The sequence below is a fragment of the Chryseobacterium sp. S0630 genome (assembly GCF_024158915.1).
Classification (GTDB): Bacteria; Bacteroidota; Bacteroidia; order Flavobacteriales; family Weeksellaceae; genus Chryseobacterium.
In genome coordinates this window covers 57672-98799 of the sequence record NZ_JAMZGF010000014.1, presented here as the reverse complement: position 1 = coordinate 98799, position 41128 = coordinate 57672, and the positions used below count along the sequence as shown (strand labels likewise).

At 35.7% G+C, this 41128-nt stretch carries 31 protein-coding genes; 14 read left to right on the top strand and 17 right to left on the bottom strand.

Annotated features, from left to right (window positions below; genetic code table 11):
- The first annotated feature begins 497 nt into the window (after positions 1-497).
- Positions 498-2168: a hypothetical protein gene (locus NK356_RS08870; protein WP_034697488.1), complete on the top strand. Its 1671-nt coding sequence runs from the start codon at positions 498-500 to the stop codon at positions 2166-2168.
- A 152-nt stretch (positions 2169-2320) separates the two neighbouring features.
- Here the strand turns inward: NK356_RS08870 and NK356_RS08865 are convergent, their stop codons facing one another.
- Entirely contained in the window at positions 2321-2797 is a 477-nt protein-coding gene (locus NK356_RS08865) for a hypothetical protein (protein WP_034697487.1), read from the bottom strand.
- 420 nt (positions 2798-3217) lie between these two features.
- Between NK356_RS08865 and NK356_RS08860 the strand changes: the two genes are divergently transcribed.
- The 5 genes from NK356_RS08860 (at position 3218) to NK356_RS08840 (ending at position 8897) form a co-directional block, all read left to right on the top strand.
- Positions 3218-3787, top strand: a complete 570-nt coding sequence (locus tag NK356_RS08860; protein ID WP_367399300.1) for a transposase — start codon at positions 3218-3220, stop codon at positions 3785-3787.
- A gap of 222 nt (positions 3788-4009) precedes the next feature.
- The gene (locus tag NK356_RS08855; RefSeq protein WP_253316764.1) at positions 4010-5149 is read left to right on the top strand and encodes an AraC family transcriptional regulator; all 1140 of its coding nucleotides are present in this window, start codon (positions 4010-4012) and stop codon (positions 5147-5149) included.
- 154 nt (positions 5150-5303) lie between these two features.
- Positions 5304-6362 (top strand): serine hydrolase, encoded by a 1059-nt coding sequence (locus NK356_RS08850; RefSeq protein ID WP_253316763.1) that lies wholly within the window; start codon positions 5304-5306, stop codon positions 6360-6362.
- A gap of 41 nt (positions 6363-6403) precedes the next feature.
- Positions 6404-7873, top strand: coding sequence for a serine hydrolase (locus NK356_RS08845; RefSeq protein ID WP_253316762.1), 1470 nt, complete (start codon positions 6404-6406; stop codon positions 7871-7873).
- A 13-nt stretch (positions 7874-7886) separates the two neighbouring features.
- Positions 7887-8897: a S41 family peptidase gene (locus tag NK356_RS08840; RefSeq protein WP_253316761.1), complete on the top strand. Its 1011-nt coding sequence runs from the start codon at positions 7887-7889 to the stop codon at positions 8895-8897.
- A 100-nt stretch (positions 8898-8997) separates the two neighbouring features.
- On the opposite strand, the gene NK356_RS08835 is transcribed toward NK356_RS08840, so the two are convergent.
- On the bottom strand, positions 8998-11394 hold the full coding sequence (locus NK356_RS08835; RefSeq protein ID WP_253316760.1) for a hypothetical protein: 2397 nt from the start codon (positions 11392-11394) through the stop codon (positions 8998-9000).
- Between the two features lie 487 nt (positions 11395-11881).
- Between NK356_RS08835 and NK356_RS08830 the strand changes: the two genes are divergently transcribed.
- A complete protein-coding gene (locus NK356_RS08830) occupies positions 11882-13792 on the top strand; it encodes an amidohydrolase (RefSeq protein ID WP_081906492.1) in 1911 nt (636 codons plus the stop codon).
- Positions 13793-14021: 229 nt separating this feature from the next.
- Here NK356_RS08830 and NK356_RS08825 read toward each other — a convergent pair whose 3' ends face one another.
- The 6 genes from NK356_RS08825 to NK356_RS08800 all read right to left on the bottom strand — a co-directional run bounded on the left by NK356_RS08825 (position 14022) and on the right by NK356_RS08800 (position 20695).
- A complete protein-coding gene (locus tag NK356_RS08825; protein WP_253316759.1) occupies positions 14022-14576 on the bottom strand; it encodes a hypothetical protein in 555 nt (184 codons plus the stop codon).
- Between the two features lie 727 nt (positions 14577-15303).
- Positions 15304-16413 carry a S9 family peptidase gene (locus NK356_RS08820; RefSeq protein WP_034697482.1) on the bottom strand — a complete coding sequence of 370 codons (1110 nt, stop codon included), beginning with the start codon at positions 16411-16413 and terminating at the stop codon, positions 15304-15306.
- A gap of 53 nt (positions 16414-16466) precedes the next feature.
- Positions 16467-17078 carry a porin family protein gene (locus tag NK356_RS08815; RefSeq protein ID WP_253316758.1) on the bottom strand — a complete coding sequence of 204 codons (612 nt, stop codon included), beginning with the start codon at positions 17076-17078 and terminating at the stop codon, positions 16467-16469.
- A 146-nt stretch (positions 17079-17224) separates the two neighbouring features.
- The gene (locus NK356_RS08810; protein ID WP_253316757.1) at positions 17225-18220 is read right to left on the bottom strand and encodes a sensor histidine kinase; all 996 of its coding nucleotides are present in this window, start codon (positions 18218-18220) and stop codon (positions 17225-17227) included.
- A gap of 5 nt (positions 18221-18225) precedes the next feature.
- The gene (locus NK356_RS08805) at positions 18226-18975 is read right to left on the bottom strand and encodes a LytTR family DNA-binding domain-containing protein (protein WP_034697480.1); all 750 of its coding nucleotides are present in this window, start codon (positions 18973-18975) and stop codon (positions 18226-18228) included.
- A gap of 208 nt (positions 18976-19183) precedes the next feature.
- The gene (locus NK356_RS08800; protein ID WP_253316756.1) at positions 19184-20695 is read right to left on the bottom strand and encodes a serine hydrolase; all 1512 of its coding nucleotides are present in this window, start codon (positions 20693-20695) and stop codon (positions 19184-19186) included.
- A gap of 309 nt (positions 20696-21004) precedes the next feature.
- Between NK356_RS08800 and NK356_RS08795 the strand changes: the two genes are divergently transcribed.
- The 3 genes from NK356_RS08795 (at position 21005) to NK356_RS08785 (ending at position 23216) form a co-directional block, all read left to right on the top strand.
- On the top strand, positions 21005-21676 hold the full coding sequence (locus NK356_RS08795; protein ID WP_253316755.1) for a hypothetical protein: 672 nt from the start codon (positions 21005-21007) through the stop codon (positions 21674-21676).
- Positions 21677-21704: 28 nt separating this feature from the next.
- On the top strand, positions 21705-22064 hold the full coding sequence (locus tag NK356_RS08790; protein WP_253316754.1) for a hypothetical protein: 360 nt from the start codon (positions 21705-21707) through the stop codon (positions 22062-22064).
- 513 nt (positions 22065-22577) lie between these two features.
- Positions 22578-23216 (top strand): hypothetical protein, encoded by a 639-nt coding sequence (locus NK356_RS08785; RefSeq protein WP_253316753.1) that lies wholly within the window; start codon positions 22578-22580, stop codon positions 23214-23216.
- A 368-nt stretch (positions 23217-23584) separates the two neighbouring features.
- Here NK356_RS08785 and NK356_RS08780 read toward each other — a convergent pair whose 3' ends face one another.
- The gene (locus NK356_RS08780) at positions 23585-24802 is read right to left on the bottom strand and encodes a hypothetical protein (protein ID WP_253316752.1); all 1218 of its coding nucleotides are present in this window, start codon (positions 24800-24802) and stop codon (positions 23585-23587) included.
- 508 nt (positions 24803-25310) lie between these two features.
- Here NK356_RS08780 and NK356_RS08775 point away from each other — a divergent pair.
- The 3 genes from NK356_RS08775 (at position 25311) to NK356_RS08765 (ending at position 30160) form a co-directional block, all read left to right on the top strand.
- Positions 25311-27815, top strand: coding sequence for a PIG-L family deacetylase (locus NK356_RS08775; RefSeq protein ID WP_253316751.1), 2505 nt, complete (start codon positions 25311-25313; stop codon positions 27813-27815).
- A gap of 100 nt (positions 27816-27915) precedes the next feature.
- Entirely contained in the window at positions 27916-29607 is a 1692-nt protein-coding gene (locus NK356_RS08770; protein ID WP_253316750.1) for a sodium:solute symporter, read from the top strand.
- 34 nt (positions 29608-29641) lie between these two features.
- Complete coding sequence (locus NK356_RS08765) at positions 29642-30160, top strand: DUF2911 domain-containing protein (protein WP_034697549.1); 519 nt, start codon at positions 29642-29644, stop codon at positions 30158-30160.
- A 135-nt stretch (positions 30161-30295) separates the two neighbouring features.
- On the opposite strand, the gene NK356_RS08760 is transcribed toward NK356_RS08765, so the two are convergent.
- From NK356_RS08760 to NK356_RS08725, 8 genes are all read right to left on the bottom strand, one after another.
- Positions 30296-31117 carry an alpha/beta fold hydrolase gene (locus NK356_RS08760; RefSeq protein ID WP_034699455.1) on the bottom strand — a complete coding sequence of 274 codons (822 nt, stop codon included), beginning with the start codon at positions 31115-31117 and terminating at the stop codon, positions 30296-30298.
- Between the two features lie 306 nt (positions 31118-31423).
- On the bottom strand, positions 31424-31762 hold the full coding sequence (locus tag NK356_RS08755; protein WP_253316749.1) for a hypothetical protein: 339 nt from the start codon (positions 31760-31762) through the stop codon (positions 31424-31426).
- 61 nt (positions 31763-31823) lie between these two features.
- On the bottom strand, positions 31824-32225 hold the full coding sequence (locus tag NK356_RS08750) for a hypothetical protein (RefSeq protein ID WP_253316748.1): 402 nt from the start codon (positions 32223-32225) through the stop codon (positions 31824-31826).
- 118 nt (positions 32226-32343) lie between these two features.
- Positions 32344-32760 carry a hypothetical protein gene (locus NK356_RS08745; RefSeq protein ID WP_253316747.1) on the bottom strand — a complete coding sequence of 139 codons (417 nt, stop codon included), beginning with the start codon at positions 32758-32760 and terminating at the stop codon, positions 32344-32346.
- Positions 32750-36556, bottom strand: a complete 3807-nt coding sequence (locus NK356_RS08740; RefSeq protein ID WP_253316746.1) for a glycohydrolase toxin TNT-related protein — start codon at positions 36554-36556, stop codon at positions 32750-32752. Before NK356_RS08740 ends, NK356_RS08745 begins: the two co-directional genes overlap by 11 nt.
- A gap of 24 nt (positions 36557-36580) precedes the next feature.
- Positions 36581-38035 (bottom strand): ATP-binding protein, encoded by a 1455-nt coding sequence (locus NK356_RS08735; RefSeq protein ID WP_253316745.1) that lies wholly within the window; start codon positions 38033-38035, stop codon positions 36581-36583.
- Between the two features lie 108 nt (positions 38036-38143).
- Positions 38144-39586 carry a contractile injection system tape measure protein gene (locus NK356_RS08730; protein WP_253316744.1) on the bottom strand — a complete coding sequence of 481 codons (1443 nt, stop codon included), beginning with the start codon at positions 39584-39586 and terminating at the stop codon, positions 38144-38146.
- 46 nt (positions 39587-39632) lie between these two features.
- Positions 39633-39953, bottom strand: a complete 321-nt coding sequence (locus tag NK356_RS08725; protein WP_034699477.1) for a hypothetical protein — start codon at positions 39951-39953, stop codon at positions 39633-39635.
- A gap of 561 nt (positions 39954-40514) precedes the next feature.
- On the opposite strand from NK356_RS08725, the gene NK356_RS08720 reads away from it, so the two are divergent.
- Positions 40515-41099, top strand: coding sequence for a DUF4255 domain-containing protein (locus tag NK356_RS08720; protein ID WP_253316743.1), 585 nt, complete (start codon positions 40515-40517; stop codon positions 41097-41099).
- The last annotated feature ends 29 nt before the right edge of the window (positions 41100-41128 follow it).

The following is a 41128-nucleotide window of genomic DNA, read 5'->3' as shown; positions in this document are numbered from 1 at the left end:
AATAATATACTCTAAATTTTACTTAAGTGTTTAAAGCTTTTGTGGCTTTTGTGGTTTATATTTTCCCACGGATGACACAGATTTTCACAGGTGCTTATGTTTAAAGTAATGTACTGTTTATTCTCAAGCATTTTAAAAATTTAAAAGATAAAAATCAAAGATTTTTTAAACTTATGTGGACTTATTATGCAAAATAATATACTCTAAATTTTACTTAAGTGTTTAAAGCTTTTGTGGCTTTTGTGGTTTATATTTTCCCACGGATGACAAAGAGTTTCACAGAGGCTTATGGTTAAAATAATGCGTTGTTTTTTATACGTACAAATGCCTATCGTCTACAGTACAAATACTTGGCTTCAAAATCGGAAATTTATACCCTAAAATCTGCTTTTTTTTCGTCGTTACTTTGGTATGTTCAAAAGAAGCTTCAAAACCCTGAACAACGGCAGCATCCGAAAAGCCAAGAAAAGAGTAGGAACCATACCAATATTATTATCATGAAAAATCCAGAAAATGTTGCTCCCTTTGTAGAAGCATCACAAATTATTACAGAACTGAAAGACAGAGCTAATGATATTCTTTCCAGTGTATTAAGTTCAGACCTGTCTGCAATCACCATCAATGGTAAAGGAAACTTTCCTTATTACTGGCAGGACCCTTCTAATCTGAAGTTTAATAAGAAAACTTACGACTGGATCTCTTCCAATCTTAGAGCTAATACTGAGCCCGTGCAGCTGGATCAGGTGTTTACCAATTATTTTATTGATGCTTTCTCAAAAGTCAACTATTCTTTATCTGTAGAAGATACCGCTGTATTGAATGATGCGCATACAAGAGCTACAGATCAGCAGATGGCTTTGCTTAATGCCTGGGTAGCGGCTTATAATACGCTTCCTCCAGCTACCGATACCATGCAGCCTATTGATATCATTATGGATAAAATTGCTACGGAATGGGCGAATCCTTCCACTACTTTGTACCAGATTCAGAAGAGTGATAACCTTGATGCGTTACTGAATAAGACCCCGGCAAGCGGTAAACCTATTCTCCCTGTCTTAGCCAATTATCTGGATGCACTGGGCGCTACGATATCATTACAGAACAATGTAACGATGAACAACGGTTATCTGTCCAAAGCATTGAAGAATGTACAGAACCCTAAAAAAGAGAATGGCGGACTGCTGCTGAATGACGACAGTATTTTACCGGCTTTTGAAGTGACCACTCCGCTCAACGAAATTTTAAACGGGCTCAAAAATACAGCTCAGACAGCTCAGATCGATATGGAAGTTACCCGTGAATCTGAAAGCCGTTTCAGTGTTTCCGTAGAAGGGAAGACTGGTTTTTCTATTCCTATCTTTGATTTCTTTACCTTAGGAATTGGAGGTAATGCCAATTATTTCAGTGAAGATATTGCAATCAGCAAAAACTCTATCCAGATCTCGATGATGTTTACAGGGGTTACGCTTGTGAACTTTGGACCGAAAGACTTTAATATTGCCAGCAATATGTATTGGGCATGGTTTGATCCAATTCGTAAAGCTCAGATCAACAGCAGAGACAAAGAAGAAGAAAAACATATCTCAGGGTATAAGTTTTCTCCGGATCCGGGGATGAAATTCGGACCGGAAGGACCTTTCGGATTACTGAACGGGGTGGCAATTTCCAATTATCCTACTGTAGAAATCACGGTAACAGGTGAAGATTATAAAAGCATTCAGAAAACCTTTGAACAGTCTACTTCTGCCACGCTTTCTTTCTTAGGAATTCCGTTGGCAAGCGTTAAAGAATCTACCTATTCTTCTTCCTACTCTGTAGATCATTCTAAATCTTCTATCAAGATTACACTCAGTCCTCCGCCAAGTCTGGTGGCTGGAAACAACAGAGATTCCATAGCATGGGTTCTGGGTGCAGTTGTGGATTATCCGGCTGAAGTGAGTGATGATGTTGAACTTCTTAATGATGAAGAATTAGTTGCTAAAGGAGCTTATCCCAACTATCAGCTGTATAAAGATAACTTCGGAACTACCTATTGCTCTGTAAAAAAAGTAAAATCTCATGCCGTAGGTGCTACATGGGTAAGTGAATGTCTTGCCGCCCATCCGGGAACAAGCCCTGCAGGAAAACCATGGACAAGCCCTAAACAATCCGGGGTGATCTGGCCATAAACCAATAAAAAATAAGTAATAAAAATAGACTGTCTGAATAAGACAGTCTATTTTGTTAGATTTTATTTCAAGATCTTCTTATTCTGTCTAATTTTCAGAATTTTTGCTAATTCGAACCAAAGAGACTTTGAAGAATAGGACCGTTTAAAAAACTATTTAACCAGAAGATAGATTCCTACACCAATGGCGGCATAAGCGGTAACGGTAAGAATATCAGCAATAGGCTGCGAAAAACGTTTTTCTGCAATTCTCTCGCTATTGATCTGGTTCTTATGGAATTTCAGACTTTTCTTAGCATTGCGAACAGGGTGTGCCACGAGACTGTCTCCTTCCCAACGGTCAACAATGACTTTATAACTCTTGTTGTCTACTTCAATTCTGACATTTTTACCGGCAGCCAGTTTTTCCTGAACATTCACCGGTGCAGGAACTGACTGTGCGCTCATGTTTGGTGCGGCAGTGGTTGTACCCATCATTTGAGAAGAAGTATTATTCGCTATATCGGTATTCTTTTTAGGGCCTTGATTATTGTTGGCAGCCACAGCCGGATCTGCAGGCTTTTTTACCTGATAGGTATAGCAGCTGGTAAGCGTAGATAATATAAGGATGAAATAAAGATTCTTTCGCATAAGCCAAATTTAAGAATTAAACGGAATATTTGGGAGTTTCTTTTGAAAGATGATGTTTTTTTTGAAAATTCCTACTGTTTTTCATGTGAAAAGTTTCCTGACATTAGTTGGGATAAAGTAAAAGGTAAAGTGTTGTTTTTATACAAAGGGATTTCAGTTAATATCCTTGTCAAGGATGTAGCAATGTCATAGATTATCCTGATGAAAAAGGACTTTTTAGATTATATTATTGTCTTTAGAATGCTTGAAATGCTAAAAACCACACGAAAGGATTCGTGCGGTAGCGAGGATTCGTGCGGTAGCGAGGTTAAAGTAAAAAATAGAGTGCTACTTTTATTTGTACCTCTTTACTACGCTACCGCACGATTGCATCGTGTGGTTTTAATCTCATAAAGTTTTTTATCTTTATAAAAAACATAAATGATGAGTCGTAATTACAAATTTCATAATCCTGAAGGGTTATATTTCATAAGCTTTGCTGTTATAGGCTGGCTGGATGTTTTTATTAGAAATGAATATAAAGACATTCTTTTAGAGTCTTTAAGATTTTGTCAGAAAAGCAAGGGAATGGAAATACATGCATGGTGTATCATGTCTAGTCATGTACATTTAGTTTTCAGAAGTATCAATGGACAGAAACCGGAAGCTATGATTGGTGATTTTAAAAGATTTACAAGCAAAGCTATTGTGAAAGCAATTAAGGAAAATCCTACAGAAAGCAGAAAACATTTTTTATTAGATTTCTTCCTTAAAGAAGGTTCAAAAACTTCAAATGTAATTCAATATCAATTTTGGATACATGATAATAAACCTATTGAGTTGTGGAGTAATAGAGTAATTAACCAGAAAATTAATTATGTACATCAAAATCCGGTAGCAGCAGGTTTAGTTTTCCGTGCAGAAGATTATAGATACAGTAGTGCCATTGATTATGCTGATGAAAAAGGACTTTTAGATCATATTGTTGTATTTAGAATGTTTGATTTATGAGGCTAATAACAACCACACGATATAATAGTGCGGTAGCGGAGGAATATAACTTCCTTCTTCCAGCTTCCATCTTCCCACCTCTCACAGACGATAAATAAAAAATCCGGCCAGTATCAATCAAATTTTTATATTTGCATGGGTTGGGGCAGGACTCTCGGAAGGCCGCTGGAAAACTCATCAAAACTTAAAAATATAATAACCCAAAACAAAGAAAAATAAGGAATGGATAAGAGTAATTTATTAATTATTATAGCTTCAGTTTCTATATTCATTTCCATACTTCTTGCTGTTTTCCTCGTTACCGTAAAGACGAAACATAAGGTAAGCAATGTTTTATTTGCTGTTTTTCTCATTCTGAACGCTATAGATATTTGTGATCCTTTGTTTTATATGATGGTGGATGGGCCGTCTAACCTCGGAATGTTCAAAAACATGTTTGTTTTCCTGCAGATTCCGGTTTTTTATCTCTACGTGTTATCTGTTTGTTATTCGGATTTCAAACTGAAACCTCAGCATTTGCTGCATGCTATTCCGTTTATCATTACTAATCTTGCTTTAGTGCCTCGTTTTTATGGCGTAGATACTGCCTCCAAAATTTTCTTTATTGAAAACCGCCAAAATATGATGGAACTGAAGTTTAATCATATTCTACTGCATGTTCAGATGATTATTTACTTCGTTGCGGTTTTCAGGGTATTAAGAAAATCGAAGACGCTTTATCTTGAAAATTATGCAGGGAAAAATATAAACTCCTATAACTGGCTGTTCCAGTTTACGGTGGTATTGTGCATTGTATATGGCATAGCCCTTTTAAAAAACATCCTTAAATTTTCGGATTATGTTTACATTTCAGAAGGGATAAAGGCCGGACTTTTATTATTATCCCTTTTCATTATCTGCTGGTATCTTTTCAAAGCACTGAATCATCCTGAGCTTTTCAGAAACGTGGATTCAAAATTGAAACTGGTATCTGAGATGATTTCGGAAGAGAAAAACAATGAAGAACCGGCGGTAAGCAACAGTGAATATAATGAAGAACTTTTGAGATTAAAAAACTATATGATTGAGAAAAAACCTTTTCTTAATTCTTCCCTTACTATTCAGGAGGTGTCCGGTGAAATTGAAATTCCTGTGCGTGAATTGTCTCTTTTGATCAACCACCAATTAGGACAACATTTCTATGATTTTGTAAATACCTATCGAATAGAAAATGCAATGGACATCCTAAAAGATGAAACCAAAAGTAAGGTAACAGTCCTTGAAATTCTATACGAAGTGGGATTTAATTCAAAATCTTCTTTTAATACAGCTTTCAAAAAACACACAGGAACTACGCCTACGTTGTATCGTAAAAGTTTGTAATACAGTGTTTTGTAATTACTCGTACGCTTTTTTTGAATGATTCGTACGTATTTTTTCTGGCCAATGTGAACGATTACTTTTATTCGGTCGCCAGCTTTGAGCAGCTTGCACATCTTTGTATCGAAATTAATATTTAACATTAAAAAACGATACAATGAAAACTTCATTACCATTCTTAGCAGGTCTTTTATTTTTAAGCAGCTTTACTTTCGGACAAAAATTTTCTACAAAGATTGATTCTATTATTCAGGATAGTTATAAGAAAAATCCATCGGTAGGAATCAGCGTTGGTTTTGTCAATAATAACGAAGAACATTTTACTTCTTATGGTAATCTGAATGCAGAAAATAAAAATAAGATTGACAAAAACTCTCTGTTCGAAATTGCCTCCATCACCAAAATCTTAACTACCAATTTAATTGCTCAGGCAGTGATAGACCACAAAATAAAACTGGATGATTATATAGATAATTTCCTTCCCAAGGAATATGTTTTGCATCAAAATCTTAAAAACAAAATCAGAATTTCAGATCTTGCCTCTCACCAATCCGGATTACCTGATATCGACTTTCCAAAATTAATAGAACTGAATCCTCAGCAGCCTATAAGCAGTGTGACCCAAAATACCTTGACCACTTTAATCAATACCTGCACTGAGCTGAAAGATTATGGTAAATACAGGTATTCTACCATGGGTTATACTTTATTGGGACAGATTCTGGAAAAGGCATATGGGAAGAGCTACGATGTTATTGTTAGAGAAAAATTAACGAATCCCCTTAAAATGACTACTACATTAACGAAAGATTTTAATGTAAAAAACCGAACAACAGGTCACAATCAGGATGGAGGAACTCAGGAATTTTTCAATTGGAATGTGACTGCGCCTGCCGGATTAGTGAAATCTAATTCTGCCGATATGATCAGGTTTTTAAAGGCTGTATTAAATGATAAAACCAAAGTAGGACAGGCTTCCATCATAGGGGAGAAGATCTTTTACAAGGATGAAAAAAGAGAAATGGGATTAGGCTTAAATATCTCAACAGATGATCAAAATACACTGTATATAAAATCCGGAGATTCTATGGGGCAGTCTTCCATCCTATGTTATAACAGGGCTAAAAAGTGGGGAATTATTATCCTTCTTGATCAGAGAAACTCAAAGATGAGACAGGATCTTCTGAATAAGATTTATGATACGGTCCTGCAATAAGTATCGTTAAATAGTGCCGTTTTAATACATAAAGTAATACCATGAAAACTTTTATATACTTACTGGTTCTTGCTATCATAATGACGGGTTGCAAGGCAGGGCATACAACACTGTCTCAAAAAAAAGACTATAGCTTTCTTACAGATAGTTTGCATGTTGAAAAACAATTGGAGAAGTATAAACTTCCGGGATTTAGTCTTGTTGTTTTTGAAAACTATGAGATTGTCTACTCAAACCAAATCGGGGTGAAATCCATGAATTCTAAAGAAAAACTGAATGTAAATACTGCTTTTTCTACCGCTTCTATTACAAAACCTATAACAGTACTTCTTTGTCATATCCTTGAAGAGAAAGGGTTGATTAATTTGAATGATCCGATAGATAAATATTTAAAACGCTGGCATCTGCCAAAAAGTAAGTTTACTGAAAATAACAGCCCTACCTGGAAACAGTTTTTTAACCATACTTCAGGAACAAGCCAAGGTGGATTTTCAGATTATTATGAAGGAGATAAAATTCCCACGATCAAAGAAAGTCTTTTAGGGCAGATCCCGGGATATAGCAAGGAGATTGAATTTTTATTCACGCCAGGAACTGATTTTGCATATAGCGGAGGTGGCTATGTCATTGTTCAGATGGCATTAGAAGATACTTTAAATAAATCTATTGCAGAACTGGCACAGGAATATATCTTTTCACCCCTTGGTATGAAGAATACTACTATGATACAGCCTAATGAAAAAGGGTTTCCAATGAATGTAGCTTCTGTTCACGATAAAGAGGCAAAAGTTATTAAAACAGGCTTGCCCATTACCCCACAAGTTGGAGCATCAGGAATGTGGTCTACACCTACAGATCTGGCTAAGCTTTCTATTGAGATACAAAATGCTTTGCGCAATAAAAATAACAAAGTAATTTCTCATCAGGTTGCCCAAAAAGTAGCAGAAGTAACAGCTTTGAAAAATGCTGTTGGCGGATGGGGCAATGGATGGCAGAGATCTGTAGCTTATAACAACTATGATTGGTTGATGTGCAGTGGTTCCAATACCGGAGTTGGAGGAAGTATTTTTGCCAGTATGAAAGAGGGGAATGGTTTTGTAGTTCTTGCGAATGGTGAAAAGCCTAACCGTATCCCGGTGATCAATCAAACCCGGATCAGGATTCTGAAATTAATGGATTGGAACAATAAGCAGGTTGATAAAAACACTCAGGAGATACCGGTAAGTTTAAAAAAGCAACTCATTGGTACTTACAACGACTTTCTTTATGGACAAGGAGCGGATACAAAAATTGTAGAAAGAAACAACCGTCTCTATGTTGAAAATCAGTTTTTAGAATATTTTAAAGGAAGTAATGATAATGAATTAGTATATCTGAAAAACGGACGTTTTGCCATTATAGATTATCCAAATCTATTAAAATTCGATTTCAGTAATGGAAAGCCAAATGCTGTCATCTTAACAAGAGACGCTCTGGAAGCAAAGATTGATATTACCAGCAAAAATAAATAAATACTCATTTCCCATGAAAAAATTAGTGACCGGAATTGTTCTCTTTCATTCTCTGCTGTCTTATGCACAGAAGGACGACAAAACAAGGGTTCTTTCTGAAATTACCGAAAAAGTGAAGCGCTATTATGTAGATAAAGAAGCTTACAAAAAAGTAGATTCTTCATTTCAAAATGACCTTAAAAAAGGAACATTGAATACGTTGAATAAAAATGATTTTGCAGCGTTTATTGGCAAGAAACTCAGATCGGATATAAAGGACTACCATTTTTCTTTCAGATATCTGGAAAACTATAGCCCCGAAAAGGTAGTGGATGAGAAAGAAAAAGAAAAACTGCACGATTTTCACAACAGTCTTGAAAATTTTGGTTTTGAGAGTGTACGACGGTTGGAAGGAAATATAGGATATATCAATTTTAAAGGGTTTGCTTCCCCGAAATCCAGTGCCAATACATTAGCTGCTGCCATGAATTTTGTTGCCAGTACGAACGCTTTGATTATTGATCTTAGAGAAAATCAAGGTGGAGATAATGATATGCTTCTGCTATTCTGTAGCTATTTTTTTGATAAGAAAACAGATCTTTATACCACTTATTTCAGACACGAAGATAAAATTGTAACCAACAGCACGCAGGCAGAGGTTTCAGGAACAAAATATCTTCATAAGAAAATCTATATCCTGACCAGTAAAAATACTTTTTCTGCAGCAGAAGGACTTGCCTACTTTTTGCGGGAGCATCATCTGGCCGAAATAATAGGGGAGAAAACCCCTGGAGCAGCCAATCCGGTAGATCCTTTTGTTATTCAAAATCAATATTTACTGCTTGTTCCTACAGGCAAAGTAAGTTCTTCATTGGATGGTAAAAACTGGGAGCATATCGGGTTGAATCCTGATCTGAAGGTAGAGGCTAAAGATGCTTTAAAAGCAGCTCATCGTAAAATTTTAAAAGACATTTTAAAAACTGGAACAAAAACAGAGCTAACTCCATCCGAAATAAAAAATCTTATTCATCAACTGGAACAATAACTGAATTGAAAGTTCTTGCTATCTATTATAATGTAAAAAGATATTTTTAAAAACATACTCATAAAAAAGGGACAAGCTGAATACAACTTGTCCCATATGATTATTTTAAAACCTGCTGGTCATAAAGAATATTGTCATCTTCATCAAAGCTTATGATCAACACCTTAAACTGTTTTGCACTGTCGTTATTAAAGAATTTAATTCTTGGCGGAACATAATCACTGTCAAATAAATTAGGATTCCAGTACAGTGTTTCACGCGTATCATTTTCAATTTTTTCCGGAGCATCATTATCTATCATTTCAATAGGGAATTCTGAAGGTTTATCATATCCTTTGATGATGGATGAGTTGTTCTTTTTTACCTCTTTTTGATTGCTTTTAGCCTGCATATTGCCCTTCATTGTGTAGATGGCTACTGCATCGCCCACCAATCCTGATCCTTTGATGATTTTTACCATCGCAATATTGTTGGTGGGAAGAGTGGAAATCATGGTAGGATCGGTAGCTATTTCATCTAAATAGAGCTTAGCCTGCTGGCCGCGGATATAAGGTACGTTGGTTCCTGAATTATTTCTCTGAAATGTCAGGCCGGCAGCTTTTCCCTGCAGCCAGTCTAAAATATTGGTGTATCCTGACGTATGCTGGTCTTCATTCACGAAATCAAATACAGTAGAATTGACAGAGCTGAACATTCCGCTGGAAAGTTGTTTATCAAGATCTGCCTTCACATCTTTCTTTTTTCCTACCAAAGCAACTTCCTGAATTTGGATATCATTGCTCTCTTTCTTTTTTATATTTTTTTGCGTATTGATGGCTCTGGAAATAGTTGGAGGAAGAGTTTTATTTTTATCAGCTTTTACCAATGTATATTTTGTAGCCGGGAAATTGCCCTTAAATGGGGAAGGCGTGACTAACGGTTCTATGGTGACAAACAAATCATCATTTCCAGATTCTTTATTTTCTGAATTGACAAATGCTGAAACTTCCAGCGGTTCATCATTGTTGAGGTTATTTAAATAGATATATCCATTCTGATCTGTTTTGAATTGGCTGAATGCAGGCTGGCTTTGACCCGATTTTGATAATAAATTGATACTCGTATTGGGTAGCAGAGCATTGTTTTTAATAGGTTTTACTCTGTAAGAAAGGTATTTTTGAGACTGGTTCTTAATGGTGGGTGAAACTCCGCTGAGTACAGCATTCCAATCGAATCTTTTCCAGTTTTCTGAAATAAGAAGAGCGTCCAACGCTTCAGTATTGGCATTCTTAGAGAAGTATTGTGCCGGGCTATCTATTCTTGTGGTAAAATCTCCTGTTAACCAAAGACTGCTCAGGATATTTTCTTCTTCCGGTGTCTGAGTACCATTATCTTCGCTTACCACAACCGTATAATTTTTGAAATAAGATTCCGGAGAAAGATCGATACTGTTGAAAGCTCTTGGGGTTGGTTTTAAGCTCTGACCTACTATTTCTGCTTTTTCAACCTTTAAATTACCGGGCTTTATAAAGCAAAGCCTCTGTGCCACCACATTGTCCTGTTCATCAAGAATAACCAATTGCAAGATACCGTTAGCACCACTACTGATTTTTGTAGGAATAAGGCTGGATGCTTCATTGGTCAGATGGTTGATGTTGGCTCTGTAAGCAAGATGGTTATTGATGAGTCCAATAATTTTATAACCCTGCAGTTGCTGTTTTAGGTTAACGCCTTTCAACGTGTATTTGATTCCTTCTTTAGAACTGGAAACTTCTATATTCAGACCGCTATCTGCAGCTTGTGGCAGATCTATGGTTTGGCTCTTTCCCGCATTATCCTGAATAATAGCCTGATATTTTTTTCCTGGCGCCGGAGTTATTTTAAAAGACGCAACATTTTTATCAAAAGATTTAAATGTAGTGACAGGAGTGTTGGGATTTTGAGAATCTACTATTTTTCCGGACCAGTTTTCCGGCAGAGAAGAATTGGAAGATAATCTTACAGCAAACTTTGTAGGCATGCCGTTAATGAAAGTTCCGCCTTCCGGAAAGACCTTGGCAGACCAATCGGAACTTTTGGCGATCACCAATGATTCTGTAGAGTTTGGATTGTAAACCGGAATCGTTTTGACAATTTGGAAGTCTTCATTAAAATTGGTCATGTAAGGCGTATAAGCTCTTACAAAATAAACCTGTTCAGGAAGGTCTTCTTTCAGTTGAAAATCCCCGCTGCCTTCACCATTCGTAAGGAGTACCGTTTTCCAGTCTATTAATTTTTTATCAGAATTGTACAACTCAACAAACAGAGTAGTGGATAATGCGGAGCGGTTATATCCGTCAAATACAAAACTTTTGAACCAGATTTTATCACCCGCTGCATATTGTGATTTGTCGGTAAGTACATATACTTTTTCCTGCTCGTAATTATCCTCCAGATTGGTAATTGCTTTTTCTAATTTGGTTTGTGCCAGTACAGGTTGTACCATTGAAAGAAGCAATACACAGAACATATTTTTCATAGAAATCTCAGCACATTTTAATTCTTTGCTAATGTAATCATTTAAAGACTTCTGGAGTTGATATTTAACATGTTATTTCACAAGAGTGAAAAGAAATGGATGAGGTTTTCAAGTCAAAAATTTTGAGATGCAGTGCATGGTGAGGCATTGGTGAATGCCAATAGAGAATTGTGAATTAAACAGGAACTTGCTGTAAATTAAAATTTTAGATATGAAAATTTAATCAACATTTAGTGATAAAAAATATTTTGAATGAATATTTTTATTATTTTTATAAAATAAACTAAAACATGAAAATATATGAAATTTATTCACCTTCCCGAATTCAACCTGACATAGAACCTTAAAAATTCCTTTTTAATTTAAATTACAAATAAGCCTCATCTGATGAGAGGCCTGTAGTTCTATGTACATTAAGATAAAGCATAATTAAAAATCAATACAAACAAAATTAAGCTTAAACAAATCCTTAAATCCAATTATTCCTATGGAAAAATCACACAATCACACACATGGCTGCACTCATTGCTCTTGCCACAATCCTGTTTTGGATGTTCTTAAAGAAGAACTTTTCAGTGCAGAAAATATGACAAAAATAAATCCGGGTTCCGGAAAAGCTACCCACGAAAAACCACAAACTCTGATGGTAAGCGGAGGAATCATCCGCCCTATGATTGGAGGATCAACAGCTACCGTTGAATCTGTTGGGATCGCTGATGGAAAAGTAGTGGTGACCGGTACAAAAGATCAGGTAGAAGAGTATATGAAACAGCACTATCAAGGGTTTCAAAGAAAAGAATTAACCGGTACCCAAACTTTACTTCCGGGTCTGATAGAGCCCCATGTTCATATGGTTCCAACCGCAATGATGCAGGGCTGGCTGGATCTGAGTCCTTTTGAAGGACAGAATTTGAAGGCTGTCTACGATTTGACTTCTGTAGGGACAATCATCAATAATCACATTCCTAAAATTCCAGGTGCTGTTATTTTAGGTAGAGGACTAGATCCTTCATTAATGCCTTTTAAGGAAAAAGACGGTAAAAAAGAGTTAATAACCATTGATAATATATTACTCGACAGTATTAATCATACTACACCGATGATGTTGTTAAGTGCTTCCATGCACACTCTTTATCTGAATACCAAGGCGCTGGAATATGTATTTAAACATAATTCTGACATCAGTGACGAGTATAAAACCGTTGAAAATTATATTGCTGAGACCAAAGGTCAACTACAGGAAGGCTTACAAATGACTCCGGCATTGAAGACGGTAAAGCTGCAGATCATTGCAATGAGCATAGAGATTAATAAATACCTTACCAACCTTTTCAATACGGCAAATTCAAGAGGAGTTACTTTTATGTATGATGCCGGGCTGAATAAAGGTTCTGTAACACTTTTAACCAAATATTTTGAGACCCACCCTGAGCTGGTAAGAACAGGAGGCGCTTATCTATGTTCCAGCCAGGAAGATGTTGATAAACTGGAGCCTTATAAAGAACCAGATCACTATAAACCTGTATATAATGGACATATTAAAGTGGTTTCAGATGGTTCCAACCAAGGTTTGACAGGTTATCAGAGCGCTCCTTATCTGTGTAATCCTGCCAATAATACAGGAGTGTTTAATTTCCCGCAGGCAGGTATTCCTGCGCATACGATTCCGCCAAGCTATAATACATTAATCAATACGGTTGTAGCTGTGAAAGGTTGGCCGCTGATGGTTCATGCCAATGGAGATCAGGCGGTCACATTTGCCATCAATGCTTATCAGCGTTCTTTGGCCCAATATAAAGGTCCGGAGCTTCGTAACCGTATAGAACACTGCTCACTTCTGACGTCAGATCAGATTACCAATATGCTTCAAATGGGAGTATCTCCAAGCTTCCTGATCGGTCACGTGGGTTACTGGGGTTATGCTTTTAAAGAAGTGATATTCGGAGAAAAGGCTCAAATGCTTGATCTTTGTGGTTCAACGCTTGCTGCCGGTATGAGAATTACGCTTCACAGCGACAATGAGGTGAGTCCATTAGGTCCTCTAAGAATGATGGAACAATCCATTACCAGAATCATGGAAAAAAATCCAAACGATATTGAAGTCTTAAACAGTGCGGAACGTATTACTCCGGAACAGGCTTTGATCGCCGTTACTTATGATGCTGCCTGGCAGTGTTATGCAGATAAATGGGTAGGATCATTAAATGAAGGATACTTTGCTGATTTCGTTATATTGGAGCAGGATCCTCTTTCATTGAATACGCCATCATTACAGTATATGAAAATGAGAGACATTCCGGTATTGGAAACATGGGTAGGCGGTATACCTGTGTATACGAAAAGTAAAAATGTAAAAACAATAGCTGAAGAAGATATTCTTTTTTCAGATAAATCATAAAAGGTTCTGAAAAGGACATAAATAATTGCTAATCAAATAACTATCAGAGCAGATCATTTCTGCTCTGATTTTGTTTTAAAGATAATTCATCAGAAAAATAAAGGGATACAAGCGGGAATGTTTTAGCCTTAAAAACAAATAAGAAAGAGAACGCAATTCTCTTTCTTATTTTATGACTTAGCTAGCTGTAAGAGTTTTCTTTATCTTAAGATTCTTTTAATCAGTCAGGCTATAAAGGAGTATAGATGACAGACAAAATCGCATTTTCTTCATAAAAAGAGTCCGAACCTCCGGTATTTATGTTGCATTTAACCGTGTCTCCAGGATTAAGTTTCAGGGATAACACCTGATTTACAGTATATCTGTTACCAGCTAGTGTAAGGCCTCCAGCATTTTGATTAAACGCACTTGTTACAATGGCAAAATTCGCATTTGGGTTACTGAAATCTGATAACTGGATGCTTCCGGAAATTTGATATACTCCTGCAGTGTTAACCGTGAAAGTATTGGCAGCTGCGTTCCAGCTGCCTATACTTGCCTGTGGAGCGATATCAATAGTATCATAGCTCACCGTATTTATTACATTTCCTCCTGGCAATAGGGTAGTACCAGGTGTTGCAAGTCTCACACTTAAAACCGTAGTTGGGATTTTAAGTTGTGCAGTGACTGTATTAGGCGCAATTTGATAGATGTCACCATTGGCATGAGAAATTAACAGGTTGGAAGTGCCAAGCGTAGTTGCTACCGGGGTTTGTCTGACTCTTGCAGCTCCATTAACATCCAAAGTTTGCGTAGGAGAAGGAGTATTGATCCCTACTTAGGAGAAGAATGTTGCTGAAATCAAGAATGTGGTCAGCAAAAGAAGGTTTTTTTTCATTGTGGACAAGTTTATTTTAAATATTAGGATGCAAAATTATATAATGTAATTGTAAATATTTATAGAATTATTACTATGTAATTAATTTGGTTTAAGCCTGTGTTTTTATTATATGTTGTGATTATTTGATTATTATGATTGTTTTTAATATATTTTTGAAATTTTTTGATAGTATATCTCTTTGATGGTTTAAATTTTTTTAAAACTAAAATTTAATGTAAATGTATTAAAAGGCTTTAATAATTATGTAATTTGTAATATTAAATTGAATTAACATTAGTAATTGAAATAAGCAGCTTACATTTCTTTGAGATTATCAATTAACAAGGGGAAAAAGAGGGAATCATTACAATTTTTTTTGAGCTTTTCTGGAAACTAACATTGAGCCTTATAGAAAACTTCCTGTCTTTTTTCTGTACTAATAAAAGATGTAGGAGATGGCTTTTCAGTTACAAGTCGCAAAGCAGGGGAACAATTTATTACCGAACATGGGATTTCATTCATTATTTTGGGAGAAATGGAGGGTTATGACAGAACACCCAAACATTTCTACAGGAAAGCGACGTGGTCTGGTTTGGTAACAAGATCAGTGCTGAATTGGCTGCCATGTGTGTGTGGGTTTATTTTTTTGATCTTATTTTACCTGTATTTTCAACCAGTGCAAGACCTCTTTTAAAACTGTTGGTGCATAGGTTTGTTCTATTTTTTGATATTCCTGAGGTGCTCCTGTATCAGATTCCTGGAATAAATGATTTAAATCCGGTAATTCCATAATCGTCATATTTCTGTTTCCGGCTTTTCTTAATGCTTTTTTTATGGCATTCAGATTTTCTTTTGGCGTTATCTGCAGATCTTTTTCTCCGTTAAGAGCTAAAACCGGAATTCTCACTTTTTTTAATGTATTCACAGGATTATATCTGATGAAATACTGCATCCATGGAGTAGCATAGGTTTCAATCTGTAAGTGGATGAACTCGTCTGCAGTCATGTTACCAGGTTTTTTAAAGTCTGGATTTTCATTCAGGAATTTCTGCAAATTACTTTTTAAATCTATTTTTAACTGTTCAATATCCGAGGATTTTTTTACAATATCAAATATTTTTTTATTAATCCTTTCAGTTCCTTTTATTTCTGCTTTACTTACTCCCGATACTTCTGCAATCAATCTTTGTTGTATCTGGAGGATTTTATCACCAGGAATTCCCGGACCACCCAACATAACAATAAATGCGATGTCTTTAGATTGAACGGCGACTAATGGAGCAATCAATCCACCTTCACTATGTCCTATCAAACCAATTTTTTTCGGATCAATTTCCTTTCTTGTTTTAAGGTATGCAACAGCACTTTCTACGTCACCGGCCAAATCTGCGGATGTTGCACTGTTGAAATTTCCTTCAGACATGGCGGTTCCTCTGTCATCATAACGTAAAACGGCAATTCCGTTTTTGGTAAGATAGTCTGAGAGAACCAGAAATGGCTTGTGTCCTGCTAATTCTTCGTTTCTGTTTTGAGGCCCGCTTCCGGTTATCAGAATAACTGCAGGGAAAACACCTTCCTTTTTGGGAAGTGTTAAAGTTCCGGCTAAATGTATTTCTGCCTGTTGGTTTTTAAAACGAACATCTTCTGAGTAATAAGGATAAGGTTTTTGAGGTTCTTGTGGACGGTGGGGCTTTATATCCTGTGCTAATATCGAAGAGGATGATATTAAAATGGCAACCAGCACTTGAATTACTTTCTTCATTTCTTTAATTGTAAAGGGTGAAAATTTTTGATATAGTCTTTTTTAGAATCGGATTATAGTCTGTATCCGATTCCAAGTCCAAAAGTCTGACGTCTTAGAGAGTTGTTGTGTATAGCTCCGATTCCATTTTGTGAAATATAAGATGCATTTATCTGAAAATGACCCAATTCATAACCAAGCATGGTTGCAGCTCCATAAGTAAGTGGTTTCATTGGTGATTTTCCTTCCGCATTCTTGCTGTACATGTCAAGACTTTCTGTTTTAGCACTGAGTCCGTAACTGATATACGGGCCTATTCCGAAGAATAGTTTTCCTGTTCCCATGTTGAATTGAAAAACTCCATAAACAGGTACTTCCAGATCATAAGATTCTAATTTGGATTTTTCTGAGGTGAACTTGTTGCTCATTTCAGAATTTCGATAATGAAACATCACATCCGTTTGAACAGCAAACCAATTTCCGAAATCATACTTTAGAAATCCTCCGACGGATGCTCCCAATTCCGGTGAACTTTTGGAATAATCACTTTCCGAATCATACTTGTAGAATGTTGAATTTGCTCCGGCTTTTAATCCTAGAGACATTTTGTTTTGGGCATGCAACTTAGCAGAACCCAGAAGAGATGTTGCTGTAGCAACAATTGATAAAATCACTGACTTTTTCATCGTAAAAATTGATATATACTAAACTAATTATCAGCAAAATTGCAGATTGGAATTGTTTGAATGAAGTCTTTTCCGATGAAGTTCAGTATAAAGAAGATGAAATGTATTTCACGATGGATTAAGGGAAGTGCCTGTTATCCTATGAGTTAATCTAAAAAAGGCATTTTTACAATAAACGAATGATCCGTTTTTATAATACGTATTGCTTTGTTATATAAAGCATATTGCTTTTGTAAATTTTTCAGCCCAACACCACCATGATCAGCTGTTTTCCTTAGTTGAAGATTATTGGTAACTGTAATGCCTTCTTCCGATATTTCAATGTGAACGGTTAATGGATGGTTAGAAGTGGTAATGTTGTGTTTCACGGCATTTTCCAGCAGCAATTGCATGCTTACAGGAATTACTTTTCTGTTGCCGTCTGTAGTATTGTTGAGTTTTATAAGTAAGTTATTTTCAAATCTGATTTTTTCCAAAAATATATATGAATCCAGGAATTTCAGTTCTTCTTTCAATGAAACCGTTGGGTGCTCGTTGGTCATTAATAAATAACGGTAGACCCCTGACATTTTTTTTGCGAAGAGATTTGCCTTCTCAGCATCTTCATAGGCCAATGAAGCCAGAACATTGAGACTGTTGAATAAGAAATGCGGATTGACCTGTGCTTTTAATGTTTCATACTGATATTGTATTTTCTCTTTTTCCATAACAGCCATTTTATTTTCAGCTTCAATCTGCCGCTGGTTATAAAAGAAAATTTCAATTAAAAGAACTATAATGCTATTCCAGAGAACGATAAAAATAGTGGATTTCATTATTTCCGGATCGCCATCCAATATGGACGGCCCGCCAAGCATAAGATTGCCAAGAATTATTACCAATATGGAAAACAGCGATGAAATGAACAGATCTAATGTAATATGTAAGTAAATATTACGTATTTTAAAGTATTTATAAACAGCATTAATAATCAGAAAATCAATAAATGCGATAAATACACAGGGAAATAAATTGATGATGAAAAATTGAGAAAAGTTTTTCTCTTTTCCTGTTAATGTCTGAAATGCATAATAAAAGAAGACCAATAGTATTGCGACTATCAGTACAAAGGAAATAATATGTTTCTTATTGACGTTTTTCATTATTTTCAATTCCATCCGTCTACCCATTTCAGAAAATCTGCAACCCGTTCACGACTGACTAAAATTTCGTGTGGGCATTCGGGTTGAAATGTAAGTTTCAGACGACTGTTGAAGTATTTGGAAATTTTTTTAATAGAAGTAATATTGGCTATACAATTGCGGGAAGCCCTAAAGAAACTTTTTTTGTCCAGTTGTGATTCTAATTGGGTAAGAGTGTAATCAATAACAAATTTTTTATCTGAAAATGTATGTAAAAAAACTACTTTTTCCTCACTATAGAAAAAAGCAATGTCATGGACGTTGATATGATGGTAGGTATCCCCAATTTGAACAAGAAAACGACTTTTTTTGGGATGGCCCAGCAATGCATCCTCTATTTTTCTATAATCGAAAGCTGTGTTTTTTACTGTATTCTTTAGTTTTTTTAGAGCAGCCGATAACTCGTCTTCTTCAACAGGTTTCAGCAGATAGTCAATGCTGTTTAATTTAAAAGCCTGAATAGCGTATTCATCATAAGCTGTAGTGAAAATAATCGGGATCGATACGTGAATCTGCTCGAAAATTTCAAAGCAGTTTCCATCAGCCAGCCGAATGTCCATCAGCATAAGATCTACAGGATTATTTTTGAGAAAAAGAACAGTATCCGCAACAGATTCTGTTCTTCCCACCAATGTATAATCAGGACAAAGCTTTGCTATCATCCGTTTTATTTCCAGGTAAGCAAATCGCTCATCTTCTACTATCAGATATTTCATATCACAAATCTTCTATTGTAAAAATACGGATTGTATACCATAATTAAACTGATTTCGGGATAGAGTTCAGTATTAAGAGGATGAACTGTCTGCTGATTCATCTCAAGCGGACTTGTTCTTAGGTTTGATCTTAGCTAAGAGATTGTTTTTAGGTATTATACCATACATAAAGGGGTAAGAGTAATGAGATAGTGGTCAAAAGTTTGATTTATTTTTTAGCAGATAGAATTTGATTTATTTTCAACAGCATTTCTTTTGCATTATTGTTGTTAGGATCAAGCTTTAGTGATTTCTCATAATCGCTTTTCGATAAAACATACTCTTTTTTATTAAAGTACGCTTCACCACGACTGTCATAAACATTTCCTGAATTTGGAAACTCATTAACATTTAAGCTGAAAATTTTGATTGCTGAATCTGTTTTCTGATCTTTTAGAAATTCATAGCCAAGATCATTCAATTCATTTTCATTGGAGAAATTGTAATCATTTAATTTTTTCTTTTTAAGGTCTTTATATAAAGCAATTCCTTTATCAATATTTTTTAAACATTCTTGTCTGATTGTTAATCTAATAGATTCTTTTTGAGGCTCGATTGGATAATTCTTCCAATGGTTCAAACTGGCAATTCTTAAAAGAATTTCATCTATTAATTTAAAATTATTACCGTTAGTCATTACAACCAGGCCATTTCCATCCTCAACACTTCCAATATAGTAGCAAACAAAGCCTTCATTTCCGCCGCTGTGTGAGAAGTATTTTGTGCCTTTGAAATAATTAAGAAATACACCATAATTATTCTCAATTCTCTTGACATACATTTCCCTGGACAGTATTTTATTTGATTTTCCTATTAATGACAATTGGGTTTCAATAATATATTTTGCCAGATCATTGGGGTTAGTCCATAAACCGGCTGCTGCTTTTTCAGGATAGATATGATATTTGCCTTTTACTTCTTTTCCATTATTATAAGCCGTTGCTAGTAATTTTTCTTTATCTTGAGAAGGAGGCTGGTTATAAGAACTTTCGTTCATAGCTAATGGGGTTAAAACATTTTTCCACATATAATCTTCGTACTTTTCTCCTGTGGTATTTTCAAGGATCAATTGGGTAATGGTGGTTCCGCCGCCAGAATACTGGAAGGTAAGATCAGGCTCAAACGCAGATCGGACTGCAGGGGAATTGGCAGGCTCCTGTCCATTCAGAATTTGTATTAATGCAGGTAAATCTTTTCCTTTTTCATAACCTCCGAAACCATGAACAGTCAGTCCTGCTTTATGACTTAAAAGATTCGCAATAGAGATTTTTTTTCCTTTAGAAAGAGAATCGTATGGAAACTTCCAGGTTTTTAAATAATTATTAATATCATCATCCAGATTTAATTTTCCCTGTTCAACCAGTTTTAAGAGACCGATACTATTGATAGACTTGCTGATGGATGCAGCCTGAAATAGCGTTTGAGTCGTTGCGGGTCTGTTCTCAGCAACATCAGCATATCCGTATGCTTTTGACCATTCTACTTTATAATCTTTAATTACTGCAATACTTATTGCATTCATACTGTAGAAAGCCATTCTTTCTTTTAAAGTCCATTTTTTATTTTTTGAAGTATCCCAACCAAGCAGATCGTCTTCAAATATTTTTATTTTGTCCTTCACATTTTGGGCAAAAACATTCAGGGATAAAGACAGTAGTAAGAATAATTGTAGGTTTTTCATGGGTAAATGTTTGATGTTCTATTTGATAAGACAATTTAAGAAAGACCAGTATTACATTTTTGAAACTATTTATTTAAATGTGCAGCATCCATAAAATAGTATTTTGTTGTATAAATAATCTGGGTTATAGGGATAAGAAGTAGAATTAACATTTTTGTAAAATATAACCGGACACATCCAGATATAGAATGCCATAATTTTTTCTATATTTATAATAAGTAAGTATATGTTTTACTAATGGTTAGAAAAATGGCTTGTGTTTGTATTGTACACTCTAAAGCATGCCTGTAAATAATATAAAAAAAGACAATGCCAATACACTCGATACCTCCGGACGGAGGCCTGTTATATAAAGAAACAGATATGACTCAGCTTTTCCCTGAGCCTTTAAATGCAATAACAGCCTTATTATTTCTAGCCATCGCTATTTTCTGGACCCTCAAAATGAAAGGTGATTTTAAAAAATATCCTTTTTTAACCTACTGCCTGGTTTTATTATATATTGGTGCCATAGGGGGAACGGTTTACCATTCTTTCAGACAGTGGCCGGTATTTATCATGATGGATTGGCTGCCTATTATGTTGCTCTGTCTGTCTGCCGGATTTTATTTTATAGCGCAGAGTACCCGATGGTATTATGCTGTTGTCCTGGTTCTGGTATATACAGCACTTATGGTGTCTTTGAGAAACTGGATTTTGGTAGATAACCCTTCTCTTTTTATCAACGTCAATTATGCCATCATGGCTTCATTTGTAGTTTTCTCGGTACTAAGGTATTTGATCTATACCCAATGGAAAGCCGGCAAATGGGTAGGCTTTGCTGTATTATCATTTGTGTTTGCATTGACCTTCCGTATCGCTGATAAATGGGAATGGTTCAGCTTCGGGACACACTTCTTATGGCATACTTTCGGGGCGGTGGCGACGTTTTGTATGTTTAATTATATTAGTTTGACGCGGGATGAAATTGGGAAGAGGTAGGCAGTTAAAAAATTAAGAAAATAACATTATGAAAAATATTCTTTTTTTATTTTTTCCTGCTATCATGTGTAATTGCCAAACAAATAATATTAAAATCAGTTCAGAGCCAATTAATATTACAAGGAAAATAATTTCTGTTAAACAAAATAAAATGGTAAGTGTTCTAGTGGCTGATAACAAAGATATTATAGAAATATTCAAACCGAATACAAACAATTGTACTAAAATTAAATTAGGAAAAAAATATTCTTTTAAAGTAACATGTGTAAGTTGTTTAATACAGCAAGGTGCTGATTCTCCTAAAATCTACACTTTAGATGGCTCGACTATCATAATGTATAAGAACTATTATACATCAGAAGAAGATCAAAATATTTGTATAAAATAATTTTTTAATAGAAATTCTTTGCTGCTCAAAGTCTCCCGACTTTGGGCTAGTAAATAAGATTATTTTCTTTAAACTTGCTCCGAAGTCAGCAGACTTCGAAGAGCTAGAGATCTTTCATCAGATTATGCCTGAAATTATTTTTAACGCAAAGTCATTGATAATACTGTTTTATTTTAAGTGAGCTAAGTGTTTCGACTTCGTCGCTGATGAAGCGGTGTGCTTATCCATGCGTTTCGAGGAATCAGCAAAGTTGATTCTACATTTTTGCTATCTTAAAAATCATCAGTTTCAAAAATAAAAATCTCCGTCAAATATCATCAGTATATTATCTTTTTATTCACTAAACTCCTTAAAATTAGGGATTTCCTATCCTTATTTTTATTTGTAAGTTAGTGCCGAAAAAATAATGCAGGATAAAAATATACAGAACGATTCTGATGAAGAAGGATTCGTATTGTTTTTATCCTTCACGATTTTAAAAAAATTATACACCCAAAAACTAAATTTATTAAAATGAAGAAGACACTGATTATTCTATCAATAGGCGCTTTGCTTGCTGCCTGCAACAAAAAGGCTGAACAGAAAACAGAGGTAGCTAAGGATACTGTTGCCATAGGAAATACTACAACCGCAGAAAAAACTCCGGGAGAAACTACTCAATTTGATATCAACTCCGTGCCGGTTTCCACTGCTGAAGTGGGTGATTTTCCATTTTTCAGTTTTCCCAAAGGATTGGACTTTCAAAACAAACCAGTACAAAGAAGCTTTGACATGCTGTATTTTCCACTTAATGGCGTAATGACATCCATAGAAGGAAAAGTATGGAAAACATATATAGTCAACGGGAAAAATAATGAAGAAGAATGGTCGTTGCCGTATTTTTTGAAAAGTTATGATGATGCTATTACAAAAGTTGGTGGTGTAAAAATATTTGATGGTAAAGTTTCTCAGCCAGAACTTGACAGAATAAAAGAAGATGCCAAATACTTTGGCGAGGAAGGTTCTATAGATTATTGGAATGAACCCGTAAAAGTATATGTCATCAGAAGGTCAAATGGCGATGATATTTATATTCAGCTTTATGGAAATACCTCTACAGGAGCAATACAAATTTTACAGAAAGCGCCGGCTGAGCAAGGCACAAAACCGTAGAGTGAAGATGATAAAAAAATAAGGTAAATCCTGGAACAATAGAGAATTGAAGTTTGTTTTGCTTAAAAATCCCAACGAAAGTTGGGATTTTTGTTTTTAGTTTATGTTGAGTAAAGTTGTGAGGCTATGAGCTGGTAAATAGGCATTCAGAGCCTACAGCATCAAAGAATTTGATTATTTTATGTCCGGAATCGTCTATTTTTCAATGGGTGTTTATGAAAATCTCCCGGAAAGAAATATCGTGATGCCCTACATCCATATGGTTAAAATGCTGGATGCAGCACACCTTATTCTTCAGTGAGGGAGAGAAAAGAAGATCGCTGAGACCAGTTAAAAATAAAAAATGCCCCTTTTTCAGGGGCATTATATTATTGAGCTTTTACCTGCTCTAACTTGATAAATATTTTAGTAAGGTTGGGCTGGGCATTTCCTGAAGTGGGAGCACCTGCCATAATGGTTGCCGTATAAGCGGTTTTTGAAGAAGAATTACTGTCTATCCAGGTATATCTTCTATGCTCAGGTCCGCCGCTGGCTCCATCTATAATCCCTATATTCCCCCAGTATGCGTTACCCATTGCGCCTGTACCCTGAGGAAACCACGTAGCTGATGCATCTGCCATACCACCCCATACTCCTGAAGTAATATTGTTGGTAGTTTGAGCTGCTCCAATATAACCGCCATATTCGGTATTGTAATTCCAATATAGATTTACGGTAGAACCTGTATTGTTAAACAACTGTACATTAGGATTGGCAAGGGTTGTCCCACTGGTGGTATCAAATATTACTCTGATCGAATACTTACCATCCGGGGTAGCAAGAGGGAAGGTATACGCTTGTTTCCCGTTGGGATCGGTGGTGAGGGTAGGATACCCCATCACAGCTACAGAGGCAATGTCTGCACGGCTGGTATTTCCTACGGTAGCGGTACAGTTTTGTGCTGCTGTTAAGAAAGGAACTGTAGCGTTGGTTATGGGAAGAGTCATATCATTAGCAGTGGTAGGAGTTCCGCTCACTGAGAATACCAATTCGCCATCCCCAAACTCCAGAGTTCCGGGTCTTAGCTGGAAGGTTAATCCGTTCGCTACAAAAGGAGCTCCCGAATTATAAGAACCTCCGTTTCCTCCACTATAAGTAATTCTCAGATTTCCACTGAAAGGAGTACCTGCTGTATAAGTAGAAGGATTTAAGTACGCTGTAGTACACTGTAATGCAGTAATTGCCGGAGCCACAGCATTGGTTGCTTGTGTAAGTCTTTGCCATACAGATCCATCAAAATAATAATAGCCCATCGCAGTAACATTCACACGCTGTCCGGCAGTATCTCCACCAGTAACGTCTGTAATATAAATTAATGCTCCACTCTGATTACTGCCATAGGTAGCCGTATTTGCTGTAAGCTCAGCTCTTGTAAGCCTCGGGGCCTGTAACCCGAATGTTTGGGTATTATCCGTAATCAGTCCTGAAGTATCTCTTTTAGCAGAGACGTCCACTGTTGTTTTGGGTGAGGTTGTATTAAACCCTACTTGGGCAAATGAGAATCCTGAAATGAGGATAACACAGACTTGTGTAAATTTTGTTTTCATATTAAGGTGTGATTTTGTGTAAGCCAAATATAACTTTTTTTATGGATAATAAAAAATAATGAATTTATAATTGATGAAAATTAACTAATTTGTAATATTTTGTCTGATTTAAGTATTTTGTATGAGGTTAAAATTATTAATGTCAAATTCTGTTTTTGTATAAATCATATTCTTTAATTGGTGTTTAATCGAAAAAATAAGGTGTTGATTATGGGTTTATGATTCAAAACTTTCATTTTAGAAATTGCTGATTGTAGGAAAGTAAAAAATATAATCTACTTCATTGATTAGCTGAAATATATGGATAAGTGTATCGCTTCATCAGCGACAAAGTCGCATTACTTTGCTTACAATAAAGTAGAATTGTTGATGAACTATGCGCTTATCTTTTTTCTTCACACTATGATTTTGAGAAAAATATAAGAGAATGTTTGGAGTTGCCGAATGCTTTTTCTTTTATGGTTGAAAGAAAGATGATTTACTTATATTTGCCGCAAAGCAAATTTAAATGTTCAAAAAAGTAAGCACTGTATTTATTCTTGGCTTTTATACGGTATTTTGTTCGGCCCAACAGGTCCGGCCTTCCAAATCATCTGAAATTTACCGTGAAATCAAAACGCTGAAACATCTTCCTAAAGTTTTATACCTTGCAGCTCATCCCGATGATGAAAATACGGGATTGCTCTCCTGGTTAATCAACGATCAAAATGTAGAAACGGGCTATCTGTCTTTAACCAGAGGTGATGGTGGTCAGAATTTATTAGGCACAGAACAAGGAGCTGCATTGGGTTTAATCAGAACGCATGAGCTTTTAGAGGCAAGAAAGCTAGACGGTGCCCAGCAGTTTTTTACCCGTGCGATTGATTTCGGGTTTTCTAAAAATACTACCGACACCTTTAAACAATGGAATGCAGATAATATTACAGCGGATGTCGTTTGGGTAATCCGAAAATTCCGTCCGGATATTATCATTTGTCGTTTTCCTCCTACTGCTGCGGCAGGACACGGACAACATGCGGCTTCGGCTGTGGTGGCGGAAAAAGCTTTTAAGCTGGCAGGCGATAAAATGGCTTTCCCGGATCAACTGAAATATGTCAATGCATGGCAACCCAAACGTGTATTGTGGAATACTTTCCGTTTTGGTGGGGTGAATACAACCGCTGAAAATCAACTGAAAGTGACCGTTGGGCAATATGATGCACAACTGGGAATGGGCTATGGTGAATTGGCTGGATTAAGCAGAAGTTTACATAAAAGTCAGGGTGCAGGAACACAGTCTGTAGCTGGCATCAGAACAGAATATTTTTCCCATGTTATCGGTGAGCCGGCAAAAACAACACTTTTCGATGGAGTAGTTAAAACCTGGACTTCACAAGGAAACGCTGATATTGACCAGTCATTAGATCAGATTATTTCTGCTTTCAATTTCAATAATCCTGACCTCAGCTTACCTGCTTTGCTCGCTTTAAGAAAAAAGGTCATGGCACTCAAAGATGGAGATCTGAAAAACGATAAAATTAAATCTCTTGACCATATCATTTTAAGCTGTGCCGGGTTTATGGGTGAGGTTGTTACCAATCAGGCTGAAGCGGTTGCCGGAGATCATTACAATTTCAGGTTAAATCTGATTTCAAGAGCTGCAAATCCTGTTATTTTAGAGGATGTACAATGGTTAAGTCAATCAGAAAACTTTAATAGAAAACTATCAAAAGATTCTTTAATTACTATTCAGCATGACATTCAGATTCCTGCTGATGCAGCACTCACAGAACCTTACTGGTTGGCAAAACCTCCCGTGAATGCAGCCACTTTCTCCGTTCCCAATGATACTTTAATCGGTTTACCGGAGGCAGAATCACCGCTGAATGTTTTACTGGGTTTAAAAATCGGTTCGGAAAAGTTTCAGGTTAGACTTCCTTTATCTTTCAAGAAATTAGATCCGGTTCGTGGTGATGTGGTGGAAGCTTTGCGCATTGTTCCTGCATTGGAACTGAAATTTACACAGTCACTTTATTGGGTTAAAGAAAATGAAGATTTACGTTTGAGTTTAAATTTTAAGGTGAACTCTAACAAACCGTTCAATAAAGGTGTTTTAAACCTTATGTATAACGGAGAACGATTAGGAAGCACTGACGTAAATTTGCTCAATGGGAAAGATTTTACAGTCGATTACGTTATTCCAAAAACGAAGCTTGCTTCAATACATTCATCTCGTTTGCCATTGGATGCCAGTTTTATTGCAGATGGAGTAGCTTATAATAAAAAACAAGTATTAATTCAGTATCCGCATTTACCTTCTTTACAATATTTTGCGCCCGCAACTTCAATCGTAATGAAAGGCGATATTCAGACGAAGATTAAAAAAATTGGTTACATAGAAGGTGCCGGTGATTTCATTCCTGAGTTTCTGCGCATTGCCGGTATTCAGGTAGATGTTCTGAAAGACGAAGATTTTTATGGAAACATAGATGAATCCGGTGGAAATGGTAATCAAAACAAACTATCACAATATGATGCCATCGTATTGGGTGTTCGTGCTAATAACACCGAGAAAAAGCTGGGCCGCTGGATGCCGTTTTTATGGTCCTATGCCAAGAGTGGAGGGAATCTGGTGATGCAATATAACACCAACCAGGATACAACCGTTGACAAATTGGGAATGTACAATTTCAGTATTGCCAATAAGCGTGTTACTGAAGAAAATGCTGCAGTAACATTTTTAAATCCCAATCATAAATTACTGAACTTTCCGAACAAAATTACTGCGGATGATTTTAAAGGCTGGGTACAGGAGCGTGGTGCTTATTTCCCTGCTCAATGGGATGCTGCCTATGAACCGCTTTTTGAAATGCATGATACAGACGAAGAACCTCTTCAGGGGTCAACTTTATATGCCAAATACGGGAAAGGTAATTTTATCTATACACCGTTGGCATTTTTCAGACAGTTGCCTGCAGGAAATGTGGGAGCTGCACGTTTATTTTTAAACTTTTTATCTGCACAGAAAAACTGATGAACAAACAACTTAAAAACTGGAATATCTGGTACATACTATTAGCCGTTGCATTAGTAGTACAGATCGTATTTTATTATGGGTTTACTAAATTCTGGGCATGAGTAATATAGATTGGACCGTTCTTATTGTTACACTTGTTGCAGTGGTAGTTTACGGCGTATTGATCGGCCGTGGCCAAAAAAGCAACGAATCATACCTGAAAGCAGATAATAAAATGCCCTGGTACATTGTACTTATAGGGATTATGGCGACTCAGGCAAGTGCTATTACATTTCTTTCAGCACCGGGCCAGGCTTATACAGACGGGATGCGTTTCGTTCAGTATTATTTTGGTTTGCCTTTGGCGATGATTGTGATCTGTATCACCTTCATCCCGATTTTTCAGCGCTTAAATGTGTATACTGCCTATGAATATTTAGAAAACCGTTTTGATAAAAAAACAAGGGTACTCACTTCACTGCTTTTTCTTTTTTCCAGAGGTTTATCAACGGGAATCAGTATTTATGCTCCGAGTATTATCTTATCAAGCGTTTTAAACTGGAATATTTATTTAACGAATGTTTTAACAGGTGGGATTCTGTTGATTTATACCTATATTGGCGGAGCAAAAGCGATCGCTCACACCCAGAAATTACAGTTTCTTATTATTCTGGGAACAATGGCATTTGCCGGGTATTTACTTATTCAGAATATGCCGGATGGAATTGGTTTTAATGATGCGCTGTATCTGGCAGGGAAATCAGGAAAGCTGAATGTCATCACCACAGAGTTCGATTGGAAAGATAAATACAATATCTGGAGTGGAATAATTGGTGGTTTTTTTCTGGCACTTTCTTACTTTGGTACAGACCAGAGTCAGGTTGGGAGGTATATCACTGCGAAAGACAATACCAATGCAAAAATGGGTTTGTTGCTGAACGGACTGGTCAAAATTCCGATGCAGTTTGCTATTCTCCTGATTGGTGCTTTGCTTTTCGCTTTCTTTTCTCTAAAACCCGCTCCGATTTATTTTAATGAACGCTCTTATCAACATTTAAAGGAAGTAAAACCTGAGCAGGCTGCCGTTTTTGAAAAAGAGCATCAGGATTTACAAATAAAATTTAATGCAGAATCGAAAGAAATTCTAAAGTTGAAAGAAACTCATTCTCCTCAACTTCAAAAAACAATTCAGGATTTTAAAAATACACAGACAGAAGTAAAGGCATTGCACAGCAGGGTAGAGGAAGCTATCAATCATTCCAACTATAATGCAGAGAAAACGGATACGAATTACATTTTCCTTTATTTCGTAAAAAATACTTTGCCTGTAGGAATGATCGGTTTACTGTTTGCCGTCATTTTTCTGGCCAGCTGGGGCTCCATTTCGGCTGCGCTGAATTCCCTTGCTGCCTGCTCGTTAAAAGATGTTCATTTGCTATTTAAAAAAGAACTTCCTGATGAAAAAACCGAATTGAAGTACAGCCGTCTGCACACTTTAGCATGGGGTATTTTCTCCATCGGGGTAGCCATGTTTGCTACGCAAATGGGATCTCTTATTGAAGCGGTTAATGTATTAGGTTCTCTTTTCTACGGTCCGATATTGGGAATTTTCCTGGTGGCATTTTACTATAAAAAAATTGACGGAGCGAATGTATTTATTGCTGCAATTTTATCAGAAATTACAGTCATTGCCATTTATCAGTTTGATATTGTTTCTTTCCTTTGGCTTAATGTAATAGGGGCAGCAGCGGTCATTATATTTTCAGCAATCGGATTGCTGTTTTATAAGCAGAAAACAGTAAATTCGTAAGCAAATAATAATAAAAACAAACAAATAAAATATTATGAAAACAATGATTAAATCTGCTACTGTACTTTTCGCAGCAGTGACGCTTTCAGTAAATGCTTTTGCACAGGAAACTAAAAAACCTGCCAGCCCTCCGGCTACTGCTACAGGAAAAATTAAAGATGCAAACATTACTATTGCGTATAGCAGTCCTTCTGTAAAAGGACGTACAATCTGGGGTGGTTTGGAAGCTTATGATAAAGTTTGGCGTGCAGGTGCTAATGAAGCGACTACTTTCGAAACAGATAAAGATATTACCGTTCAGGGTAAAAAACTACCTGCAGGTAAATACAGCTTTTTCTTAATCCCTAAACAAAGCGGAACCTGGACTGCAATTTTTAACAAAGAGCCTAAACAATGGGGAGCTTATAAATACGAGCAGGCTAAAGATGCTTTACGTGTTGATGTAAAAACAAAGGCTTTACCAGCAACACAGGAAGCTTTGGTTTATAAAGTAAACAATAATGGATTCACAATGGATTGGGATAAAATCTCAGTTCCTGTAGAGATCAAATAAATGTAAATACAAGAAATTAAAATCCCGGATTAACCGGGATTTTTTGTTTATCATTTTGATATTGTATTCAATAGATTGTTTTGTCTCGTATAAAAAAGGGGAATCGAAAATGATTCCCCTTTTTTATATTTTATATTAAGCCTCAATAAATTCCAAAAGATCTTTATTAATGGTTTCATGCTCTGTAGTAGGCATTCCGTGAGGGAAACCCGGATACGTAATCAGTTTTCCGTTTTTCAACAGTTTTGCAGATTTAATGGCAGAGTTTTCGATGGGAACAATTTGGTCATCTTCTCCGTGAAGAACCAAAACAGGAATATCCACAGCTTTTAAATCTTCAGTAAAATCAGTCTCGGAAAATGCTTTGATTCCGTCATAATGTGCCACAATTCCACCCATCATTCCTTGTCTCCACCAGTTTCTCTGTACCCCGTCTTTTATATTAGCTCCTTCTCTGTTGTAGCCGTAGAAAGGGAAAGTCAAATCAAAATAAAACTGGTTTCTGTTATTCAAAGTCTGTTCTCTGATTCCGTCAAAAACTTCCATCGGAACACCATCAGGATTGTTTTCACTTTTTACCATTACTGGTGGAACAGCGCTAATTAAAACTGCTTTTTTGGCTCTTCCGTTAGAATATTTGTGAACGTAGCGGATCACTTCACCACCTCCTGTAGAGTGACCAATGTGAACGACATCTTTCAAGTCAAGGAATTCAACCAATTCTGCAGCGTCAGAAGCATATTGCTCGATGGTGTGATTGTAAATATTCTGGCTGGAACGACCGTGACCTCTTCTGTCGTGCGAAATCACTCTGTACCCTCTCTGAAGGAAGAAAATTACCTGTGCATCCCAATCATCCGATGATAATGGCCATCCGTGGTGAAACATTAATACTGGTCCTTCTCCCTGGTCTTTATAAAAAATCTCTGTTCCGTCTTTTAATTGTAATGTGCTCATTGTTTTGAATTTTTAATGTTTGGTTAATTTATTTGTTTTCTTATTTCTTCAGCAAATGTATGGCGGATAAAGCAGGTAGAAATTAATCTAGTTTAATTTCGTACATTTTGATAAATTTTTTTATTCTGATAGCTATTTCTATCTTCCATTCACCCCACTCATAAAGCTGCTTTCAACATCCGTATCGACCTTCTCTTAAAAAGAGATGCTGTTTTCAGATAACTCATAAAGGCTTCTGAAAATAAATAACTATTGATCAAATAAAAAATCAGAGCAGAAATAATCTGCTCTGATTGTATTTTTTACTTATTGATAAATGCCTTCTAAAAACAGCATATACCTGCCGGGCTGAAATTCTCCATATGAAAACAGATAGATCACATCATCCTTTTTCAGATAATGAACTTCTAATCCTTCTTCAGACACAAATTTTTCAATAAAAGTATTTTTTACATTAAATTTATTTTCTCTGATGATGGTTTCAAAGCTCTCATCATCTATTTCTTTTTTTAAATCTCTTAACGGACTGTTATAAAAATCAATCAATTTGATTTTCTGATTTTCAATTTCAAAAATTTCTTTTAGACATTCTTGTTCATCGCCATCAAATAATTTTTGTCTGGTTATTTCGTTTTTTTTGATCATGCTGAATTACTTTATCGTTATATAATCATTTTTGTTTAATGATTCTTCAAAATTGATTGTTTTAATCAATATTGAAAGGCGCCATATCTGATTTTGCATCAAGATATTCTATTTGAAAATAATAGGTCTCATCTTGTTTGACATTAAAATTGGCTCCTTTAAAATCGAGAAACAGGTCATTCTCTATTTCTTCAAGTTTCGCTTTTAACAGAAGCTGAGCAAATTTTCCTGGTTCAATTGAAGTTAGATTGGTAACATCATTTATAGGAGTCATATAGTTGATTCCTTTATGTAATCTATCCTTGTTTTTATCGTATAAATGAACTGATTCTCTTACAAGCCCACCCGTATTATTAGACAAGTTTAATTTTAATGTCTCTTCGGATATATTGAATATATTCACATAGAATATGAATGATTCTCCATCCTTTTCTATTTCTGCATTTATCTTGATTTTAGTCATATTGATTAATACTTATATAAGTATTATAATTTTTTTATTTAGATAGTTATGTTTACGACAAGATATATTGTTGAAGTAACATTTAATTTAAAAAATAAAGATAACAGATATGAATGATTTATTCTATTATAAAAGGAATTAGTCCTGATGTAGTATCTAAATAATTTATTTCTATAAAATATTTTTTTCCTTTTTCAACTAAATAGTTAACTCCTTTAAATGTCAAAAATAAATCTTCTTCTATATTTTCAATTTTGCCTTCTAATATAAAAGTTGCACTTTCCTGTGGTTTGATTTGTGTTATTTCATTATTGAAACTTTTAGTACTCATTAGTTCGACTCCCCTAAAAGTATTTATATTTTTATCACAATCATATATTTGTATACAGTTTCTGGCAAAACTTCCTGTATGATTGGTAAAATCAAATTCTAATGTTATTTCTGAAATATTGGTTACTGTGACTGATAAGAAATAGATGTTTTCTCTATATTCTATATTTGCATGTAACTTAAATTTACCCTTATTAATATTCATTTCTTAGTACTTTTTGTATTTGTATTTCTAATATTTCGACCTCTTCTGGGGTTATTTTTAATTGTTTAGCCTCGTTTATAATTCTTATTTTGGCATCAAATTCCCATAAATCTACATTATCATAAATTGTTCCCCCGTTATAATAAACAGTCCCTCTTTGTGTATGTCCTGATAAGTCCTGTAGGGCATGATAGCACTCTTCGTAGAATGTACTTGTATCAGGATTCTCTTTTAAATAAATTACTCGTTTATATTTACCATTGCTTAACGGATGAGAAGTGAAGAAGCCTTCTGCATTATTATTATCATATAGTTTTAGATATGCAACACCTGTCCCAATTTCAAAAGTCACTCCTTTTTTCTCTAAATAATCTATCCATGCTTGCATACGTTTTTTAGGCATTGGATTATGATATTCACTTGCAAGCTCATCAAAGGCCTTACTTAATTTTATCTGTAATTCTTTATTGTCAATCTGCAAATTACGCATTTTTTCAATAAAATTTGAAGGTTTATCATTTAAGCTTTTTCCATTATTTCTGACTTCCAAATCATGGTTTTCTGTCGGTTCTATTTCTGTTATTTTCTTTGTGTCACTTCCTTTAATGATTTTTGTATCAGACATCTTATTGTTTTTTGGTGCTTTACCAATAGGTTTTATATATCCTTCTTTTATTAAATCATTGATAGATACCGGCAGTTCATACTGAATACCTCCGCCTTTTTCTCCAAACCAAGGAATGATTTCTCCTTCACTGACTTGAGTTATGTCCTTTAATACTTTATATCTTGTATATGGTTTACTATCTGTCCCTTTAGATAAAGCTCTGTCTGTATAAGGAGTACCGTCTTTTCCTGCAAAGGTTCCTCTATCCTGGAAAACTCCGTTTTCATCAATCCATCCACCATATCTGTCAAAAATGCTTCCTTCTTTCAAGGTAACCTCTATGGTGCTTGTTGCCCCACGGTTCGGAGGCCAGTTTCCATTGAGATTCTTATCCGTAAACAATTGTTCTAATTGTTTCCAGTTTTTATTTTTAAATAAATCATAAGCTTGTTTTGCGATTTCATCAGATGGGAAACCGGCTTCAACGGATTTTAGGAACTGATTAAAATCGGGTTGTTTGTAAGTATTCTCCAGAGCGTGTACTGCCGGTTTATTGCTGGCTGTATTTTTAGGAACTTTCCCGCCCGTTAAATTTTCAGGTGTATCAATAAATTCACTATGCTGCTCCGGGTTGTAAGGTTTTTTTGAGGTTTGTCTTTTTACCTTTGGCAGTTTCTCTAATTCTCCTCCTTTTAAGTTCTTACTGCTTAGTACAAGTAATCCTGCAGTTAATGTCAACTGTCCTAAAATTCCAACAATACGCTCTATTTTTTCTGCTGTAGTCAGGTTTTTATTATCATGAATATCCTGTATGCTTTTTAAACCTTCAGAGGTAATCATCACTGCCGCTGTACCATTAAGGGCAAAATCAGTTAAAATGATATACTCAATCCCTGTTGATGATATTTTTATAATAGAGGATGCCTTAGCGATGCTGGATAATGTACCTGCCATTCCTAAAAAGCTGGATGCTATCATAATAACATCTAAAGTCAGGGTTTCGTTGGTTAATGTTCCTTTTTGTACTTTATCAATAATGCTGGCGGTTCCGGAAGTAGCACCTGTGGTACCTGCAGCTATAAATAAGTAAGGAGCAATAGGTGCTGCCGGTGTAAATGAGGCTACCAATCCTGCTACTGCGAAACCTAAAGAAGCCCAACCAGCTCCCGTGGAAAGCGATTCCCAAAATGATGCTCCATCAGTAGTGAAATTACCTTTTAGAGTAGGATAACCTAATGTATTGGACGGAATTTCATAAGCCAGGATACCATCCGGATAAGTGTTTTTGCTGTCAAATTCTTCAAATAAATCTTTTAAATTATTTCCTTCATAAGTACGCTGATGCTGTACACCTGGAGTAAGATCTGTTAATACATAATTGCTTGGATTCTTTTTGCTTTTTCCTATAAATAAATTGAGTGAAAGGGTTTCTGTAGTTTCCTCGTTGATGGCTACGGCATTAATAGCTAATGCTGTTTGGGGAGCAATGGTATTAAAGCTTTTGTCAATGTTTTTCTTATATTCTCGTATGTTTTTTAGAGCCTGATAATCATCCTTTGGTAAGATAACCTGTCGGTAAGATGCTTCCTGACCTGTCAGATTATTATTTTTGTCTAATACCAGACAATGAATGGTATAAACTCCTGTAAGTGATCCTAAAAAAGCAGCTGTTGTCTGAGAAGAATTCATATTCCAGCCATCTTTACCGAAATATTCTCCTCTTTTATAACCATGTACATTGGCATTTTTAGCATATTCTACACCCAGTAATGCACTTGCTCCATCAAACATTTCTTTAGGCGTATTGATTTCTGCAAACCAGAAATAATGATGATCTTTAGGGATAGGCTTTCCTTTAATTGAATAATAAGACTGCGGAATATGATTAATATCTGCAGAACTTACTCTTGCAGGATTTTCACTATATGTTGCAGATTCAATATAGAAATTCGGATCGCTTTTCTGTTCCTTGGATGCTCCTTTTGAAAGATTGAACTCAATAAAGGCTGCCTGCTGTCTGAAATCTGAATAATTTTGAATTTTATTCTTTTTCAAATCACCAGCTGCCGCCTCTTCAAGGGTCTTAACCTGGTATTCTTTGGTCTGAGCTCTGAATTCCTTTGTTAGAGTATTTTCTATGAAGAATACAAATGTAAAGTTCCCTGATTGATGGGTATTAATAGAAAACTGGCTGATTGCAGTTCCATCCTGTCTGAAAGTTTTAGTATCCTTTCTAAAAGGGTATTCAAACAGGTTGTACACTCTGCCGTCATTCTGGATCAATACTTTTCGGACAACTTCCGGAACTTTAGGCTTGTTTCCTTCAGCATACATAACAGGGGTTTCATATTGATAGATACAATCAAATTCTATAGGCTGTCCTTCTATGGCATACTTTGTCTTAGGCTTAATCCATGATCCTTTACCTGTGACAACAACTTCCTGTAGCAATTCACCTTCGGGTTGTGCCGGCTCTGGCACCAGCTGTGGTTGTGGCTCTTCATAGTTTGCATATAATAACCGTATCGCTTTAAATAAGTCTTTGTTGCCTAATTCTTCATATAAATCCTGTACTAATCCTACCTTTCTTTTAGGTTTGTATGTTGCGTCATAATATTGAATAAGCTCGTATCTTTCTTCATAGGAAAGTTTTTCTAAAGCCGTAAAAACTTTGTCTTCATCAGTTCCTGCAAAAATCCCCAGTGTTCTGTGTTCAAAGGCTTCGTACAGCATTTTTGCACGTTCAGAAACAGGAAGTCCAACTTCTTTCTTACTGTTTAAGAAGTTCAATGCTTCATTCATTTTCAGCAAGGTTTCCCTATTAAGAGTGCCGGAAGTATTGATATTATTCTTACGTTGAAAACTGATGATTCCGGTCTTTGTTTCGTTCCAGAAAAGATTCTTATTTTCAGGAGTTTTATGGCCTAATTTATTTAGGGCGTTATGAAGTGTTGAAACATGCTGTCCTTTGTCAAATAATTGAATGACAGACGCATTTTTTTCTACTTTATTGAATGCTCTGTTTTTAAAAGGTTCGTATGTTATTTGGGTAGTTTCTGCTTTGGCGAGAGATATTTTGCTGTCCTGATCGGTGATTTGCTCATGCTTATCTTTATCCTCTTTACTATTGGTGTTCTGCTTCCCGGACCTGCCAGCCCTGGGTGCAAATGTTTTTTTGTGTCTGCTCATGTTATTGGTTATTAGATGAGTTTTTTATTCTTGTTTTTGTACAAATGGGCTGAGGCGGGATTGATTTTTTCCAAAAGCCTTTTCGTTTTCTATCATTAGATAAGTGCTTATTAACGAATAGGTAATGCAGGTTTCATTACGGTCATGTAATGCCATCGCTGCATTTTTCATAATGTTTCGGATATTAGCCCCCGTATAGTTATATTCTTTGGCTAAATGTTGTAAAAGATCATTACTTTCAAAAGTTATGTTTTTAGGCAAATAATGCTCCCAAAGGGCTTTCCTTGTTGTTTCTGTCGGTCGTATTACATTCACAGAAACATCTATACGGCGCTTGAAAGCATCATCCATATTGTTTTCAAAATTGGAAGCCAGGATTGTTAATCCGTCAAATTTTTCTATTCGCTGCAATAAGTAGGAGACCTCCTGGTTGGCGTAGCGGTCATGGGCATCTTTTACGTCAGAACGTTTCCCAAACAAAGCGTCAGCTTCGTCAAAAAACAACATACAGTTTTTACCCTGCAATCTGTTGAATAACACTTCAAGATTTTTCTCTGTTTCACCAATGTATTTGCTCACAACCTTTGAGAGATCTACATGATACATATCAATACCATAGGTGTTGGCAAGAATTCCTGCAAGCATCGTTTTCCCCGTTCCCGGTGCACCGTAGAATAAAGCAATGAAACCTGGTTTAAAACTATGTTCATTGGTTTTGAAAAAGCCGTTTTCCAATGCTTTTATATAATGTCCGATGGGTTTTATCTGTTCACGGACATTATCTTCCAAAATAATATCTTCCATGGTAAGGTCAGATTTGTAAAGCCTGCCTGGAAAGTAAGAACCATGATCCAGCTGTGGTTTCTGCCCTGATAAGAAATAATTGAGATAAGCGGTATCCAATTCAATTTTTCCATGAATAAATTCTGTTGAAGAACGATTGTAAATAATATCATTTTTCAATAGTACACTGCCGTTGATGAGTTGTGCCCCATACTGTGACCACAATGATAAATCTTTACCTGCCAGCAAAAAAAGTGCGGTTTGAAAAGTGGGCTTAAAGCTGCGGCTGATTTTATCATATTCACCACCTGCTTCAATAGCAAATGCATTGCTGCTTTCTTCTATCTGCACAAATGTTTTCAGGATAGACGGATAATGAGCCGAAGCAATGCCCAGCGCTAAGATGATTCTGTCCAGAACAGTAAGCTGGTGGGTATTTATTGTAACAGAATAGGGAGATTGGTCATCTGATTCCGGAGTTTCAGGTATTTCATAGCCAATATTCAATTCTACCTCATCTTCCAGAAACAATTCTTTGCATCGCTTTTCAATAAGCGATTGCAACCATTTCATTTCTTCATTTAAAGAGTTATGATTGACAGGATTGGCTTGAAATAAAGGATTGATTATTTCTGTTTTTTCATTAATATTTGTTTTTATTAATGGTGAGTGTTCATGGTTATTAGGAGATTTCATAATCTTATTTTGAATTAATAGGGTTGCAGTGAGGGTATTGCTGATGTAAAATCAGCAACTTTAGAATATGTGGAAAGCTGTAGAGTATTTAGAAAATGTAACCTGTTATTACCAGTTTACGAATATGAATTTTTTCTGCCAGGGGAGTTTTACGAGACCAATTCCCCAGGAAATTTTTTCAAGAAGAATATCCTGTGTCTTTCGTTCTACAATAATGGTATTATCTGACTCTGTGATGACTAATTTCCCAGGGCGCTGGAAAAATTCATTCTGTAGTAATGCAGCAGATGATTTTTTCATGGGAGCCCAGTTGTGCTGTACACTTTCTATGACATTTTTAGCCTGAGATTTATGCTTGCGTGAAAGTTTAATATGCCTGTTAATCGTTTGATGCATTGGAATATTGCACAGGAATTTTTCAAAAATCATGTCATATTCAGGAGCATTTGTTTTTCCGGTGGCGATATAATGCAATAGATGGGCACACAATTCAGGATCAAGGAGCTGCTGGGTTTTGGGATCAAGGAGTTCACAATGTTCAAACAGAGGTTTGATGAATGGATGGATCAAAATAAGCCCTGCATTTTGAATGTATTGTCCCTCGTTCTGGTTTACCTCTTCCTGAATGATTGCATTTTTTTCCTGAATAGTTTCTATTGAATGACTTGCATTTTCAGGCTGATCTGCTGTATTTGTTCTGGTATTTTCAGAAATTTCATTTTCTGTAATAAAGGGGAATATCTTAACTATTGTTTTCCTGTTCTGATGATTGTTTTTTGTTGTTGATAAACCAATCCGTTCTATTGTTGAAATTTTTTGTAAAAGATACTCCCTGGGATGATTATTGGATGTATTCAGATACTCCGATATTACATTGAAGACCAAGTGCCATATTGTACTTCTATCTACATGACTCAGTTTCGATAAATGACGTATTATATCAGTCTCCAGGTTGATGGTCAGTTTCTTATTTTTTAAAACTGTCAGACATAATTGTGCAATTTGTTCATTGGAAAACTGATTGATAAGCCGGTTTCGGACATTTTCTTTTGATAAAGCAGAGATGAGACTTTTCTGAAATCCGGAGGCCGAAATAAGGCGATCAAAAACTGCTGGCTCCAAAATAGACATCGTATTGTTTTCCGAACTCCACCAGGGTATCGCTCCTTTTTCTAAAAAATAAATTAATGCTTTGAGCATCTTTTCCTGATGATCTATCAGATAGGATTTAGGATCACTTTCTGTTTCCTGATGGGAAGTTTCAACGGGTTTAGTTATTTCTGATAATTCATCTTTAAAGAGTTCAGCTATTTGACTTTTTAACTCCGTATTTAATGCGCTGCTTTTTACTTCCACATTTAATTCTAAACGGGGAATCTGAAGGGTATGACCAGCCAGCTTATATTCTAAAGCCTTGATATGCTTTTCTATTTCCGGGAAAACATCAATAGACAAAAAGCTGTTAATATCATCTTTTATACGAAGTGCCTTTTCTTTGTTGTTGACGGTAATTTCAAGAAAAACTTTCTGAATGATATGATTTTGCTTCACATTAAATAGATTTAAATGATACAATATTGGGAATCATCAGACAATCCTACTTTTTGTCGAATTCTCCACCCCAGAAACCTGCAGGACAAAGGCTGAATCTTGATCTCTGCTTGGCACTCAATCTGCATCCGCAGCCTCTTACAAATCCATCCTTTGGACCATCGATCACTTCCAGAGTCTCTGGATTGAGCCATTTCATGGCATTGCAATTGTTACCGTTTTTTAAAGGGCATGCATTACAAATTTCTTCCCTTAAAGAGAAAATAGCTTCTTCGTTTTGATCTGCTACCCCCAATTTTGAACGTAGTTCATTAAAATGACCGCCAATGATTTCATTGCGCTTACTGAAAAGATTTTTAATGTTCATATGATTAATGTTTTTAAAATTATTGGGTCAAAATTAGAAAGAAGAGATCCTATTTTTCGAATTATAAGGCCGCTCTATTCTGTCTTTGCAGTAAAAGACAAAATCATATCCTAAGGATGCAGATTTATATTTTCCGGAAATTACCGGATGCAGAAAAGCTGATCTTTCTCATCAGGAAAGGCTATGTTTTTTTTGAGAACTTATACTTTAGGTAATCAATCATCATATTCGAATACGTACCATTCAAAAAATAAGAGACCACTAAAAACAGCCGGGATAATCATAGGTTGAAATACAATAATTTTTCAAGCAGAATAAGGCTCAGTTGACAGACTGAAATTTGACGCTCATGAGAGGAGGAAAATCTTCGGGTTAAAATTTGATTTTTCAATATCGTTTTTAACGCATTTATCTTCAGCGTATTAATGGTGTTGTTTTTAGTTTTCTTTGATAAGAATTAAAATCCTATTTACTGCAAAGACTGTATTGAGCGCCCAAAATATTTGTCTTTTGAGGGGGTGTGATTGTATGTTTGCACCATAATAATTAAGAACAGAAATTATGATTAATAAAGTATTAACAGTTTTAAAAAATCAGCTAAATGCTCCGGATGGTTTATGGGATCCTAACGTTCCTAACGAGATTGAAATTGCTATCGTTGATGACATCGCAAAACATGATGAAAACACTGAAGGACTTAGTAACAAAGTAGTAATTAGTCTGCTCAATATTGAGGAAGAATCAACATTGAAAAACAGATCAAGATATCAGCCGGTTGTGGTAGAAAATAATCCGGTCCGATATGATAAGGAAAGTACTCCTGCTTACTTAAATCTATATGTGATGATCGCTGCCAACAGAAGTACGTACAACAAATCTTTACTAAGTATTTCAAAAGTTATTGAGGTATTTCAGGCCAAGAATGTTCTGGAATATGTAGACCTTGAGCCTCAAAACAATTTCAGTTTCAGAATTGAACTGCATTCCATTCCTTTTGAACAGCTAAGTTACGTCTGGGGTTTATTAGGCGGAAAAATAATGCCTTCTGCTTTATATAAAATCAGTGTGATAAAAATTGCAGCTAAGGAGGTAGTTCCTGTTAAATTAATTAATGACATTAATATACAGAGTATTAAAGTTGATTAATCATAAAAGCAAAAAACTAAAAAACTAAA

Excerpts from the sequence above, each read along its gene's own strand:
- NK356_RS08870 (WP_034697488.1), top strand. The coding sequence starts at position 498 with ATGAAAAATCCAGAAAATGTTGCTCCCTTTGTAGAAGCATCACAAATT.
- NK356_RS08865 (WP_034697487.1), bottom strand. The coding sequence starts at position 2,797 with ATGCGAAAGAATCTTTATTTCATCCTTATATTATCTACGCTTACCAGC.
- NK356_RS08860 (WP_367399300.1), top strand. The coding sequence starts at position 3,218 with ATGATGAGTCGTAATTACAAATTTCATAATCCTGAAGGGTTATATTTC.
- NK356_RS08855 (WP_253316764.1), top strand. The coding sequence starts at position 4,010 with ATGGATAAGAGTAATTTATTAATTATTATAGCTTCAGTTTCTATATTC.
- NK356_RS08850 (WP_253316763.1), top strand. The coding sequence starts at position 5,304 with ATGAAAACTTCATTACCATTCTTAGCAGGTCTTTTATTTTTAAGCAGC.
- NK356_RS08845 (WP_253316762.1), top strand. The coding sequence starts at position 6,404 with ATGAAAACTTTTATATACTTACTGGTTCTTGCTATCATAATGACGGGT.
- NK356_RS08840 (WP_253316761.1), top strand. The coding sequence starts at position 7,887 with ATGAAAAAATTAGTGACCGGAATTGTTCTCTTTCATTCTCTGCTGTCT.
- NK356_RS08835 (WP_253316760.1), bottom strand. The coding sequence starts at position 11,394 with ATGAAAAATATGTTCTGTGTATTGCTTCTTTCAATGGTACAACCTGTA.
- NK356_RS08830 (WP_081906492.1), top strand. The coding sequence starts at position 11,882 with ATGGAAAAATCACACAATCACACACATGGCTGCACTCATTGCTCTTGC.
- NK356_RS08820 (WP_034697482.1), bottom strand. The coding sequence starts at position 16,413 with ATGAAGAAAGTAATTCAAGTGCTGGTTGCCATTTTAATATCATCCTCT.
- NK356_RS08815 (WP_253316758.1), bottom strand. The coding sequence starts at position 17,078 with ATGAAAAAGTCAGTGATTTTATCAATTGTTGCTACAGCAACATCTCTT.
- NK356_RS08810 (WP_253316757.1), bottom strand. The coding sequence starts at position 18,220 with ATGAAAAACGTCAATAAGAAACATATTATTTCCTTTGTACTGATAGTC.
- NK356_RS08805 (WP_034697480.1), bottom strand. The coding sequence starts at position 18,975 with ATGAAATATCTGATAGTAGAAGATGAGCGATTTGCTTACCTGGAAATA.
- NK356_RS08800 (WP_253316756.1), bottom strand. The coding sequence starts at position 20,695 with ATGAAAAACCTACAATTATTCTTACTACTGTCTTTATCCCTGAATGTT.
- NK356_RS08795 (WP_253316755.1), top strand. The coding sequence starts at position 21,005 with ATGCCAATACACTCGATACCTCCGGACGGAGGCCTGTTATATAAAGAA.
- NK356_RS08790 (WP_253316754.1), top strand. The coding sequence starts at position 21,705 with ATGAAAAATATTCTTTTTTTATTTTTTCCTGCTATCATGTGTAATTGC.
- NK356_RS08785 (WP_253316753.1), top strand. The coding sequence starts at position 22,578 with ATGAAGAAGACACTGATTATTCTATCAATAGGCGCTTTGCTTGCTGCC.
- NK356_RS08780 (WP_253316752.1), bottom strand. The coding sequence starts at position 24,802 with ATGAAAACAAAATTTACACAAGTCTGTGTTATCCTCATTTCAGGATTC.
- NK356_RS08775 (WP_253316751.1), top strand. The coding sequence starts at position 25,311 with ATGTTCAAAAAAGTAAGCACTGTATTTATTCTTGGCTTTTATACGGTA.
- NK356_RS08770 (WP_253316750.1), top strand. The coding sequence starts at position 27,916 with ATGAGTAATATAGATTGGACCGTTCTTATTGTTACACTTGTTGCAGTG.
- NK356_RS08765 (WP_034697549.1), top strand. The coding sequence starts at position 29,642 with ATGAAAACAATGATTAAATCTGCTACTGTACTTTTCGCAGCAGTGACG.
- NK356_RS08760 (WP_034699455.1), bottom strand. The coding sequence starts at position 31,117 with ATGAGCACATTACAATTAAAAGACGGAACAGAGATTTTTTATAAAGAC.
- NK356_RS08755 (WP_253316749.1), bottom strand. The coding sequence starts at position 31,762 with ATGATCAAAAAAAACGAAATAACCAGACAAAAATTATTTGATGGCGAT.
- NK356_RS08750 (WP_253316748.1), bottom strand. The coding sequence starts at position 32,225 with ATGACTAAAATCAAGATAAATGCAGAAATAGAAAAGGATGGAGAATCA.
- NK356_RS08745 (WP_253316747.1), bottom strand. The coding sequence starts at position 32,760 with ATGAATATTAATAAGGGTAAATTTAAGTTACATGCAAATATAGAATAT.
- NK356_RS08740 (WP_253316746.1), bottom strand. The coding sequence starts at position 36,556 with ATGAGCAGACACAAAAAAACATTTGCACCCAGGGCTGGCAGGTCCGGG.
- NK356_RS08735 (WP_253316745.1), bottom strand. The coding sequence starts at position 38,035 with ATGAAATCTCCTAATAACCATGAACACTCACCATTAATAAAAACAAAT.
- NK356_RS08725 (WP_034699477.1), bottom strand. The coding sequence starts at position 39,953 with ATGAACATTAAAAATCTTTTCAGTAAGCGCAATGAAATCATTGGCGGT.
- NK356_RS08720 (WP_253316743.1), top strand. The coding sequence starts at position 40,515 with ATGATTAATAAAGTATTAACAGTTTTAAAAAATCAGCTAAATGCTCCG.